This is a genomic window from Streptomyces sp. NPDC029466 (assembly GCF_055574515.1).
This window is the reverse complement of the sequence record NZ_JBVHZH010000002.1, coordinates 60,274-110,551: the sequence shown is the minus strand read 5'-3', so window position 1 is coordinate 110,551 and position 50,278 is coordinate 60,274. Positions and strand designations below refer to the sequence as shown.

The following is a 50,278-nucleotide window of genomic DNA, read 5'->3' as shown; positions in this document are numbered from 1 at the left end:
TTCACCTCGCGGGGGTGTGTTGTTCTGGGTGTTCTTTTCCTCGCCCCCCCCCCCCCCCCCCCCCCCCCCCCCCCCCCGGCCCCGGAGGTCCGTCACCGCACCCGCAAACCACCCAGCCCGCCGCAGGCGCAACGGCGACAAACCCCCACGGCGGGAAAGCCGAAAAGAGGGGGGGAGGACAACCTAGCCCTCAGGGCGAAGCATCGCGTCGATGATCTTCGCCCATTGCTCGACGACCCGATCGCGGCGGGCCGAATCGTCCGTCAGCAGGTTCGCGAGGCCCAGGCCCCGGGCCATGTCGAGCAGGCCCTGGACGGTCTCGCGGACACCGGCCACCGCCTCATCCGCGTCGAGCAGGGCCACCGCCGTGCGGTGGGCCTCCCGGCCGACGCGGGCCTCCAGGGCGGTGACCCGGTCACGGAGCTGCTCTTCGTCGGAGGCGGCGACCCACAGATGCAGCGCGGCGCGGAACAGCGGGCCCGTGTAGAGGCCGACGAGGGCCTCGACGATGATCCAGGTGCGGGCGACGGAGCCGGCCGGGGGCAGGTTGTGGGCGACCGCCTTGACGGCGCCCTGGCGCTTCTCGGCGACGTGTTCGACGGCCGCCGTGAAGAGGTCCTCGCGGGTGCGGAAGTGGTGCTGGGCGGCGCCCCGGGAGACGCCGGCCCGCTCGGCGACCACTGCGACCGTGCTGCCGCTCCAGCCGCGCTCCGCCAGGCAGGAGACGGCGGCCTCCAGCAGTTTGAGGCGGGTGGCGCGGCTGCGTTCCTGCTGGGGCTGCTTGGGGCCGCGGGCGGGGGTCAGCGCGCCCATGCGGGGGCCCGTCGTTCCAGGAAGGCGGTCATGCCCTCGCGGGCCTCGGCGGAGCCGAAGAGCCGGGCGGACTGTTCGGCGAGCGCGTCGGTGTCGCGGTCGAAGGCGGCCAGCACCTCTGCCGTGACCAGCTTCTTCGACTCGGCCAGGCCCTGGGGGGACCCCTTGCGCAGCCCGTCCAGTACGGGCGCGAGGCCGGTGTCGACGTCGTCGGCGGCGAGGGTGACCAGGCCGATCCGGGCCGCCTCGGCCGCGTCGAACTTCTCGCCGGTCAGGTAGTAGCGGCCGGCGGCGCGGGGGTCCAGCCGCGGCAGCAGCGGCAGCGAGATGACGGCGGGGGCGAGGCCGAGGCGGGCCTCGGTGAAGGCGAAGGTGGCGTCCGGGCCGGCCGCGGAGATGTCGCAGGCGCCGAGCAGACCCAGGCCGCCGGCCCGGACGTGTCCGGTGACCCGGGCGACGACCGGTTTGGGCAGTGCCACGATCGCGCGCAGCAGCCGGGCCAGGCCCAGCGGGCCGTCCTTCGCGGTGCCCGAGGTGGCCTCGGAGAGGTCAGCGCCGGCGCAGAACGTGCCGCCGGTGTGGGTGAGGACGACGGCGCGGGTGTCGTCGTCGGCCGCGGCGTCCGTGAGCGCCTGGTGCAGTTCGGCGACCAGGCGGGTGGAGAGGGCGTTGCGGTTGTGCGGGGAGTCCAGGGTGAGGGTGGTGATGCCGCGCTCGTGGGAGCGCGGGACCAGGGTCTCCGCGGACGCGTCGGTCGTCGGGGCGTCGGTCATCGGGGCGTCGAGCTCCTTTCCCTGGCGCGCAGTTCGCGCCGCAGGATCTTTCCGGTGGTGGCGCGCGGCACGCTGGCCAGGAATTCCACGCGGCGCACTTTTTTGTACGGGGCGACCTGTCCGGCAACGTACGCGATCACCTCGTCCTCGGTCAGCCGGGCCCCCCGCTGCCGCACCACGAACGCCTTGGGCACCTCGTTGCCGTCCTCGTCCTGGACGCCGATGACCGCGGCGTCGGCGATCGCGTCGTGGGTGAGCAGCAGCGCTTCGAGGTCGGCGGGGGCGACCTGATAGCCCTTGTATTTGATCAACTCCTTGACGCGGTCGACGACATGGAGCCAGCCGTCGCCGTCGGTCCGTCCGATGTCGCCGGTGTGCAGCCAGCCGTCGGGGTCGATCATCGCGTCGGTCTCGGCGGGCCGCCCCAGATAGCCCTTCATGACCTGGGGGCCGCGGATGAGGATCTCGCCGCTCTCCCCCGGCCCCACGTCCTGGCCGGTCTCCAGGGACACCAGGCGCATCTCGGTGTTGGGGATCAGCTTGCCGACGGCGCCGGGCGGCGGGTTCGGGGCGTCGAGGGGGACGCAGTGGGTGCCGGGGCTCAGCTCGGTCATGCCGTAGGCCTGGAGCACCGGTGGCAGGCCGAGCCGCCGGGAGCAGGCCGCGGCCAGCCCGGCGTCCAGGGGCGCCGCGGCGGAGACCAGGTAGCGCAGGGAGGAGAGGTCGTAGTCGGCGACCAGGGGGTGTTTGGCGAGGGCGAGGACGATCGGGGGTGCCACGTAGACGGCCGTGATGCGGTGTTGCTCGATGGTGGTGAGGAATTGCTTCAGGTCGAAGCGGGGCAGGACGACGACGGTGGCGCCGTTGCGCAGTGGGGCGTTCATCAGGGCGGTCAGCCCGTAGATGTGGAAGAAGGGCAGTACGGCGAGGACCCGGTCGTCGGGGCCGTTGGAGACGAGCGGGGCGAGCTGGGCGAGGTTGGTGGCGATGCTGCGGTGGGTGAGCATCACGCCCTTGGGGGTGCCGGTGGTGCCGGAGGAGTAGGGGAGGACGGCCAGGTCCTGGGCCGGATTGAGGGTGACCGATGGTTCCGGGGCGGTTCCGGCGGCCAGGTCCCCTACGGAGCGGTGGCCCGGGGCCCGGTCGCAGACGAGGATCTCGGCGATACCGCCGGTCTGCTGGGCGGCGGCGCGGGCGGTGTCCAGCAGCGCCGATACGGTCACGATCCAGCGGGCCCCGGAGTCCTTCAGCTGTTTGGTGAACTCGCCCTCGGTGGCGAGCGGATGGACGGTGGTGACCGCCGCCCCGCAGCGCGAGGCGGCGTAGAACACGGCCGGGAAGAGCACGGTGTTCGGGCTGTGCAGGGCCAGCACCTCGCCCTTGCGGACGCCGGACGCCGCCAGGGCCGCCGCGATCCGGCGGCTGAGACGGTCCAGCTCGGTGTAGCTGAGGGTGGTGCCGTCGAGGCCGTCGATCAGTGCGGGCCGGTCGCCGTACTCCGCCGCCCGCCCGAGGACGGCCTCATGGATCGGCAGCTCTACGGGCGCGACGTCGGCGTACTCGCTGTGGAACACGTGGGACACCATGCCGGGGCCTTCCCTTCGACGGGGTAGGACGGGCCGGGCGGGTGCGGCGCCGCCCCGCCGGCCGGGGCGGGCCGCCCGGCCGGCACGGTCAGCATGGCGCCCTCAGTACGACTTGGGCAGCCCCAGGGACTGGTGCGAGACAAAGTTGAGGATCATCTCGCGGCTGACCGGCGCGATCCGCGCCACCCGGGCGGCGGTGATCATCGAGCCGAGGCCGTACTCCTGGGTGAGGCCGTTGCCGCCGAGGGTGTGGACGGCCTGGTCGACGGCGTGCACCGCGGCCTCGGCCGCCGCGTACTTGGCCATGTTGGCGGCCTCGCCCGCGCCCAGGTCGTCGCCCGCGTCGTAGAGATGGGCCGCCTTCTGCGTCATCAGCCGGGCGAGCTCCAGCTCGATATGGGCCTGCGCGAGCGGGTGGGCGACGGCCTGGTGGGCGCCGATGGGCTCCTTCCACACCTGGCGGGTACCGGCGTAGTCGACGGCCCGGCCCAGCGCGTAGCGGCCCATGCCGAGGGCGAAGGCGGCGGTCATGATCCGCTCCGGGTTGAGCCCGGCGAACAGCTGGAGCAGCCCGGCGTCCTCGTCGCCGACCAGCGCGTCGGCGGGCAGCCGTACCTCGTCCAGGGTCAGCTCGAACTGCTTCTCCGGGGCGGACAGTTCCATCGCGATCGGGCTGCGGCCGAAGCCGGGGGTGTCGCGCGGCACGATGAAGAGGCAGGGCTTCAGGCGGCCGGTGCGGGCGTCCTCGGTGCGGCCGACGATCAGGGTCGCGTCGGCGATGTCGACGCCGGAGATGAAGACCTTGCGGCCGTTGAGGACCCAGTCCTCGCCGTCCTTGCGGGCGGTGGTCGTGATGCGGTGCGAGTTGGAGCCGGCGTCCGGTTCGGTGATGCCGAAGGCCATCTTGCGGGAGCCGTCGGCGAGGCCCGGGAGCCAGGTCCGCTTCTGCTCCTCGGTGCCGAACCGGGCGATGACCGTGCCGCAGATGGCGGGCGAGACCACCATCATCAGGAGGGGGCAGCCGGCGGCGCCCAACTCCTCCAGCACGATGGAGAGTTCGACGATGCCGCCGCCTCCGCCGCCGTGCTCCTCGGGGAGGTTGACGCCGAGGTAGCCGAGTTCGGCGGCCTCCGCCCAGAGGTCGTCGGTGTGGGTGCCGTCCGCCACGACGCGGGCGAAGTAGTCGCGGCCGTAGCGATTGCCCAGGGCGGCTACGGCTTTGCGCAGGGCGCGGTGTTCCTCGGACTCGATCGTCGGGGTGCCCATGAGGGTCTCCTCGGGGTCGTCGGTTGCGGTGCGTTTCGCTGCCGGCGGCGGTGCGTTTTCGGCTTCGGTTGCGTTGTCGGGTGCGGCGCCGTTTCCCGCCTTCGGCGGTGGGAGGGGGTGTTGGGGGGGGTGGGCCCCGGGTGTGCGGGTGGTGCGGTGTCGGGGCCTCCGGGGCCTGGTGTGTGGACTGCTTCGCTTTACGTCCACACCAGGCCCCTCCAGCCCCGCCACCTCGCGTCTCTTGGCGGGCCCCACCCCGGTGGGGGGAGCTGTCAAAAACCCGGGGGGTGGTGCGTCAGTCCGTGACGACGGCCAGGAGGGTCCCTACTTCGACCTGTTGGCCTGGGGTGACGGGGAGGGAGGTGAGGGTGCCGGCTGCCGGGGCGGTGATTTTGTGTTCCATCTTCATGGCCTCCAGCCAGAGCAGGGGCTGGCCGGCCTTGACCTGGTTGCCCTCGGTGAGGTCCTCGGCGAGGCGTACGACCGTGCCGGGCATGGGGGCCAGGAGGGAGCCGGGCTCCGTGCGGGCGGTGGGGTCGGGGAAGCGGGGCAGGGCGGTGAAGGTGTGGGAGGTGGGGGTGGTGACCCCGCCCGGGGACGGTGGTGCGTCGACATGGACGCGGTCGCCGTAGCGGGCGACCGCGAACTGCCGCCGTAGTCCGTCGATTTCGAGCACGACCTCGTCCGGGCTGTGGGCGAGCAGCCGGACGCCGGGGAAGTCCTCGGCCCGCAGGCCGTCGCGGCCGAGGCGGTAGCGGATGGTGTGTTCGGTGCCCGCGCCGGCGTAGGTCTTGGTCTGGGGGCCGGAGGGGACGTTGCGGAAGCCGCCGAAGCGGGAGCGGCCGTGGGCGTCGGCGAGGGCGGCGGCGAGGGCGAAGACCGGGGCCCCGTCGGCGTTGTTGGTGGTGAGTTCGGCGAGGTGGCGGTCGTAGAAGCCGGTGTCCAGGGCGTCGGGGTCGGTGAAGTCCGGGTGGCGCAGGGAGCGGACGAGCAGGTCGCGGTTGGTGACGGGGCCGTGGAGGACGGCTCGTTCCAGAGCGCCGGCCAGTTTCCGTACGGCCTCGTCGCGGCTCGGGGCCCAGGCGATGACCTTGGCCAGCATCGGGTCGTAGTGGACGCCGATGGTGTCGCCGTCGGTCACGCCGGAGTCCAGCCGGACGCCGTCGGGCAGCGCGAGCCGGTGCAGGGTGCCGGTCTGCGGCTGCCAGCCGGATGCCGGGTCCTCCGCGTAGAGCCGGGCTTCCACGGCGTGCCCGTGGGGCTGCGGCGGGGCGGCGTCCAGGGGGCGGCCCTCGGCGATGCTCAGCTGGAGGGCGACCAGGTCGAGGCGGTATACGGCCTCGGTGACGGGGTGTTCGACCTGGAGGCGGGTGTTCATCTCCAGGAAGTACGCCCGGCCGCTGCGGTCCACCAGGAATTCGACGGTGCCCGCGCCCCGGTAGCCGATGGCACGGGCGGCCCGCTCGGCGGCCCCGTGCAGGGTGGTGCGCAGTTCCCCGGACAGGCCGGGGGCCGGGGCCTCCTCGATGACCTTCTGGTGGCGGCGCTGGAGGGAGCAGTCACGGGTGCCGAGGGTCCAGACCGTGCCGTGGCCGTCGGCGAGGATCTGCACCTCGACATGGCGTCCGCCGACGACGTAGGGCTCGACGAATACCTCGCCGTCGCCGAAGGCGGACGCCGCCTCGACCGCGGCGGCCTTCAATTCGCCTTCGAGGGCGGCCAGTTCGGCGACCACGCGCATACCGCGGCCGCCGCCGCCGGCCGCCGCCTTCACCAGCAGCGGCAGATCGGCCTCGGTGGCCTGCCCGGGGTCGACGGGGGCCAGCAGCGGCACCCCGGCCCCGGCCATCAGCTCCTTGGCCCGTGTCTTGGAGGCCATGGCCTCGATGGCGGCGGGGGGCGGGCCGATCCAGGCCAGGCCCGCGTCGGCCACCGCGGTGGCGAAGCCGGCGTTCTCGGAGAGGAAGCCGTAGCCGGGGTGGACCGCGTCGGCGCCGGCGGCGCGTGCGGCCCGGACCAGCAGGTCGCCGCGGAGGTAGGTGTCGGCCGGGGCGTCGCCCGGGAGCCGTACGGCGGTGTCCGCCTCGCGGACGTGCGGGGCGCCGGCGTCCGCGTCGGAGTGCACGGCGACGGTGGCAATGCCCAGCTCACGGCAGGTGCGGAAGACCCGCCGGGCTATTTCGCCGCGGTTGGCGACGAGTACGGAACGGATCACTTCTGCCTCACATCCGGAAGACGCCGAAGCCGCCCCGCGCGCCCTCGACGGGGGCGTTGTGGAGGGCGGACAGGCACAGGCCGAGGACGGTTCGGGTGTCGCGCGGGTCGATGACGCCGTCGTCGTAGAGCCGCCCGGACAGGAACATCGGCAGCGACTCCGACTCGATCTGCTGCTCGACCATCGCGCGCAGCCCGGCGTCCGCCTCGTCGTCGTACGGCTGCCCCTTGGCGGCGGCCGACGCGCGGGCGACGATCGAGAGCACCCCGGCCAGCTGCTGCGGCCCCATGACGGCGGACTTGGCGCTCGGCCAGGCGAACAGGAAGCGGGGGTCGTAGGCGCGGCCGCACATGCCGTAGTGGCCGGCGCCGTAGGAGGCGCCCATGAGGACGGAGAGGTGCGGGACCTTCGAGTTCGACACCGCGTTGATCATCATCGCACCGTGTTTGATGATGCCGCCCTGCTCGTACTCCTTGCCGACCATGTAGCCGGTGGTGTTGTGGAGGAAGAGGAGCGGGATGTCGCGCTGGTTGGCCAGCTGGATGAACTGGGCGGCCTTCTGGGACTCCGCGCTGAAGAGCACGCCCTGGGCGTTGGCGAGGATGCCGACGGGGTAGCCGTGCAGCTCGGCCCAGCCGGTGGTCAGGCTCGGCCCGTAGAGCGGCTTGAACTCGTCGAAGTCCGAGCCGTCCACGATCCGCGCGATGACCTCGCGGGGGTCGAAGGGGGCCTTGAGGTCGCCGGGGACGATGCCCAGCAGCTCTTCCTCGTCGTACTTGGGGGGTGCCGCCGGGCCCGGATCGGGGTGCGCCTTGCGGTGGTTGAGGCGGGCGACCACCCGCCGGGCCTGGCGCAGCGCGTCCGGCTCGTCCACCGCGAAGTGGTCGGCGAGCCCGGAGGTGCGGGCGTGCATCTCGGCGCCGCCCAGCGACTCGTCGTCGCTCTCCTCGCCGGTCGCCATCTTCACCAGCGGCGGGCCGCCCAGGAACACCTTGGCGCGCTCCTTGACCATGATCACGTGGTCGGACATCCCGGGGACGTACGCACCGCCCGCGGTCGAGTTGCCGAACACCACGGCGACGGTCGGGATACCGGCCGCGGACAGCCGGGTGAGGTCCTTGAACAGCGCCCCGCCCGGGATGAAGATCTCCTTCTGGCTGGGCAGGTCGGCGCCGCCGGACTCCACGAGTGAGATCACCGGGAGGCGGTTGGCGAAGGCGATCTCGTGCGCCCGCAGCGACTTCTTCAGCGTCCAGGGGTTGCTGGCGCCGCCGCGCACCGTCGGATCGTTGGCGGTGATCAGGCACTCCACGCCCTCGACGGTCCCGATGCCGGTGACCAGTGAGGCGCCGACCTGGTAGTCGCTGCCCCAGGCGGCGAGCGGCGACAGCTCCAGGAACGGGGTGTCGGGGTCGAGGAGCAGCTCGATCCGCTCCCGGGCGAGCAGTTTGCCGCGCTTGCGGTGCCGGGCGACGTACTTCTCCCCGCCGCCCTCGGTCGCCTTGGCGTGCGCCTCCTCGACCTCCGCCAGCTTCGCGAGCATCGCCGTACGACGCTCCGCGTACTCGGCGCCCGACGGGTCGAGCCCGGTTCCGAGCACGGTCAAAACAACACCTCCGGTAGGTCCATGTGCCGCGAACGCAGCCACTCCCCCACGGCCTTGGCCTGGGGATCGAACCGGGCCTGCGCGGCGACGCCCTCGCCGAGCAGCCCGTCGACGACGAAGTTGAGCGCGCGCAGATTCGGCAGTACGTGCCGGTCGACCGGCAGGTCCGCGGTCTCGGGGAGCAGCTGCCGGAAGCGCTCGACGGTCAGCTCGTGTGCCAGCCACCGCCAGGCCGGCTCGGTGCGGGCCCAGACCCCGACGTTCGCCGAGCCGCCCTTGTCGCCGCTGCGGGCTCCGGCGACCAGGCCGAGCGGCCCGCGCCGGGTGGCCCCGGCGGGCAGCGGCTCGGGGAGCGGCGGGTCGGGCAGCCGCACCAACTCACGGGTTTCGGGTGCTGGTTGGACGTCGATACGGGTGCCGTCCGGCAGGACGGCGTGATGCGGTACCTCGGCCGCGTCCACCGCCGCCGCCTCGAAGACCCCGTACGGGGTGCCCTTACCGGGCGGCGCGGTGACATGGAAGCCGGGGTAGCTGGCCAGCGCCAGCTCGACCGCGGCGCCACTGACCACCCGCCCGACCGCGTCCTGGTCGGGGTCCCGCACCACCAGGCGCAGCAGTGCGCTCGCCTCCTCCTGGACCGCCGCGTCGTCCCGGTCGGTGCGGGCCAGTGTCCAGCGCACCTCGGCCGGGCGGTGCTCCGCCGCGTCGAGGGCCGCCTCCATCTGCCGGCGGACCAGCGCGGCCTTGGCCGGTACGTCCAGCCCGGTCAGGACGAAGGTGACCTCGTTGCGCCAGCCGCCCAGGCGGGTCAGCCCGGTCTTGAGGGTCGGTGGCGGCGCCTCGCCCCGCACGCCGTCGATCCGGACCCGGTCCGGCGCCTCCTCCGTGAGCCGTACGGTGTCCAGCCGTGCCGTCACATCCGGCCCGGCGTAGCGGGCGCCGGCCGTCTCGTACAGCAGCTGGGCGGTGACAGTGCCGGTGGTGACCGCGCCGCCGGTGCCCGGGTGTTTGGTGATCACCGCGCTGCCGTCGGCGGCGACCTCGGCGAGCGGGAAGCCGGGCCGCAGCAGGTCATGGGCATCGGAGAAGGAGTCGAAGAAGGAGTAGTTGCCGCCGGTGGCCTGGGTGCCGCATTCCAGGACGTGCCCGGCGGCCACCGCCCCGGCCAGCTGGTCCAGGTCTTGTGGCCGCCAGCCGAAGTGCGCCTGGGCCGCGCCGCTGACCAGCGCGGCGTCGGTGACCCGCCCGGTCACCACCACGTCGGCACCGGCCCGCAGACAGGCGGCGATCCCCCCGCCGCCCAGGTAGGCGTTGGCGGTCAGCACCCCCTCGCCCCACCCCCCGCGCGCCAGCAGATCGTCACCTTCCACATGCGCCACCCGTACGGGCACCCCGACCTTGGCCGCCAACTCCCTTACGGCATCGGCGAGTCCGGCCGGATTGAGCCCGCCCGCGTTGGCGACGATCCGCACGCCGCGCTCGGCGGCCAGTCCGAGCCCGTCCTCCAACTGCCGCAGAAAGGTCCTGGCGTAGCCGCGGGCGGGGTCCTTCAGCCGGTCCCGGCCGAGGATCAGCATGGTCAGCTCGGCGAGATAGTCGCCGGTCAGCACGTCCAGCGGGCCGCCGGTGAGCATCTCGCGCAGGGCGTCGAAGCGGTCGCCGTAGAAGCCGGAGGCATTGCCGACGCGGAGGACGGCGGGGTCGGCGCCTATGGGGCGTATCGCGCCGCCGTCGCTCATGAGGTGGCGGCTTTCCCGGACGGCGGCCGACCCTTGCCCGGCGGGCCCGCGAAGGCCTGCGCGATCTCCAGCCAGTGCTCCGCGTCCGCCCCTTCGGCCCGTACGGACGGCAGATCGGCGCGGTGCGCCCGCTGGGTGACCAGCAGACAGAACTCCAGCGCCGTACCGGTCACCCGCTGGGCGGCTTCCGGCGGCCCGTACTCCCACACCGTGCCGTCGGGCGCCCGCAGCTCGATGCGGAACTCCTCCTCGGGCGGGGTGAGTTGATGCGTCGCGTAGGCGAAGTCACGGGTCCGGACCCCGATCCGGGCGATATGCCGCAGCCGGGCGGTGGGCGGCCGGACGGCACCCAGGGCGTCGGCGATGTCCTGGCCGTGCGCCCAGGTCTCCATCAGCCGCGCGGTGGCCATCGAGGCCACGCTCATCGGCGGGCCGTACCAGGGCAGTTTCTCCCCGGCGGGCCGCTCCCGGAGCGCCCGGAGCAACTCCTCGCGGCCGGCCCGCCAGTCCGCGAGCAGCTCCGCCGGAGGTGTCAGCGCACCGGCCTCGGCGGCCTCGTCGACAAAGGTCAGCGGCGTGGCGAGAGCTTCGCGCGCGGCGCGCACAAAGCCCTCCGGGTCGGTGGCCGAGAGCAGCGCCTGCCGGTCGGTCCAGGCCAGATGAGCGATCTGGTGGGCGACCGTCCAGCTCTCGGCGGGCGTCGGGGCCGCCCAGCGCCCGGCCGGCAGCCCCGCGACCAGCGCGTCCAACTCCTCGCTCTCCGCCCTGAGATCCGCCAGTACGGCGCCGGGATCGGACACGCGGCACTCCCCTCATCGGCCCCATGTGGCCTACGGCCAGGGCAGGTTGACAGGCGTTGGTGCGGTACGGGTCCGAGCGTGGCAGCGCCGGCAGAAACAATCAAGCACGCCTGCATGATTTTTTCCGGCGACGGTTCTCCTGGGCCGGGACGGTTACCTCAGGGCTGCCCCGTAATCCCTGGCAGCGATTACGGGACAGCCCTGAGGAGTTCCCTGAGGGGTTCCCTGAGGAGTTCCCTGAGGAGTTCCCTGAGAGACAGCCGCGGGCGGCCCATGGGTCAGCTGTGGGCCCCCGCGCTCCGTACGGCGCCCACACTGGCCAGCACGACCAGCCCGATCGCCAGCACCTCGGCCCAGCCCAGCGCCTGGTGCAGGACGAGGAATCCGGCGGTGGCCGCGGCGGCCGGCTCCAGGCTCATCATCACCGCGAAACCGGCGGCCGGGAGCTTGCGCAGGGCGAGCAGTTCCAGGGTGTAGGGCAGGACGGACGACATCAGGGCGACCGCGGCGCCCAGGCCCAGGGTGACCGGGTCGATCAGGGCGGAGCCCGCGCTGAGGATGCCGAACGGCAGGCTGAGCAGCGCCGCGACCGTCATCGCCAGCGCCAGTCCGTCCGCCTGCGGGAAGCGCTGTCCCGTACGGGCGGAGAGCAGGATGTACGCGGCCCACAGCCCGCCGGCCGCCAGCGCGAACGCCGCCCCGGTGAGGTTGAGCCCGTCGAACCCCTCGCGCCCCAGCAGCACCACGCCGCCCAGGGCCAGCGCCGCCCACACCAGGCTCAGCAGCCGGCGGGAGGTCGCCACCGACAGGATCAGCGGCCCGAGGAACTCCAGGGTGACCGCGGCGCCCAGCGGAATGCGGTCGATCGCCTCGTAGAAGAGCGAGTTCATCCCGGCCAGTGCGACGCCGAAGGCCAGCACCGTGGCCCAGTCACCCCGCGTATGGCCACGGACCTTGGGGCGGCAGACGAGCAGCAGCACCAGCGAGGCAACGACCAGCCGCAGCGTGACCACGCCCAGCGCGCCGGCCCGCGGGAAGAGCAGCACCGCCACCGACGCGCCGAACTGAAGCGAGACGATGCCGCCGATGACCAGCGCCACCGACCCGATCCGCCCGCGCGCCCCGGCCCCGCCGGCTCGCCCGGCCTGCGCCTCCGCCGTCAGTACCTCGGGCGAGGGCGGTATCGGGTGCGCAAGGCCCCCGTCACGGGCGGGGGCGGCGTCGACAAAAGGGGCGGGGGTAGCGGGCGTACCGCCATCGGGAGTCTCGGGCGAAGCGTTCACGCCACCACGCTACGGCCCGCCGTTCCGGTCCGTGAAATGCCTTTTCCCCTGTTGTTATGCTCCGCGCGCATGAGCATCGAGCTGCGTCATTTCCGTTGCTTTCTCGCCATCGCCGACACCCTGAGCATCACCCGCGCCGCCGAGCGGCTGCATCTGACCCAGCCCGCCGTCTCCCGCACCCTGCGCCAGCTGGAACAGGCCCTCGGCGTCCATCTCGTCGACCGCTCCACCCATCACCTCGCGCTCACCCCCGACGGGCTGTCCTTCCGCGACCGGGCCGCGGTCGCGGTGGCCGCCTTCGACCGGGCGCTCGGCTACGCCCACCGCACCGCCTGGCCGCTACGGCTGGGCCATGCCTGGGCGGGCGCCGGTACGGACACCACCGCGCTGCTGCGCCGCTGGCACGAGGAGCACCCGGCGACCCCGCTCGAACTCCTCCGTATCGACGACCGCACGGCCGGTCTCGCCCGCGGGGAGGTGGACGCGGCCCTGCTGCGCGGCGAGGTCAGCGCGCCGGGGCTGATCACCGAGCGGCTGACCACCGAGCCCCGAGTGGCCGGCCTGCCCGCCGACGACCCGCTGGCCCACCGCACCGCTCTCTCCCTCGCGGATCTGGCCGACCGCACCATCGCCGTCAACACCGTCTCCGGCGTCACCTCGCTCGACCTGTGGCCGCCGTCGGCCCGCCCCGCCTCCACGATCACCATCGGCAACACCGACGACTGGCTGGCCGCCATCACCGGCGGCCGCGCCGTCGGCGTCACCACCTCCGCCACCGCCGAGATGCACCCCCACCCCGCCATGGCCTACGTCCCCCTCACAGACGCCCCACCCGTCCCCGTCGTCATCGCCTGGCGCGACGGCCCCGGGCATCCGCGTATCCCGGACCTGATCCGGCTGGCCCATGAGGTGATGGGGCGGCACGGCGGGGAGCAGTGAGGGTCCGGCACGGCGGGGAGCAGTGAGGGTCCGGCACGGCGGGGAGCAGTGAGGGTCCGGGGCGGCGGGGAGCAGTGAGGGTCCGGAGCGGTGCGGCGCCTCAGAACCGCCGGGCCGACTCCTCCGCGTGGGCCATGCGCCGCAGGCTCAGCAGCACCGGTTCGTACAGCACCGTCAGCGCGACGGCGGCCTCGATCTGCCCGGTCGGGGTCGGCTGCTCCTCGACCATGTCCAGGTCGGTGACCGCCAGTTGCGCCGCCAGCCGCGCGTACGGCAGCAATTGCTCGGTGTCGCAGGGGTAGCCGAGCCGGACCAGGGCGGCGACCGAGTCGATGAGCCGCCGGTGGGCGGGGTTGCGCAGGTCCGGGCCGCGACCGGAGGACCAGCCCAGCCGCTCCAGCAGCGCCGCCACCGAGCGGCGGGCGGTCTCCACCGCCGGGTCGTCCTCGGCGGGCCGCTCGGCGCAGGGCAGCGCCCGGGTCGCCGCCCCCAGCCGCAGGTGGTGGTCCAGCGACTCGTCCTCCGCGGCAGCGATCACCTCACGCGCCGCGGCCACCGGAACCCCGCCGATCTGGATCAGCGCCCGCACCAGGCGCAGCCGCCGCAGATGGTCCTCCCCGTACTCGGCCTGGGTGGCGGAGACCCGGCGCCCCGGCTGGAGCAGCCCTTCGCGCAGGTAGTACTTGATCGTGGCGGTGGACACACCGCTGCGCTCACTCAACTCCGCCAGCCGCATGCTCTTCCGCCTTCCCTTGGACAGCACTTGGACAACGCTTGGACAGTGCAACTATCCAAACATGGATGGCGTCGCCGTCCAAGGGGGGAGAGCCAATCTCATGGGCATGGCACCGATATCCGCGCACGAATGGCTGTGACCACCCGCTTCGCGGTGCCCCAGCCGGCCTTACCCGGCCCTGCCGACATCGAAAGCCTGGGCGACGGCAAGGCTGTCTTCGTAGACGTGGTGCCGAGAGACCAGGCCGTCCTTGACCGTGAGGTGCAGGGCGAACCGAGCGCGGTAAGCACGCCCGGTGGAGCGGGCAGTTTGACGGATCTCGCCCAACACGACCGCGTCGTCGCCGTCGATGAGGATGCGCTCGATCTCGGTAGCTGCCTGCCCGGCCACATGATGCTCGGCGAGCTCGCGGTAGTGGGCGCAGGCATCGGCGCGGGTGGCGCGGTGGCGGATCCACGGAGTCTCCGGACGACCGTGCTCGGCCTCCGGCCAGTCCAGCTTCCAGTCGCCCCGTTCGGCATACAGCTCCGCGATGCGCTCGGGGTCGCCCTCGCCGATCCGGCGCAGCAACTCCTCCACCACGGCGCGGGTGGTCGCAGACGTGGCTGACAGCAATCTGATCACTCCAATCCGGACCCTGCGCCCTGCTGACGCGGAGAGATCACCATTCTCACCAGCGCCGGACGGTCCGGCGATTACCACCCAGGTAATGGCAGGGCCGCATCAAACCCCCTGCCTGGGTGCGCCGCACCCGGCCTCGGCCCGCCCTGGAGAAGTGGCTGTCGCCGACACAGAGTTGCCGCATCCGGCAGTCCGGCACATCCGGCCCCTCAGAGGAGCAACCATGTCCCCCACTCCCACCCCCGCCCACGACGACGCCCTCGCCCCACGCCTCCAGCGCCTGGAGGACAAGGAGTCCCTGCGGGCGCTGATGATCCACGGCTGGCGGGCGCTGGACCGCAAGGACTGGCGCACCTGGATCGAGTGCTGGGCCGAGGACGCAGTGCTGGAGTTCGGCCCGTGGGAACGCGTCCACGGCCGCGAGGCGGTCCTGGCCAAGGTCGTCGAGGCCGAGGCGCCGTACACCACCCTGCAGCACCACATCCTCAACCTGGACTTCGAGGTGCGGGGCGACCGGGCGACCGGCGTCGGCTACATGTGGTTCGTAGCCGTCGCCGATCCCGGCCGGGCCGCCTCGCCGTATGCCATGGGCGGCCCCTACGACTGGGACTTCGCCCGGGACGCCGACGGCTGGCGCCTGACCCGCCAGCGGCTCGGCGTCTGGTGGACCAGCGGCGAGGACACGCTCGGCTCCTTCACCACCCCCAGGGGCTGCCCGGACTGAGCCGCTCGGAGGCGACCAGCAGTTGATCCGCGCCGCGCAGGATGGCGTTCTCCCGGCACGGCGGCGGGTCGGCGACCAGGCGGCCCCTCGGCCCCCACCCGGGACGGCGGTGACGGTGGTGGCGGCTCGGCCCCGGGCGGGCTAGCGCAGCGGACACGCTCGCTCCGGCCGCACCCGGTGCGGACCACAGGCGATCAGGTTCAGCGAGAGGAACCGCCCTCCGCTCACCCACCAGCCCCCGACCCGGTCGTCACCGGCGGACAGGGCCCGTACGGTCTCCTCGTACGACGGTTCCGGCGGATACGAGCCCACGAAGAGCCCCGCGTAGTGGGCAAGTTGCGCGGCGTACCACGCAGCTGCCTCTTTCGGCTCCTCGAACGTCGCCTCGATCCGGGCAGCCGGCTTCAGCAGCCAGTCCGCACACTCCAGCGGCATCACCTGGGCGGAGCGAAACTCCGGGTGATCCGGCCGACGGTGCGCATCCCCAGGCTTCACGAGGACGTCGCCGCTGCCGAGCCAGACGTAGGCGTGGTGGTGGGGTCCGGTCATCTCACTCCCTGACGTCGCACGTTCCACTCCGTGAACTGCTCCGAATGGGCGGCCCCACCCGAGGTCCGGGCCGGGGCCGCCCACGGTTCACGGACTACTGACGGCCACAGCCCTGACCGTCACCGCACCCTCCGTTGGGGTTGCCGCCCTGGTTGTCGTCCTCCTCGCCGCCGTACTTGACCGGGTCGAAGCGGTATCGCATGGTGCTCTCCTCAGGTGCTGAGTCGCCGCGCGGTCCATCCGCGCGCCGTCGTGCACGTGCGAGGGCCCCTCGTGGGCCCACCCGCTCCGGCCGTGTCCTGGCAGGGAATGGCGGCCGGGGCGGGAGTCTCAGGACTGCCTGCTCCGGCTCACGGCTCCGTTGGGTGCGTCAACCGGTGCCGGACGATCAGGACGTTGAAGTCGGTCACCCTGCTGAGGTCCCGCTCCACTTCGGCCTGCTTACGGCCGCGCTCAAGGTCTTTGCAGGCCTTGCACTCCTGCGTGACGGCAGCTGCCGCGGACGTGGGGCGGGGTCCCGAGATGGCCATGCGCACCCCTCCATCGGGCGTCGTCGGACCGAGCATGGCGGCCGTGCCCCTCCGGCGGGACGGGGCTACGCCGGATGACGACGCTAGAGGCGTCAGGCATACCGTTGCCATCAATGTGCAACGGTGTGCAGAGATCCCCACATACAGGTGAGTTGACTGCTTTTCACCTTGATCCAGGCCGCTTCTCCCCGCGATGGTGGTGCACATCAGCGCACATTGCGGAGCCTGAAGCCAGAGGACCGTCAGGACCTAAACGTCATTGACACCGGCCGCGAGGAGCCCTCTGAGACGCTCTGCTCAACCCTTCACTGGAGGCTGACGTGCACCTACAGTTCATCGGAGTCGACCCGGACTCAGACATCGACGAGTCCCCGACCGCTTGGGTGGACCTTGAGAACGCGGACATCGTGATCCAGAGCTACACGGCCAACGACGCCACGCGGGCCCAGTGTGCGCAGAACAATGCGCCCGGGCACGCCCAGCTCATCCCTGACCACGAGTCGGTCATCCGTGTCCCCGCCCGACTGGTGCCGATCCTGAGGGAGGCGTGCGATGCCGCAGAACGTGCCAAGCTTTAGCAGCATGTTGGAGGCCGCTGAGCACTCAGCGGTGCACCTCGAAATGCGTGACACCTATGGAGTCAGCGGCGAGGCCAATGACTTCACCACGTGGCAGCGCACCGGCCAGCGGGACATAGACCGCCACTCGGCCCACTGGGCACCGTGGGTTGACCTGGTCTCACGGGCCGTCTCCCGTGGCGTCATCGTCCAGCGGGCACGCATCGTTTCCGAGCCGGTCTCCGACTACATTCGGTTCGAGCACGCCGGGACCACCGTCAATCTCTCCGCAGGGGAACAGGTTCGGTGGCTACCCCGTCGACGAGCCTCCGACATCGCTCTACCGGGGAACGACTTCTGGCTTTTCGACGGCCGCCTGATCCGGTGGAACCACTTCGCTGGTAATGGCTCCTCAGGAGGCCCGGAGATCGCCGAAGACCCGGCCACGGCGAAGCTCTGCTCGGAAGCTTTCGAGGCTGTGTGGGCACGCGCTGTCCCGCATGAGCAGTACGAAATCCGCTAGCAAAGGGCGCCTCGCTTCCTCATGCCCGTCTCTCCTTCCTCGTCCGCGCAAGCCGCACGCGAAGTCGTCGCTGTGCGGCTGCGCGACCTCCGCAAAGAGGCAGGACTGACGATCACCGACCTGGCCGGTCGTTGTGGCTGGCACCATGCCAAAACATCCCGCATCGAGAACGCCCGCACCGCGCCTTCCCCCAACGACATCAGACTGTGGTGCGACGCCTGCGGTGCAGAGGACGAGGCGGCCGGCATGATCACTCTGTCGCTGCATGCCGAGTCGATGTACACCGAGTGGCGCCACCAGGTGCGCGACGGCCTCAAACAATTGCAGAACCGCTCCGTACAGTTCTTCCGTCAGACCACGCTGTTCCGGGTCTACTCCTCAACCCTCGTTCCTGGCCTACTACAAACCGAGGGCTATGCGACCGAGGTCCTGCGGAGGGCCGCCGAATTCCGAGAGCTGGCCTTCGACGACAGCGCGGAAGCCGCGCAGGCGCGAGTCGAGCGCTCCCGCGTCATCCACGAGCCGGGGCACCGATTCGTACTGCTCATGGAAGAGGCGGTACTCCACTACCGCGTCGGAGACACGGACACGATGGCAGGCCAACTCGGCTCCATCCTCACGGCCGGTTCCCTGCCGTCCGTGTCACTCGGCATCATTCCCCTGGCAACCCACGATCGCGTGCTGGGACCACGCGAGACGTTCCACATCTACGACGACACTCTGGTATCGGTCGAGTTGGTGTCAGCGCGGGTACGGGTCAAGCAGCCCTCCGAGGTCTCTCTTTACCTCAAGGCCTTCGAGCAGTTGCGCAGCATGGCCGTGTACGGCGCCGAGGCACGGGTGCTCGTTCAAAAATCGCTCGAAGCGTTGAACTGAATCGGCAATGCGTTCACGCTCAACCTCCACCAGTTCGCAGCGCAGATGAACCCAACCACACAATAGGGGCTCATTCAGTGTCCACTGAACAACGGAAATTCAAGGAATTCGAATCCCAGATCCGCCCCTGGGAAATCCAACTGTCCTCGGGACACCGCCCGGTACAAGAGAACTGGTGCGCCACGATCGAGCAGACCACGGTAGTTCATGCGTGGGAAGAGTCCATCGTCGACGGCATGCTTCAGACGGCCGACTATGCGCGGCATATCTTCCTCCGTTACGCGGAAATGCGGAACTCTCCTCGGGATACGGACGAAGCTGTCCACGCCAGGCTCAAGCGCCAAGAGATGCTCCATCAACCGGGCCGGAAATTTCGCATCCTGATGTGGGAGGCAGTACTTCACGCGCAGATCTGTCCGCCCGCGGTGCTCGCCGCCCAGCTCGACCATCTCGCGAGCGTCATGGACGTGGATTCACTGGAGCTGGGAGTAGTGCCGTTCCATGCACCTCTGAAGATCCCAGCGGCCAATTCGTTCCTCATCCTGGACGACCGGGTGGCAGTCACCGAGGACTGGCACGCGGAACTATGGCTGGACGATACGGACACCATCGCCACATATATGAAGGTGTGGAACACGCTGCAAGAGTCCGCCGTGTACGGCGCGGAGGCACGGGCGCTCATCCTGAAGGCGCATGAGGGCTTGCGCTGAGGCCGCGTGTGACGGCAAGTGCCCCCTGGGGCAAATGCTTGACCCAGGGGGCACTTTCTTGCCTACCGCCAGCCTTGCGCCCGCCGCCTCAAAAAGCGCTGGGGTGGTTCGCCTTCAGCTTCTCCAGGAACGAAGTCCATGCCCCTGCGCCGAGGACGATGCTTGGGCCGGCGTGGTCCTTGCTGTCACGTACGACACGACCGCCGTCAGCAGTGTGGGCCACCTCCACGCAGTCTCCCTCTTGACCCGAGTAGGACGACTTGCGAAACGAGCTGACGATCTCAGGCTTCACGATCCCTCTCCCCTGTGCTGCGGACCGCCGTCAAGGATCTGCCGGATGCGCTCGGCGGACTCGTCAGGCGACAGTGCCGCCGAGCGTAGCTGATCGAACACACTGACATACAGGGCCAGATCCTCGGGCGCCTCCACGACGTTGGTATTGGCCGGATTCTCCAGCGTCACGGCCTCAACGTTCGCTTCCACTCCGAACGAGAAGGCCACGAAGGCACCCGACATTCCAGCGATCAAGCTTTCAGTTATCGGCAGGAGTTGAAGCGTGACGTTCTGCCGCTGACTGACCTCAAGGAGATGCGCCAACTGGCCGGAGCGCACATGGCGGACACAGGTCAGCGCGGTCACGGCCGGTTCCCAGATGATCGCCGTGAAGTGCGTGTCGCCTTCCTCGATCCTGCACTGTCGCTCCTGCCGTAGCTTCACCAGTTCCACGACCCGGTCAGGCGGAATGAGCTTGGGCCCTATGGTGATGACGGCTTCTGTGTAGTCCGGGGTTTGCAACAGACCTGGTATCCGCGTCGGGGACCAGGAGCGGATATACGTCGCATCGTTCTCAAGCGTGATGTGGTCCGCGTAGCCAGGCCGGACCATCTCCTGATAGTCGATCCACCAGCCGCGCTCATTGCTCTTGCGAGCCCACTCCAACAACCGGGCCCGCTCCCCGGCGTCTTCCACCCCGTAGCGATCCAGCAGTGTGCGGACCTCCAACGCCGAGGCGGACGTCTGCCCACCTTCCAGACGGCTGATCTTGGACACCGACTTCAGGATCGCCTCAGCGCCATCAGCCTGATCAAGGCCGGCCGCTTCCCGATGACGTTTCAGAGCGGTTCCGAGCCTGCGGCTTCGCACCGTCGCCTTCCCACCTGCGGGCATGACGCTCCTTTCAACGGGCGCCTCAGTTTGCCTGCTTGGGGCGACACCGTGCCAATCCGGCTACGCACACAGAGTCACCGCAAATTTGCGATCGTCCCGCTTGCGCAGCTACCGAGGGCAGCCCTACGTTGAGACTCGTCACACATAGCAGCGGGAAGATTGCGGTGCGTGGCTATGGCGCTCCGTCACGCGCACCAAGGGGATAGCTATGTCCACACGCGCCCGACCAGTAGCAACACGACTCACGACCGACTCGCTGCCCGCCGCCGCCCACTGTTTCCCCGGCGGCAGACGATGCCCCGGCCAGGCCCGTCGGGCACTCCAGCAGCAGCTTCAGGTCTGGCACGTCAGTGGCGAACTGGCCGACTCCGCCGCGCTGTTGCTGTCCGAGCTGGTCACCAATGCCGTGCGGGCACAAGCGTCCGCCGACGCGGAGGTCGGGGTCCGGTTCGTGTGGTCGGGCGGTCGCCTCCGGCTGGAGGTGCGGGACGCGAGCGACGAACTACCCGTAATGAACGAGGCCAAGGAGGACGAGGAATGTGGGCGCGGTTTGGTGCTGGTGGACGCCTTGGCAAGTGGCTGGGGCGTCGACCGGGACGGCACCGGAAAGACCGTGTGGGTCGAGTTGGGCGAGTTGGGCGAGTTGGCGGCAGGCGATACCTCGCGGCCGGCCCCGGGACTGGGGCCGCTCAGCCGCTGACGGCCCCACGGCTGCCCATGGCCTACCGGGCGGAGGCTACGGCCCGCTATCCGGGCGGGCCCTCGATCGACCTCGGCGGCTGGAGGTCGCACTCGCCGGGCCGGGCGCTGGGGTGGCTCCGGGCGCGAGCGGAGCACGTGGCGCAGCAGTTAGGCGCCCCGTATGACGGTGTGGTGCATGCGTGGCTGGAGGATGCGGACGGATACCGGTGGGCGAGGGAGGGCCTGGCTGCCGGAATCCCCGTCACGCTCAGGGCAGTTGATGCGGACGGGTGCACCTACGCACTCACGGCACGCCCCGACGCCCGGACGCCTGGCCCGTGCCGAGTGGGTCAGGCGGCGGGGCTCGGGGCGCCCCTGACGTCGGCGGACGGCTTCTCGTAGGCGAGGCGGGGCGCCATGCCCTGGCTGGGTCAGGGCCGCGCGTCGGGGCCGGACCTATCCCTCAGCATCGCCGGGCGCCCCCGCCTCCGCCCCGGACAGGGGCGGCCCGTCAACAGGAGCGGCCCCCTGGGCCTCGTCCGATGCCGCCGTCGCCTTCTCGTGGCGTTTGCGGGCGGCCAGTTCCTCCGCGCGGCGGTCGGAGTCCAGTCGCATTTCAGCTTCCGCCTTGAGGTCAAAGCTGCGCACCATCGCCCCCAGTGCCTCGGAATGTCACGGTGTCCCGGGCTCCGCCGCGGTGGACGCGGTGGACGCGGTGGACGCGGTGTCCTTCCGCGCCGGGCGCACGGGACCGTCGGCTGACTTCTCACCTGTTCTGTCAGTGTTCCCTCGGGGATGTGCCCCACCCGGATGGCACTGCTGCGGAAGTCGCCGGTCGATGCACGGAGCACCGGCGCGGCGGTTCGGTACGCACCGGGGTGCACCTCCCCGCGCGCGCCGGACGCCTCCGCTACTCCCCGTCCTCCCCCAACGCCTCCGCCAGCACCTCCGCGAGGTGCCGTCCCGGACGGTCGCCGAGCTGGGCGAGCTGGGTGCGGCAGGAGAAGCCGTCCGCCAGGATTTCCGCATCCTGGGGCGATTGCCTGACCGAGGGAAGGAGTTGGTCCTCCGCGCAGGCCACCGAGACGTCGTAGTGGCCGCGTTCGAAGCCGAAGTTGCCGGCCAGGCCGCAGCAGCCGCCGCTCAGGCCGCCCGTGAGGCCCGCGCGTTCGCGGAGGCGGCGGTCGGGGGCGTCGCCGAGGACCGCGTGCTGGTGGCAGTGGGTCTGGCCCGCTACGGGGCGGTCGATGCGTGGGGGCTGCCAGTCGGGGGCCAGTTCTTCCAGGGCTTGGGCGAAGGTCCGCACGGAGTGGGCAAGTTGGGCTGCGCGAGGGTCGTCGGCGAGCAGTTCGGGCAGGTCCGTGCGGAGGGCGGCGGCGCAGCTCGGTTCGAGGACGACCAGGGGGTGGCCGTCCTGGAGGAGCGGGCTGAGGACCTCGACGGTGCGGCGCATGACGCGTCGGGCCTGGTCGAGCTGCCCGGTGGAGACGTAGGTGAGGCCGCAGCAGAGGGGTGGGCGGTGGAGGCGGGGCAGGCTGGGCTGCGGGAGGGCGCCGCCGGGCTGGCGCAGCGGGGCGGTCGGCGGGAGGAGGGGGCGCAGGCCGGCGGCTTCCAGGACGCGTACGGCGGCGCGGCCGACCTCCGGGGAGAGGTGGTTGGTGAAGGTGTCGGGCCAGAGGATGACGGTGCGGCCGGACGTTTCCCCGGCGGCGGCCGACTTCCGGCGCCACCACCAGCGAGCGAACGTCTCGGTGGCGAGTCGCGGGATCGGCCGCTCGGGGGCGATTCCGCCGAGGCGTTTGGCGACGGTGGCCAGTGGTGTGCGGGCGAGGGCGTTGAGGGCGGGGGCCAGGGGGGCGGCGGTGTGCAGCCATTGGGGGAGGCGGCCCATGGAGTAGTGGGCGGCGGGGCGCACCCGGCCCTCGTAGTGGTGGTGCAGGAATTCGGCCTTGTAGGTGGCCATGTCGACGCCGACCGGGCAGTCGCTGCGGCAGCCCTTGCAGGAGAGGCAGAGGTCGAGGGCGTCGCGCACCTCGGGCGACTGCCAGCCGTCCGTGATCACCTCGCCGGCCAGCATCTCGTGCAGCAGGCGGGCCCGGCCGCGGGTGGAGTGCTGCTCCTCGCCGGTGGCGCGGAAGGACGGGCACATGACGTCGGTGGAGCCCGGTGCCGTAGTGGCGTTGCGGCATTTGGCGACGCCGACGCAGCGCCGGACGGCCGCGGAGAAGTCGCCGTTGTCGTGGGGATAGCCGAACTCCACCGGGACCGGGCGGGCGGGCAGCACCTCGAAGCGGAGGTTCTCGTCGAGGCGTGCGGGGCGGACGAGCATGCCGGGATTGAGGCCGTCGGCCGGGTCCCAGAGTGACTTGAACCGCTCGAAGACGCCGACGAGTTCTGGGCCGTACATCTTCGGGAGAAGTTCGGCGCGGGCCTGGCCGTCGCCGTGTTCGCCGGAGAGCGAGCCGCCGTGCGAGACGACCAGGTCGCCCAGGTCGTAGGAGAAGTCCCGGAAGCGGCGGATGCCGGGCGGGGTCAGCAGATCGAAGTCGATGCGGATGTGGATGCAGCCGTCGCCGAAGTGGCCGTAGGGGGTGCCGCGCAGACCGTGCTGGGTGAGCAGGGCACGGAAGTCACGGAGGTAAGGGCCCAGTTGGGACGGGGGGACGGCGCAGTCCTCCCAGCCGGGCCAGGCCTCGGAACCATCCGGCAGCCGGGTGGCGGTCCCGGAGGCGTCCTCGCGGATGCGCCACAGGGCCCGCTGGCCGGCCGGGTCGGTGACGACGGTGTGGTCGGTGCTGCCGTCGGCGGCGGCCGCCCGGCAGAGCGCCTCGGCACGGGCCGCCGCCTCGCCGGGGCTACCGCCGCCCATCTCGACGAACAGCCAGGCGCCGCCCTTGGGCAGCCCGGTCGCGGCGCCCACCAGGTCGGCGGCCATCCCCTCCACCGTCATCGGCCGGTGCGGGAGGAGGGTGTGCGCGGCCTCGGCGGCGGCGCTCTCGTCGGGGTAGGCGAGGACGGCGAGGACCCGGGCGGCGGGGGTCTCCACGAGGCGTACGGTCGCCTCGGTCAGTACCCCGAGGGTGCCCTCGCTGCCGGTGAGGGCGCGGGCCAGGTCGGTGCCGTTCTCCGGGAGCAGCGCGTCCAGGGCGTAGCCGGAGATCCGGCGGGGGAGGTCGGGGTAGCCGGTGCGCAGCAGCGCCAATTCGGCGTCCACCAGGGCTTTTACGCCGTCCCGGAGCCGCGGGGGCAGTCCGGTCGGGGCGCCGGTGGGGTCCGTGCCGTGGCCGGCCCGTACCCGCTCGCCGCCGTAGGTCAGCAGCTCCAGCTCGCGGACGCTGTCGGCGGTGGTGCCCCAGGCCACCGAGTGCGAACCGCAGGAGTTGTTGCCGATCATGCCGCCGAGGGTGCAGCGGCTGTGGGTGGAGGGGTCGGGGCCGAAGGTGAGTCCGTGGGCGGCGGCCGCCGTCCGCAGGTCGTCCAGGATGACGCCCGGCTGGACGACGGCGGTGCGGGCGGCCGGGTCGAGCGACACGATCCGCCGCATGTGGCGGGTGAAGTCCAGCACCACGCCGACGCCGGTCGCCTGCCCGGCGATGCTGGTCCCGGCGCCGCGCGGCACCACCGGCACCCCGTGCTCCCGGCACACCCGCAGCGCCGCGGCGACATCCTCGGCGTCCAGGGGCGCGACCACCGCTCTGGGCACCCGCCGGTAATTGGACGCGTCCATCGTCACCAGTGCCCGGTCGGCCGCGGCGAACGAGACCTCCCCCCGTACCGCGGCCGCCAACTCCTTCGCCAGATCCCGCTTCTCCGTCTCCGTACGATCAGCCATGTCTCCAGCCTGCCCACTGGGGCGGGTTCATGAGGGTCGGCAGGCCCGATCGCCGGACAGTTTCCGTGCCGTCAGGCGTGAACGCCGGCCGCGGCCGGTGCGGCGGCCGGGTGGAAGCGGAAGAGGTTCGCCGGGTCGTGGCGGGCCTTGAGCCCGGCCAGCCGCCGGTGCGCGCCCGTGTCGTGGACGCTGCGTGCCACCTCTTCGGCGTCCGGCCGGTCCCCGTGCCGGCCGAAGAGGAAGTTCACGCTCCGGCCGAGCCGCCAGGGCGCGACGGCCGCCAGCGCCTCGGCGTGCAGGGCCCGTACGGCCGCCAGGGCGGCGTCGGCCCGGTCGCTGCCGGAGCCGTCCTCCGCGGCGCCGGCCAGCGGCGACAGCACACGCAGCGCGTACCGGGCGTCCCGGTGGCCGACGGTGCCGGCCGCGCCGCCGCGGGTGGCCATCGCGCCGCCGAGATGGTTCAGCTGGACCACGCACATGTCCGGGGCGGCCGGTCCGGTCAGCGCCGCCACCCGGCGCAGCGCGTTCGCGTCCAGCCCGCTGAGCAGCGCGTTGTCACCGTCGTAGGCATGCGGATCGGCCGGGTCCCGGTGAATGGTGTGCGACTCGGCGTACGGCATCTCGCGCAGGTCGTCGCTCACCCGTGGCCCCACCGCCCGCAGCGGCGCCACCAGCCGCTCGCCCTCCGCGGCGCTCCCCGTATAGGCGATCCGGATATGTGCCAGGTAGCGGCCGCGCAGCGACCCGGGCAGCTGGGGGAGGTCCGGGTAGGCGATCAGGGCGAGCGAGGAGGTCAGCTCGTCCGGGACGGTTTCGGTCCAGCGCAGATACTCCGTCAGCGCCGCGTCGAGCTGTTCGCCGCCGAAGACCAGCTGTCCGCCGTAGAGCCGGGCCACCGGCACCAGTCCGAACTCCATCGCGGTCACCACCCCCAGGCCGTGACCGCCGCCGAGCAGCGCCCCGAACAGCTCGGGGTCGGTGTCCGCGGTGACGTGCCGCAGCCGGGCGTCGGCGGTGACCAGGTCGATGGACCGCACCTGGTCGGCGGCGAAGCCATACGTCCGGGCCAGCACCCCGACGCCGCCGCCGAGGGTGTACGAGATGACGCCGACGCCCGGGGAGGAGCCGTTGAGCGGGGCGAGTCCGTGCGGGGCCGCCGCCTCGACGACCTGGCCCCAGACGACGCCCGCCTCGACCCGCGCGGTGCCGGCCGCCGCGTCCACCCGCACCCCGGCCATCCGCCGCGTGCTGATCAGCAGGCCGCCGTCGGTGACCGCGGACAGCCCGTGCCCGGTGGCCTGGACCGCGACCGGCAGGCCCTGTGCGCGGGCGAAGCGCACCGCGGCGACGACGTCCTCGGCGCACCGGGCGCCGACGATGACAGCGGGCCGGTGCCGGCGGGCCAGCTGGAAGCCGGACCGTTCGGCGTCGTAGCCGTCGTCGCCGGGGAGCAGGACCGGGCCCCGGACATGGGCGGTGAGCGCGGCGAGGGCGGCGGGGTCGAGTGCGGGGGCTGCGGGTGCGGACGGCTGGACGAGGTCGTTGATCTCCATGTCCGGCACTCTGCCGCGATAAGTTGACACCGGCCGTCATATATAAATCCGGATGTGAAGTCGTCCCGTCTGCTCTCGATCGTGCTGCTCCTCCAGACCCGCGGCCGGGTGCCGGCCGCGGAGCTCGCCGAGCGGCTGGAGGTCTCGGCCCGGACCGTCTACCGCGATGTCGAGGCGTTGTCGGCGGCCGGGGTGCCGGTCTACGCCGAGCGCGGGCGGCACGGCGGTATCGCGCTGCTGCCCGGCTTCCGTACGGATGTCACGGGGATGACCACCGACGAGGCGCGGGCCCTGTTCATCCTGGCGGCGCAGGGCGCCCACTCCGCGCTCGGTCTGGACGACGCGCTGCGGTCGGCGCTGCGCAAGGTGATGGCGGCGCTGCCCGCCCCGCACCGGCCGGCCGCGGAGCTGACCGGCCGCCGCATCCTGGTCGACCCGGACAAGTGGACACCCCGCCCGTCGTCCGCCGCCGCCCCGGATGGCGGGCCTGCCGGCCGGGGCCCCGCGGTGGACCTCGATGTGCTGCACTCCGCCGTCTTCACCGACCTGCGGCTGCGGATCCGCTACCGCCACAGCGGCGAGACCCGGCTGCGGACCTACACCGTCGACCCGTACGGGCTGGTGGCCAAGGCCGGTACCTGGTACCTCGTCGCGGACCGGCGCGGCAGGCCGCAGCTCTTCCGGGCCGACCGGGTGGCGTCCGCGACCCTCACCGAGGTCCCCGTACGGCGCCGTGCGGGCGTGGAACTGGCCGCGGTGTGGCAGCAGCTGCGGCGCCAGGTGGAGGACCGGCCCGCGGAGGTGCGGGTGACCGCCCGGATCCGCCGCGAGCGGCTGGATCTGGCGGTGCGGATCCTCGGCGGGGCGCTGACCGGGCCGCCCCGTACGGGTGGGGGCGACGGCGACGGGGCGGGGGACGGAGACGAGGCCGGGTCCGGGGCCGGGGCCGGAGACGGCGGCTGGGCCACTCTCGACCTGGCCTTCCCGGTCCTGCCCGCGGTCCGTCAGCTGCTCCAGTTCGGCGATTCCCTCGAAGTGCTCGCGCCGCCGGAGGCCCGCCGGGTGATGGCCGAGGCCGCGGCCGCGCTCACCGCCGTCTACGCCGCGGACACCCCGTCCGCGTAGGCCGCGACCGGCCGTCCACCGTATGGGCGGCCGGCATCTCACCCGCTGGACGCGCCGCCGGAGCCCGCAGCGCGACGGATTAGGCTTCCCCCGTGGCTGATATCCAGATCCCCGCTGACATCAAGCCCGCCGACGGACGCTTCGGCGCGGGCCCCTCCAAGGTGCGTACGGAGGCGCTCGGCGCCCTCGCCGCCACCGGTAGCTCCCTTCTCGGCACGTCCCACCGCCAGGCCCCGGTCAAGAACCTGGTCGGCAAGGTGCGCGACGGTGTACGTGACCTCTTCCAGCTCCCCGAGGGCTACGAGGTCGTCCTCGGCAACGGCGGCTCCACCGCCTTCTGGGACATCGCGACGCACGGTCTGATCGAGCGCAAGTCCCAGCACCTCAGCTTCGGTGAGTTCTCCTCGAAGTTCGCCAAGGCCGCCAAGCTCGCGCCGTGGCTGGAGGAGCCCACCGTCATCTCCGCCGACCCGGGCGACCACCCGGACCCGGTCGCCGAGCAGGGCGTGGACGTCTACGGCTTCACCCACAACGAGACCTCGACCGGTGTCGCCGCGCCCCTCAAGCGCGTCGCGGGCGCCGACGAGGGCGCGCTGGTCCTGGTCGACGCCACCTCCGGCGCCGGCGGGCTGCCCGTGGACATCAGCGAGACCGATGTCTACTACTTCGCCCCGCAGAAGTCGTTCGCCTCGGACGGCGGTCTGTGGCTGGCGGCCTTCTCCCCCGCCGCCCTGGAGCGCGCCCGCGCCGTCCACGCCTCCGGCCGGCACATCCCGGAGTTCTTCTCGCTGCCCACGGCGATCGACAACTCCCTGAAGAACCAGACGTACAACACCCCGGCGCTGTCCACCCTCTTCCTGCTCAATGAGCAGCTGGAGTGGATCAACGGCCAGGGCGGCCTGGACTGGGCGGTCCGCCGCACCGCCACCTCCTCGCGCACCCTCTACGGCTGGGCCGAGGACGCCAAGTACGCCACCCCGTTCGTCACCGACCCGGCCAAGCGCTCGCAGGTCATCGGCACGATCGACTTCGACGAGGGCATCGACGCCGCCGCCGTCGCCAAGGTCCTGCGCGCCAACGGCATCGTCGACACCGAGCCCTACCGCAAGCTCGGCCGCAACCAGCTGCGGATCGCGATGTTCCCGGCGATCGACCCGGCGGACGTGGAGGCCCTGACGGCCTGCATCGACCACGTCATCGGCAAGCTGTAACGCCCGGCGTACGCGCACCACGAGCCCCGGCGGATGACCGCCGGGGCTCGTGCGCTGTGCGGGTACGGTCCCGGCTCAGCGGCTCAGCGGCTCAGTCGCTGGAAGCGCCGTACCGCCAGCGGCAGGAAGACCGCGGTGAGGGCGACCGGCCAGAGCACCGCCATCAGCACCGCGTGCTGTTCGACCCAACTGCCGCCCGTGGTAGCCGGGTTGCCGAAGAGCTCCCGGATGGCGCTCGCCGTCGAGGAGACCGGGTTCCACAGGGCGATGGCACCCAGCCAGTCCGGCATCATCGACGGCGGGGTGAAGACGCTGGAGATCATGCCGAACGGCATGGCGACGGCGTAGAGGCCGCCGGCCGTTTCCTGACTGGGCACCAGCAGGCCGAGATAGACACCGATCCAGATGAGGGCGAAGCGCAGAAGCAGCAGCAGCCCGAAGGCGGCGAGGGTGGCGGCCGGGCTGCCGTGGGAGCGCCAGCCGACGATCACGGCGATCACGGCCAGCGCCGCGAGATCGACGCTCGCGCCGATCACATCGGAGACCCCGCGCCCGCTGACCACGGCCGACGGTGCCATCGGCAGGGAACGGAAGCGGTCGGTGACACCACGCTCCCGGTCGACGACGACGGCCACCGCGGTGTTCATGAAACCGAAGGAGATCGTCATCGCGAAGATGCCGGGCATCGCGAACGTCGGGTAGTCCACCCCGCCGCCGACATTCATCGCGCTGCCGAAGACATAGACGAACAGCACCACGGAGACGACCGGGAAGCCCAGCTGCCAGGCGATGATGACGGGCTGCCGGACGAGATGGGTCAGATCCCGGCGGACGATGGTCAGGCAGTCGGCGACGGCCCAGTAGAGACGGCGCGCGGGGCCGTCCTCCGGGCCGTCCGGGACATCCGGGCCGGGGCGGCCGTCGTGCGGGATGTGCAGCACGGTTCCAGCGCTCATGCGGCCGCCTCCTCGCCGGCCCCGGCCGCCGGGCGGCCGGTGAGCCGCAGAAAGACCTCGTCGAGCGTCGGACGGCGCAGCCCGATGTCCGCGACGCCGACGCCCGCGTCCTGGAGGGTGCGCGCGACCTCGGTCAGCGCCGCCACGCCCGCCGTCACCGGGGCCCCGACCCGCCGCTCCGCCTCGTCCGCCGTGGGCCGTACGCCGTCCGCGGCGACCCGCGCCACGGCCCGTACCGCGTCCGGGAGACCGGCCGGGTCGTGCAGCACCACATGCAGGCTCTCCCCGCCGACCTGCTGTTTCAGCGCGGCGGGCGTACCGTCGGCGATCGTCCGGCCGTGCTCGATGACGGAGATCCGGTCGGCCAGCCGGTCCGCCTCGTCGAGGTATTGGGTGGTCAGCAGCACGGTGGTGCCGGCCGCGGCGAGCCTGCGGACCGCCTCCCAGACCTCGTTGCGGCTGCGGGGGTCGAGGCCGGTGGTCGGCTCGTCCAGGAACAGCACCTCGGGGGCGAGGATCAGGCTCGCGGCGAGGTCGAGACGGCGGCGCATCCCGCCGCTGTAGCCCTTGACCGGTTTCCCGGCCGCGTCGCCCAGGCCGAACTGCTCCAGCAGTTCGGTGGCCCGGGCCCGTGACCGGCGGGCGCCGAGGTGGAAGAGCCTGCCGAACATCTCCAGGTTCTGCCGTCCGGTCAATATCCCGTCCACGGCGGCGTACTGACCGGCCAGCCCGATCCGGGCGCGTACCCGGTCCGGTGCTCGCGTCACCTCGTGCCCGGCGACCGTCGCCCGGCCGCCGTCCGGTCGCAGCAGGGTGGCCAGGATGCGGACGACCGTGGTCTTGCCGGCACCGTTCGGCCCGAGCAGGCCGTGCACCGTGCCGCGGCGGACGGTGAGATCGAGGCCGTCCAGTGCCCGCTTGTCGCCGTACCGCTTTTCCAGTCCCTCCGCGCGCACCGCCACCTCGGCCGGTCCCGCCGCTTTCCGCGTATCGCGCCCTGTCCCGCTCATGCTGACGGCCATCGCCGCTCCCCTCCGGATCGGAAACTGAGTACACCGTACTCGATTACGCGTACGCCGTACTCAGTTTTTTCCCGGCGGCATAGGATGACCGCACGATGACGACGACAGAACACAGCGGCAGCGGCGATGTCTCGCGCAGCCTGGAGCTGCTCTGGGGCCTCGGCGACCGGCCCAGCCGCGGACCCAAGCCGGGCCTCACCCTCGACCGCATCGTCACCGCGGCGGTGGCGGTCGCCGATACCGACGGGCTCGGCGCGCTGTCCATGCGGCGGGTCGCCACCGACCTCGGCGTCGGCACCATGTCCCTCTACCGCTATGTCCCGGGCAAGGCCGAACTCCTCGACCTGATGCTCGACAAGGTCGCGGAGTTCGACACCGACGCCCATCCCGACCCGGCGGCCGGCTGGCGCCCCGCGATGGAGGCCCTCGCCCACGCCAGCCGGCGGCAGTACCACCGGCACCCCTGGCTGCTCCAGGTCGACCAGGCCCGCCCGCTGCTCGGCCCCAACGCCCTGGACTCCCTGGAGTACTCGGTGCGCGCGCTGGCCGGCACCGGTCTGACCGACCGCGAGAAGATGCACGTCCTGGTGACCTTCGGCGGCTTCCTCACCGGCCTCGCCCGCACCGAGCTGCACGCCGCGCTCGCCGAGAAGCGCACCGGCATCAGCAACGCGGACTTCTGGCAGTCACAGGAACCGGTGCTGTCCCGGGCGATGCTGAGCGGCCGCTACCCCGCCCTCGCCGCCCTGGACGAGGACACCTTCGCCGAGGACGACGCCCTGGTCTTCGAACTGGGCCTGGCCGCGCTCCTGGACGGATTCGAGGCGCTCATCGCCGCCCGTACCGCCCGAACGGACGCACCATGAGGTGACGAAACAGCACGGATGTGCCTGTATGGGAGCCATGACGAATCCCCCGAGCCCCGGCCTCGCCCCCTTCGAGCGGCAGGGAGCGATTCTGCTGACCTCGTACAAGCGGGACGGCACCGGCGTCGGCACCCCGATGAACCTCGCCGTCGACGGCGACCACGCCTACTTCCGCACCTACGGCGATGCCTGGAAGGCCAAGCGGATGCGCAACTTCCCGGAGGTGGAGATCTGCCCCTCCACCTGGCGGGGGCGGCCCACCGGACCCGCCGTCAAGGCGCGGGTGCGGCTACTGGATCCGCAGACCCGGGAGTACCGGCGGGCCGAGCGCTCGCTGACCCGGAAGTATCCGCTGCTCCACGGGCTGGTGGTGCCACTGGTGCACCGGCTGAAGAAGCAGCGGACGCTCCATTACGAGCTGCGGCTGACCGAGGGGGACGGGCCGGCGGGAGCCTGACGGGGCCCACGGTCTCTCCGTGGAGCGCCCACCCACCGGCCCTACCGCCGCCGCAGCAGCCTGCGGAGCGCGACGACCAGCCCCGTGGCCAGGGCGAGGACCATGGCCCCCTTGATGAAGCTCGGGTCCAGGTCCGTCTTCGAACTCCCCTTTCCGCCCTGCCCGTTGGCGCCGTCACCGTTCGCCGGGTCGTCCTTGGCCGCGTCCGGCAGCTGCTCATCGCTCAGCCCGACCGGCTCCACCGCGCTGTCGGCGCCCTCGGAGCCGTACATCAGGGTGCGGCCGTCCGCGGTGAAGGTGACCGCCTCGCCCTGCTGCTGCACCGGTACGCCCACGCTGCCGAGGTCCTTCGGGCGGCCGTCCTGCCAGCGGTAGATCCGGGCACCGAAATAGCTGCGCAGCACCAGACGGCTGCCATCCGGGGAGAACGCCCCGTCGGTCACCCACAGATCGACCGGGGCCACCTTGCGGAAGGTGTTGACGCCGGAGGTGGTCAGCCGCCGCGGGCCCTCGTAGAGCGCGCCACCGCCGCCCTGCTTCTTGCTGGCGATATAGACCCGGCCGGTCTTGGGATGCACCATCAGCGCCTCGGCGTCCCTCGGCCCGTCGGCGTACTTCACGTCGAACTGGGTGGCGGTGACGGTGGCATCGCGCAGCCGCTTCGGTTCGGGGAAGCGGTAGATCCAGACGTGGTCCCAGCTGCCGCCGAGGTTGTCGCCGATGTCGCCGACGTAGAGGGCACCGTCCGGGCCGGCCGAGATCGCCTCGACATCGCGCGGCGCGCCGATGCCGCGCAGCGTGATCCGGGCGACCACGCGGCCGGACTTGCCGTCGACGGCGTAGATGTACGGGCCGTCGTCGCTGTCGTTGTGGGTCCAGTAGATCCCGGGGTGCGTACGGCTGGCGGCCAGGCCGCTGGCCTCGGTGATCCGGGGGTCGCCGATGGTGAAGCCGTCGGGCTCGTCGGCGGCCGCGGGCACGGCGGCCGCCGCCCACAGGATTCCCGCGGCACCGGCCGCGCACAGAAGCGAACGCATGGGCACAGACTGCCATCCCGGGCCACGGCGCGGGGGCGCGGCGGCCGACGGGCCCCCGGCGCTCCGTGGTGGACGAGCGCGGCGTGTCCAGCGTCACGTACCGGCGGGTAAGGATTCTCGGCCATCATGTCCGGATGAGGATCATGTTCGTCGGTGACTCCATGACGATCGGCGCCACCGGCGATTTCACCTGGCGCTACCGCATGTGGCAGCACCTGAACGCGACCTGCGCCGGGCCGTACCGCATCGTCGGACCGCGCCACACCCTCCATGACCCCGCCGACGGCACCGCCGCCTGCACCGCCTACGCCGACCCCGGCTTCCCCGACGAGGCCCGCCGCCATCTCGCGGGCTGGGGCGAGGGCTGGCTGCACATGGCCCCGCTGATCGGTGACGCGGTACGCGAACACCGGGCCGACACCCTGCTGGTCTCGCTCGGCCTGATAGACCTCGGTTTCTACACGAACGCCGAGCAGACCGCGGAGAACGTACGGCGGTTCGTGGCGGCGGCACGGGAGGCGGCGCCGCACGTGCGGGCGGTGCTGATGCCGGTGATCCCCAACGTCCGGGCCTCGGCGGACCCCGCCTTCGGCACCGAGTGCGTCCGCTTCAACGAGCTGCTGGCCAAGGCCGTCGCCGGTCTCTCCACCCCCGCCTCCCCGTTGCTGCTGGCCTCCGAACCGGAGGGGTGGGAGACCGGCCGCGCCACCTACGACGGGACCCATCCGTCGGAGCACGGCGAGCACTTGCTGGCGGGCGCGTTCGCCCAGGCGATGCATCAGGCGTGGGGCGTCGGCGGGCCGTACCGCGCCGGGGCTGTAGCCGGGGCGGCCGTACCGGCCGGGTGAGACGCGCGGCGCGCGGGCCGGGCGCACGCCGACGCCCGAACGGCCCTTGCTTCGAGCGCACTTCAAGGCGTTGGCTGGACCACCATGAAGTACACGCAGCTCGGACGCACCGGACTCAAGGTCAGCCGACTCGTCCTCGGGACGATGAACTTCGGGCCTCAGACGGACGAGGCCGAGAGCCACACCATCATGGACGCGGCGCAGCAGGCCGGCATCAACTTCTTCGACACCGCCAATGTCTATGGCTGGGGCGCCAACAAGGGCCGTACGGAGGAGATCGTCGGCTCGTGGTTCGCCAAGGGCGGCGGCCGGCGGGACAAGACCGTGCTCGCCACCAAGCTCTACGCCAACATGGCGACGGACGACGGCAAGGTCTGGCCCAACCACGACAAGCTCTCCGCGCTCAACATCCGGCGGTCGGTGGAGGCCAGCCTCAAGCGGCTGGGTACCGACTACATCGACCTCTACCAGTTCCACCACGTCGACCGGGACACGCCCTGGGACGAGATCTGGCAGGCCATGGACGTGCTCGTCCAGCAGGGCAAGATCCTCTACGTGGGGTCGTCCAACCACGCCGGCTGGCATATCGCCCGCGCCAACGAGACCGCCGCCCGCCGCGGCTCGTACGGCCTGGTCAGCGAGCAGTGCCTCTACAACCTCGCCGAGCGCCGCGCCGAGATGGAGGTCATCCCGGCCGCCGAGGGCTACGGCCTGGGCGTCATCCCGTGGTCCCCGCTGCACGGCGGACTGCTGGGCGGTGCCCTCCGCAAGGAGCGCGAGGGCGGTGCGGGCCGCTCGGGCGCCGGCCGCTCGGCCGACTCGCTCGCCAACTCCACGATCCGCGCCCAGATCCAGTCGTACGAGGATCTGCTCGACAAACACGGTCTGGAGCCCGGTGAGGTGGCGCTGGCCTGGCTGCTCACCCGGCCCGGGGTCACCGGCCCGATCGTCGGCCCGCGCACCGCGGACCAGCTCGCCTCCGCGCTGCGGGCCGTCGAACTGACCCTCCCGGACGAGCTGCTCGCCTCGCTCGACGAGATCTTCCCCGGCCCCGGGCCGAGCCCGGAGGCCTTCGCCTGGTGAACGGGACGGGCGCCCGGCGGCCGGTTCCGGCCGGGCCGCCGGGCGCCCCCGCGGGGCCGGGGGCAGCCGTCAGCGCAGCGCCGCCGCCACGATCACGACGATGAGCAGCACGGCGAGCAGACCGGACATGATCCGGTTACGGGTTTTGGGATCCACCCTCTGAGCGTAACCGGGGCGGACCCGAACGCTTCAGCGGGCCGGTAGCGGGCGGCCGCGGACCGTCAGTGGCCCAGCGGCCAGGAGTCCACCGTTTCGTACCGGGGGTGCTTGCCCGCCACGCCCGCGACGGGCGGATGGCTGCACACCAGGGCGAGGGCCTCGACCGTCCAGGCGGTGCCGGCGAAGTCCTTGAGGGCGGTCGCGTACGGGCGCAGGTCCAGGCCGGGGACGCGGTTCCGGGCGAGGGTGAGGTGCGGGGTGTACGGGCGGTGCTCGTCGTCCATGGCGAGGCCGGCCCGGCGGCCCGCCGCGGAGGCCGCGTCGGCCAGCCGGCGCATGGCGGGACGGTCGCCGTCGGCCCCGGCCCACACCACCCGGTCCGAGAAGCGGCCGCCGCCGGCGATCCGCAGCTCGTAGGGGTCGCGGCGGCGGGCGGCCCGCGCCAGCCGCTCGGCCAGGTCGGGGACGGTCTCCTCGGGCACCTCCCCGTAGAAGGCGAGGGTGAAGTGCCAGCTCTCCCGGCCGGTCCAGCGCAGCCGGCCGGCGGCCGGAAACTTCTTCAACTGCGCCACCTCGGCGGCCAGTTCCTCGATCGCGCGAGCGGGGGGCAGGACGGCGGCGAAGAGTCTCATGCGGCCAGTGTGGCGCAGCACACCGGCCGTCCGGCGGGACACGACGTGCCATGGCCCGGCCCCGTGGTGGGGCCGGGCCATGGTGCGTGCCCGCACTACGCCGCGGGCGCCATGGCCCGCTCCGCGGACTGGGCCTCGCCCGGGGCCCGGGGCACGAAGGCGAGGTGCTGATGACCGCGGCGCAGGTCGACCTTGAGGCGCAGACCGCCCACCCGGGCGAGGATCAGGCCGATGAGGAGGGCGGCCGCCAGCGAGACGACACCGCCCGCCAGGAAGCCGATCCGCGGGCCGAAGGTGTCGGTGACCCAGCCGACCAGTGGTGCGCCGAGCGGCGTGCCGCCCACGAAGACCATCATGAACAGGCTCATCACCCGGCCGCGCATCGCCGGATCGGTGGCCATCTGGATGCTCGAATTGGCCGTGACATTGATCGTCAGGCCGACCGTGCCGATCAGCACCAGCAGCGCCGCGAACACCCAGAACGACGGGGCCAGCGCCGCCGCGATCTCCAGGACGCCGAAGAGCATCGCCGCCCCCACCACGAGCCGCAGCCGGGAGCTCGCGCGGCGGGCCGCGAGCAGTGCGCCGATCAGCGAACCGGCCGCCATCAGCCCGTTGAACAGGGAGTACGTCCCCGCACCCTGGTGGTAGACGTGGTGCACGAACGCGGTCAGCCAGATCGGGAAGTTGAAGCCGAAGGTCCCGATGAAGCCGACCAGGACGATGGGCCAGATCAGATCGGGGCGGCCGGACACATACCGCAGGCCCTCCCGCAGCTGGCCCTTGCTGCGCGGGACGCGGTCGACCTTGTGGAGTTCGGCGGTGCGCATCATCAGCAGGCCCATGAGCGGGGCGATGAACGAGAGACCGTTGAGCAGGAAGGCCCAGCCGCTGCCGAAGGCGGTGATCAGGACACCGGCGACGGCGGGTCCGATCAGCCGCGCGGACTGGAAGTTGGCGGAGTTGAGGCTGACGGCGTTGCGCAGCTCGTCCTGGCCGACCATTTCGGAGACGAAGGCCTGCCGGGCGGGGTTGTCGAGGACGGTGACCAGGCCGAGCGCGAAGGCGGTCAGGTAGACGTGCCAGACCTGCACCTGCCCGCTCAGCGTGAGCGCGGCGAGGGCCAGGCCGGTGACGCCCATGGCGGACTGGGTGACGAGCAGCAGCTTGCGCTTGGCGAAGCGGTCGGCGATGACACCGCCGTAGAGCCCGAAGAGCAGCATCGGCAGGAATTGCAGCGCGGTGGTGATGCCGACCGCGGTGGACGAGCCGGTGAGGCTGAGCACCAGCCAGTCCTGGGCGATCCGCTGCATCCAGGTGCCCGTGTTGGACACCATCTGGCCGGTGGCGAAGAGGCGGTAGTTGCGTATGCGCAGGGAGCTGAACGTGCCCTTGCGCGGTGTGGCGGCGGGGCCGGCGGCGACAGCCGGGGCGGTGCCCGGAGCGGTCGCGGTCGCGTCGTCGGAAACCGTGTCGTCGTGGGAGTTCGGTGCGGGGGCGGAGTGTGCTCCGGATCCCGTACTCAAAGTGGGTTCGCCTCCTCGGCCTCGGGTTCTACAGCTGTGCGAGCTTCTCCAGCACGGGCGCGGCGGCCCGCACCTTCGCCCACTCGTCCGCGTCCAGCCCTGAGGCCAGCTCGGCGAGCCAGGCGTTGCGCTTACGGCGGCTCTCTTCGAGCATCGCCTCGGCCTGCTCGGTCTGCGTGACGACCTTCTGACGGCGGTCGTCGGGGTGCGGTTCGAGCCGGACCAGTCCCTTGGCCTCCAGCATGGCCACGATGCGGGTCATCGACGGCGGCTGCACATGCTCCTTGCGGGCCAGCTCGCCGGGGGTGGCACTGCCGCAGCGGAACAGGGTGCCGAGCACCGACATCTCGGTGGGGCTCAGCGATTCGTCGACCCGCTGGTGCTTGAGTCGGCGCGACAGGCGCATCACGGCGGACCGCAGCGCGTTCACCGCGGCCGCGTCGTCAGGGGGCACCTCCGGCCCGTCGGGCTGAAGGGAGGACAGTTCCGGCATGGTCTTTAGCGTAACTCATTACCCTTTCTAAGGAAAGCCAGGGGGTCCTGTCCGTCATGACTCACCCATATGAGTGAGGGCGCCGCCGAAAATGACCCGCCTGACCGCGTACGGACGGGACCGTGTCCGGATGGGATCGAAGGTGCTCAGTCTGCGGGTGGACGGGGAACTGCTGGACCGCATCCGGCAGCACGCCGCAAAACGCGGAATGAGCGTCCAGGACTATGTGGTCCGGACGCTCATCCGCGAGGATTTCGACGAGCGGTTCCAATCCTCCGTCGACGAGACGGAGAAGCTGGGGGTCCGCTGGCCGGTTACTTGACCCCGAGCGCCTGCTCGATCGGGTCAAGCAGGAAGTAGACCAGGAAGCAGAGGCCGACCGCGTTCAGCAGCCAGGGGACCTCCTTGATCCGGCCGGTCGCCGCACGCAGCAGGATGAAGGCCAGCACGCCGATGCCGATGCCGTTGGTGATGCTGTAGGTGAACGGCATCGAGACGAGCGTCAGGAACGCCGGGATGCCGATGGTGAAGTCGCCCCAGTCGATGTCCCGGACGTTCGAGGCCATGATCAGGAAGCCGACGACCACCAGCGCGGGCGTCGCGGCCTGGGCGGGGACGACGGTCGCCAGCGGCGTGAAGATCAGCGCGAGCAGGAAGAGGCCGCCGGTCATCAGGTTCGCCAGACCGGTGCGGGCGCCCTCGCCGACCCCGGCGGTGGACTCCACGAAGCAGGTGTTGGCGGAGGCGGAGCCGAAGCCGCCGCCCGCGACCGCGATGCCGTCGACCATCAGGATCCGGCCCATGTTCGGCAGGTTGCCGGTCTCGTTGTCCAGCAGCCCGGCCTCCTCGCCGACGCCGATGATGGTGCCCATCGCGTCGAAGAAGCCGGAGAGCAGCACGGTGAAGACGAACAGGCAGCCGGTCAGCACGCCGACTTCCTTGAAGCCGCCGAAGAGGCTGATCTGACCGATCAGACCGAAGTCCGGGGTGTCGATGATCTTTTCCGGGACATTGGGGACCGCCAGGCCCCAGGCCGCGTCCGGGATGGTGACGAGGGCGTTGATGCCGATCGCGACGACGGCCATCGAGACCATGCCGATCAGGATCGCGCCCCGGACCTTGCGCACGATCAGCACGAACATCAGCGCCAGCCCGATGATGAAGACCAGCACCGGCCAGCCCTTGAGCTGTCCGCCCTGGCCCAGGCCCATCGGGACGGTGGTGTTCGCGGCGTCCGGGTTACGGGTCACGAAGCCCGCGTCGACCAGGCCGATCAGCGAGATGAACAGGCCGATGCCGATGGCGATGGCCCGCCGTAGCCCGTTGGGGATCGCGTCCATCACCCGCTGCCGCAGACCCGAGGCGACCAGGAGCATCAGCACCAGACCCGCGAGCACGACCATGCCCATGGCGTCCGGCCAGCTCATCTTGGGGGCGAGCTGAAGCGCCACCACGGCATTGATGCCGAGGCCGGCGGCGATGGCGATCGGGACATTGCCGATGACGCCCATCAGGACCGTGCTCAGTCCGGCCATCAGCGCGGTGGCGGTGACCAGCTGCGCGTTGTCGAGATGGTGGCCGAACTTATCGACTCCGGAACTGAGAATGATCGGGTTCAGCACGATGATGTAGGCCATCGCGAAGAACGTCGCCAGCCCGCCGCGGAGTTCGCGGCCGACCGTCGACCCCCGCTCGGAGATCTTGAAGAAGGCGTCGAGGCCGTTCTTGGGAGGCTTCGGAGCCGGGTTCTCAAGGGTGTCGACCGGCGTGGTGGCCGAGGGGGGCATGCGGGGACCTCAGTCGTACGGGCCTGGGCAGGCGCGGGGGCCCGAGGGCCCGGAACACGAACAAAAACGGAATCAACTGGATCAGCTTGGAGGAAGAGACAAGCAAAACCAGCCGAATCCAGAAAGGTTCAGTATGAATAAACAATGCGTTGATCGCTATCTCCGCGCGTAGACCCCTGCGGCACATGGCCTGGTCCCGCCCCCCACGCCGCCGGCGCCACCGCGCACGGCCACCGGCCCCCTGCCCACCGCCGCCCGCGGAGCCGTCACCCGCTCCCCGTAAGCTGAGCACCATGTGGAAGAAGTCCGAACTGCGCGAGGCCCCGGCGCCTCTTGAGGGACCCGTCGTCGGCACGATCACCGGCGGCACCATCATCTGGTTCGTCCTCTTCCTCGGCCAGCTCCCCTTCTACGGCTGGTTCGCCGACAACGGCCACGCCTGGTGGGTGTGGACCTGTCTGGCCGGCGGCGGCCTGGGCCTGATCGGCATCTGGTACGTCCGCGGACGGGATGCCGCGCTCAAGCGCGCCGCGGCGGCCGACCGCTCCTGACCACCTCCGCACCGCCCCGGCGGACAGGCCCTGGCTCCCTTCGCCCGGCCAGCGGGTGAAGTGCGCATTCCGCCCGTAACGTCGAGGGCATGACGGAGCGGGCGAGGACCGACGTCGCGCAGTCCGGGCCGGGTGGCGAGCCCGCCCGACGGGCGGCGGGGGAACCGGTCAACCCCGGACTGACCGCCGCCGAGGTCGCGGAGCGGGTCGCCCGGGGCGAGGTCAACGACGTCCCCGTACGCTCCTCCCGCTCGGTCGCCGAGATCGTCCGGGCCAATGTCTTCACCCGCTTCAACGCCATCATCGGCGTCCTCTTCGTCATCATCCTGATCGTCGGCCCCCTCCAGGACGGCCTGTTCGGCTTCGTGATCGTCGCCAACACCGGTATCGGCATCGTCCAGGAGCTGCGCGCCAAGAAGACCCTGGACAAGCTGGCGGTCATCGGCGAGGCCCGGCCGGCCGTCCGGCGCGGCGGGGTCACCGAGGAGATCCCCACCTCCGCTGTGGTGCTCGACGACATCCTCGAACTCGGGCCCGGCGACAAGGTCATCGTCGACGGTGAGGTGCTGGAGAGCGACAGCCTGGAGATCGACGAGTCGCTGCTGACCGGCGAGGCCGACCCGGTCGTGAAGAAGCCCGGCGAGCAGGTGATGTCCGGCAGCTTCGTGGTCGCGGGCGGCGGCGCCTTCACCGCGACCAAGGTCGGCCGGCAGGCGTACGCGGCCCAGCTCGCCGAGGAGGCCAGCCGCTTCACCCTGGTCCACTCCGAACTGCGGACCGGCATCAGCCAGATCCTCAAGTACGTGACCTGGATGATGATTCCGACCGCGCTCGGCCTGATCCTCAGCCATCTGCTCACCCTCGGGCTGCCGGGCGACGCGGCGATCCGCCGGATGGTCGCCGGGATCGTGCCGATGATCCCCGAGGGCCTGGTGCTGCTCACCTCCGTCGCCTTCGCGATCGGCGTCATCCGGCTCGGCCGCAAGAAGTGCCTGGTCCAGGAGCTGCCCGCGATCGAGGGCCTGGCCCGGGTCGATGTGGTCTGCCTGGACAAGACCGGCACGCTCACCGAGGGCGGCATGGATGTCCAGGGGCTGCGGACGCTCGACGGCGACGAGGGCTACCTCCGGCAGGTGCTGGGCGCACTCGGCGAGTCCGACCCCCGACCCAACGCCTCCCTCCAGGCGGTCATCGCGGCGTATCCGGCGGACGGCGGCTGGCGCTGCGTCCAGTCACTGCCGTTCTCCTCCGCCCGGAAATACAGCGGCGGGTCCTTCAACGGCCCGGACGGCGAGAGCAGCACCTGGCTGCTCGGCGCCCCGGACGTGCTGCTGCCGGCCGGTGACCAGCGGCTCGCCGAGACCGACGCGCTCAACGCGCAGGGCTTCCGCGTCCTGCTGCTGGCCCGCGCCGCACGGGAGCTGGACGACCCCGACGTCACCCGGGACGTACGGCCCGCCGCGCTGGTCGTCCTGGAGCAGCGGCTGCGCCCGGACGCCCCCGACACCCTGCGCTACTTCGAGGAGCAGGGCGTCCGGGCCAAGGTGCTCTCCGGCGACAACGCGGTGTCGGTGGGCGCGGTGGCCGGCAAACTGGGGCTGCCCGGCGCGGACGCCCCGGTGGACGCGCGCGCCCTGCCCGGCGAACGGGACGCGATGGCGGCCGAGATCGAGGCGGGCGCGGTGTTCGGCCGGGTCACCCCGCAGCAGAAGCGGGACATGGTCGCCGCGCTCCAGGCACGCAGTCACACCGTCGCGATGACCGGCGACGGCGTCAATGACGTGCTGGCCCTCAAGGACGCCGACATCGGCGTCGCGATGGGCTCCGGCTCCGAGGCGACCCGCGCCGTCGCCCAGATCGTGCTGCTCAACAACAGCTTCGCCACGCTGCCGTCCGTCGTCGCCGAGGGCCGCCGGGTCATCGGCAACATCACCCGCGTCGCCACCCTCTTCCTCACCAAGACCGTCTACTCCGTCCTCCTGGCGATCCTGGTCGCCTGCTGGCAGATCCCCTACCCGTATCTCCCCCGGCATCTGACCCTGCTCTCCACCCTCACCATCGGCGTCCCCGCGTTCTTCCTCGCCCTGGCCCCCAACAAGGAACGCGCCCGCCCGCACTTCGTCCGCCGGGTGATGCGCTACGCGATCCCGTCCGGCCTCATCGCCGGCGCCGCCGCCTTCGCCACCTATCTGCTCGCCCGCGGCTACTACACCGGCCCCGACGCCCTGTCCGCCGAGACCAGCGCCGCGACCCTGACCCTCTTCCTCACCGCGATCTGGGTCCTGGCGATCATCGCCCGCCCCTACACCTGGTGGCGGATCGCCCTGGTCCTGGCCATGGGCCTGGCCTTCCTCATCGTCCTGGCCACCCCCTGGCTCCAGACTTTCTTCGCCCTGCGCCTGGTCGGCACGACCATGCCCTGGGTGGCCGTCGCCATCGCCGTACTGGCGGCCGTCCTACTGGAGCTCACCTGGCGCTGGGTGGGCCGCCGCTTCCCGGCCTGAGCGTGAACGCCACGCCCGCCGCCGTATCGTCCCGGTCACAGAACCCGCCCCGGGATGGCCACACCCCTCGCCCCCGCCTAGTCTCCGCCCCATGACCTTCCACCCGGCCGACCTCACCTACGAGGTCCTGGCCCGCACCCATCACTCTCACCACTACCACTCCGGCGGCGACGGCGTCCTCAACTGGTGGGAGTGGCTGATCCTGGTCGTCGGCGCGGTCGCGGTGATCTGGTCGCTGGTGAAGAAGTTCAGCTCGGACTGAGCGGATGGCGACGGCCGGGGTGCAGCCGCCCGCGTAGGGCCGGACGCCGTTCCCGGTGGCTTGGCGTGGCTTGGCTTGGCGTGGCATGGCGTGGCTTGGCTTGGCGTGGCTGTCACGATCCCGGCAAAAGATCGAGATACGCCTGAGACACGGTCTCGGGACGATCGAAACACCTGCCGCTTAACGTGCGGGATACGTACGTCTGTAGGCGGGCCCGGGGCGGGCCGACGGTCCAAGGGTGTCGACGGACCAGCAACGGCCACGGGGCGGGAAGCGAGCGGCAGCGTGACGAAGGCAAAAAGGCAGCGTGGCTTCTGGCAAGAGCTGCCGATTCTCATCGGTGTCGCTCTTCTGCTCGCCCTGCTGATCAAGTCCTTCCTGGTGCAGGCGTTCTTGATCCCGTCCGACTCGATGCAGAACACCCTCCAGCGCGGGGACCGGGTCCTGGTGGACAAGCTGACGCCCTGGTTCGGCTCCGAGCCGCAGCGCGGCGAGGTCGTGGTCTTCCACGACCCGGGCGGCTGGCTCAACGAGATGCCGCCCGCTGAGCCCAACGTCGTCCAGCAGGTCCTCAGCTTCATCGGCCTGATGCCGTCAGCGGAGGAGAAGGACCTGATCAAGCGGGTGATCGCGGTCGGCGGCGACACCGTCGAGTGCCACGGCACCGGCCCGGTCAAGGTCAACGGCAAGGCGCTGAAGGAGGATGCGTACCTCTTCCCCGGCAACACCCCTTGCGGCGACAAGGCATTCGGGCCGGTCAAGGTTCCCAAGGGAAGCATCTGGGTCATGGGTGACCACCGACAGAAGTCCCAGGACTCCCGCTACCACATGAACCTCAAGGGCAACGGCACCGTGGAGACCACGCAGGTCGTGGGACGTGCCTTCACGGTCGCCTGGCCGATCAGCCGCTGGTCGTGGCTGCCCGTGCCGGACACCTTCGACCAGCCCGCGCTCAACAAGGCCGTCGCGGCGACTCCGGCCGTGCTGGGCCTCGCGGGCGCGGTGCCGCTCACCCTCTGGCGCCGCCGAAGGCGAGCCGCACGAGCGGCATAGCCCGCCCTACCTCTCCTCCCCACCCTCATCCCCGCCCTCATTTCCGTCCTCGTCATCCGGCGACCGGCCAACGGCACGCAGCCGCGCCCCCCTGCTCTCCGCGACGCGCCGCACATCCCGCAGCGAGTCGGTCAGCCCCCGGGCCAGAAAGCGCAGTTCCCGGTTGCTCGCCCCCTGACAGCCGAGCAGCTCGTCCGCATGCCCCATGAGGTCATCGGCCATACCGAGTTGAAGGCGCTCGATGTCATCGGCAATGCGGGAGACGGGTCCCGTCCCGTCTCCCAACAGGTAGCAAGGGTTGCCGTTGGGGCTCGACCACGGCAGCAGACGTGGGGCAGTTTCGTTCATGTCCTCAACTCCCAGGGCCCTCAGTGCGGAATGTGAGCAGCCGACGAGGGCAGATGCAGGTTGTCCGGATTTGACCACCCCGAGACTGGCATCCCATCAGTAGGCAGGGAATGAACGGCTGTTGCCCTTCCGTGGCACTTCCGTCCCCCGAGCCACATGCTTCGTGCTTCCATGGCGACGGAAGGGAGCAACGCGTGGCGACCGTGCACCACTGGACCGGCCGGGAGGCCCGAGCGCTTCGTCACGCCCTGCGGATGAGCGTCCGGGCATTCGCCGAACACCTGGGTGTCGGCATCCGAACCGTCTCGAAATGGGAGAAGCTACTCGGCAGCACCGAGCCGCGTCCTGACACCCAGGCAATTCTGGACACCGCTCTGGCCCGCGCGGACGCCGCGGCACATCTGCGCTTCGAGGCGAACCTCTCCATGGCCGGACATCGCGCATCCAGCATGAACCGCCGGGCGGCAGCCACCGGCCCACGGGCGTGGGAGTACGAGTCGTGGACCGACGACCTGGAGCGGGCCTTCGTCGCCCTGTCCCAGCAGAACTTCGCGTTCGCCGACGATCTTCTGCATCGGTGGCTGGCTCGCTGCAAGGTAACGGAACTGGACGACAGGGGCCTGTACTTGTTCGCGCGGTCCACCGCCCTGCTCGGCGACCTGCGACGCGACCAGGGCGCTGTGCTGGGGCCGCTGTCGGCAGAGCACTGCTATGCCGATGCCCGCTCGGTCTTCACCCAGCTCGACATCCCCCGGCGTGTCGCCCAGGTCGAACTGTCCCTGACAGTGGTCGCCGAGATGGCCGGCAGGCTGAAGACTGCCGCCCGTCGCTACGAGACTCTCGCCGTGGACGACCGACTTTCCCGCCGCGACCGAGCCCGGGCAAGGTTGTGGGTGGGAACCTCGCTGAGCAAGGACGGCCATCACGACTATGCCGCCCGCGTCATACTGGCCGCGACGCGCGATTTCGAGGACTTGTCCGAACCCGAGGACTGGTCGGTCGCCCACCAAAAGGTCGCCCTAGCCCATCGCGGTGCCAACGACCTCGACTCCGCCCTGCACTTCATGGAGATCGCCCGCAGTACCGGTGTGAGCAACTCGCCGCTGCAACGTGTGCGGTCGGACACCGCGCACGGTCACATCCTGCTGTCCGATCCGCCCACCCGGGATGATGGGCTGCGTGTGCTCGACGACGCCGCGAAGCTGGCCGCCACGTTCGGCCTCAGTCACCAGCTCCACAGCATCGAGAGCGTCCGCAAGGCGACCGAGGGGCATTCCTTCCCCCGGCGACGGTGACCAGGGAGAATCAGCGTGACGGACAACCAGCGGGCCCTCACCGACGATCAGCGGCAGTGGGCCGGGCTGATCTGGGACTACCACCGGATGCACCACGAGGTGCGGCCGGCCGACGTGGCGATCGGGCTGGGCAGTCACGATCTCGGGGTGCCCGCCTTCTGCGCCCGGCTGTATCGCGCGGGGCTCTTTCCTGCCCTGGTCTTCACCGGCGGCCCCAACCCCACTGCCCCGGAACGGTTTCCGCGGGGCGAGGCGGTCCACTTCCGGGAGCATGCGCGGGAACTCGGGGTACCGGACGAGGCCGTATTGCTGGAGCCCGCGGCGCGCAACACCGGCCAGAACATCACCTTCTCCCGGGAGGTGCTGGCCGCCGCCGGCATCGTCCCCGAGACCGTGCTGTTGGTGTCCATGCCCTATATGGAGCGACGGGCCTTCGCCACCGCCCGCAAGATGTGGCCCGAGGTCGAGGTGATCTGTGCTTCGGAACCGCTGGAGTTCGACGACTACCTCAAGAGCATCGGCGACGAGAAGCTCGTGACGGACCAGCTCGTCGGTGATCTCCAGCGGGTGATCGAGTATCCCGGGCTCGGCTTCGCCATCGAGCAGGAGGTACCCGAAGACGTACAGGCCGCGTACGCCTCACTCGTCCGGGACGGCTTCACCAGCCGACTGCTCACCCGCTGACCGGACGCCGCCCGGCCGCCCCCTGCCCCTCACACATCGCCCTGCACACGGGCATGAAGATGCATGTCATGCCAGCCGTCCTGTTGGAGATGGGCGCTGCGGCGGGTGCCCTCCAGGGTGAAGCCGGACTTGGTGGCGACCCGGCAGGAGGGCTCGTTGGCGGTCGAGTGGGCGAGTTCGAGGCGGTGGAAGCCGGCCTCGTCCAGGGCCCAGGCGGCCAGTGTGGCGAGGGCGCGGGGGGCGATGCCGGTGCCGCGGGCGGGCGGCAGGACCCAGTACGCGCACTCGGCTTCACCGTGGTCCAGGTCCATCCGGCGCAGGCCCGCCCGGCCGAGGATCTCGCCGTCGGAGGCCCGGGTGATGGCCCACTGGGCGTCCCGTTCCCGCTGCCAGGAGCGGTGGGAGGCCGCGATCCACTCCTGTGCCTCCGCCGGGGACGTGACGTGGTGCATGTGCCAGCGGCGGATCGCCTGGTCCTGGTAGGCGACTTGCAGGACGGGGGCGTCGGCCGTCTCCCAGGGCCGCAGCAGCAACTCGCCGCCGGGTGAGGGGAGAGCAGGCTGCGGGGTGGCCGAGAGGGTACCGGCGGGGAGGGCGGGAGTGATGGCGAGGGGCATGGGCGGCATCATCTCCCTGCCACCGCCCCTCCGTCAGTCGAACCACCGCGCCCGCGCCAGCTCCTCCCCCCGGTCCGGGTCTTCCAGGAGGGCGGCGACCTCGAAGCGGCGGGGCCACTGGCCGGTGGACCAGGCGAGGCCGGCGGCTACGCCCTCCAGGGTGGCGGCGTGGAGGGTGCCGTCGGAGGTGTAGCGCCAGTCGAGTTCGGCGTTGTCGTCGGGGCCGTCGCCGACGAGGAGTTCCTCGTGTTCCAGGTACGTCTCGGGGGTGGCGGGGCCGAGCAGGACGCGGACGGCCCCGGGGACCTCATGGCGTACGCCCTCGGATCGGACCTCGGCGCTGACCACCTCGCTCAGGCGCCGTACCTGGAGCAGTTCGGCCAGCGCGGCGGCACGGGCCGGGCGCACGGGGAGCAGGGCGCGGCCGGCCGCCAGCGGCACCAGGTCCGGGGCGTCGGCGACCACGGCGTCGGCCGCGTCGACCACCTGGATTTCCTGGTCGCGCACGGTCCGCAGCTCGTCCGGAAGGGTCACCTGGTCGGGGTCCAGATCCGCCAGCAGGCCGTAGAGCGCGTGCAGTTGTGCGGCGCCGACGGTCAGGTCGGGGTCGGCGAGCCGGGCCAGCAGTTCCGCCGCGCCGCCCGGCTCGTCGAGGAGCGCGGCGACGGAGGTCCGGACGCCGAGGGCACGGAGGACCTGGGCGTCGACGTCGCCCGCGTCGGCGGACTCGTACAGCCCGGACAGCAGCGGGTCACCGCCCGCCGACCGCAGACCGGCCGGCCGGCGGCCGTCCAGCACCGGGTGCCCGCGCAGCCACCAGGCGGTGTACGGGCGGACGGATTCGGTGGTGCCGTCGGGGAGCAGGACCCGCACGGGTGCGGTCAGGGCATCGCGCAGCGGCGGCTGGGACAGCATCGCCAGCACCTGGGGCCAGGCGTCGTCGTCGACCAGGTCGAGGTCGCGGACCGCGACGAGTTCGGTCACCACCGGCGGGACGGGGGTCTCCGGCAGCGCGTCGAGGATGTCCTCGCACCAGACGTCCACCGCGTCCAGCAGTCCGACATCGTCCGGCTCGGCGAAGTCGCCCTCCCGGGGCTCCATCTCGTCCGGGTCGAGCACCACATCGGTGGCCCGGACCAGCGCGAAGGCGGCCATGACGCCCACGGCCGTCAGCGGCTGCTCGCCCCACCGTCCGGCCCACTCCGCGTCACAGGCCGCGATCTCGCCTTCCCGGATGACGCGCTCGAAGGCGCTGCCCGGGTAGACCAGCTCGCCGGCCGGTGCCAGCTCACCGTCCTCGTCGGGCAGCGCGAGCGCCCCGAGCCAGGGCTCGTCGCCCGGCGTGAGATTGGCGTCCCGGACCAGACCGAGCACCGTCTCCGCCAGCTCCTCGGCGCCCAGCGGGGCCCCCGGCCCCTCGCCCAGCTCGTCGGCGAAGACGTCGTACGCGTCCTCGTCGGCCTCCAGGGAGTTCGCCACCGCCGCCCGCACCTGGGGCGTGGTCAGGACGGCGCGCGGCGCGGCCGGGGTGGCGCCCAGCTTCTCCAGCAGCGGGTGCACCGCCTCGGGGTGGGCGACCTTCAGGCCGAGCCGGGCGAGCGTACGGTGCCGGGCCGCGGCGTCCTCCTCGGGGCCGCCGCCGGGCAGCGGGAGCAGCACCTGACGCGGCCCGATCGTGGTCCGTACGCCGCCCTGCGCGCCGCCGGGCCCCTGGCCGGCCGTGCCCGCGAGCGGGACCGGCAGCCCGCTGAGCCGGTCCGGGTCCGTACCGGCCAGCGCGTCATAGAGCCGCCACCACCAGCCGGGCGACCGTTCGACGCCCGCCAGCCGGTCGATCATCTCGCCGAGCGGCACCCGGGCCACGCCCAACGCCCGCAGCTCCGGCCGGCGTTCGAGCCCGGCCGGCAGCAGGCTGGGGAACAGCTCGGCCAGCACGCCCACGGCCGCCGCGCCCGCGCCCTCCACCAACTCGGCGTCCACCGGGCGCAGGACGTACCGGTCCACGCCAGCGTCGCCCTCGTCCCACTCGTCCGCCGGCGCGGCCTCGGGCTCGGCCGTACGCCCGCCGGCCGGGGCGCCCGCGCTCGGCAGGAACCGCACCCGCGGCAGCAGTTCCAGTACCTGGCGGCGCAGCTCACCGTCCAGACCGCCCTTGCCCAGCGGGCCCGGCACCAGATCGAGGGTGCCGACCGACACCGGCTGCCAGTCGCCCAGCAGCGCCGCATACGTCGCGGCCACCCGCCCCACCAGGAAGTCCATCAGCGCGCCCGGCGCGACATGCCGCCGGGTCGGCTCCAGCGGGAACGACGCGATCAGCAGCGCGGGCAGCCCCAGCGGCTCGTCCGTCGGCGTCGGGGCGTGCACCACCGCCGCGGTGCCCGGCCGGACCGGCGCGCCCTCGTCGTCCACCGGCACCGCCCAGGTCACCGACCAGGCCGGCCGCAGCCGCTCCTCGACCGGCCGGTCCGCCAGCAGCGCCGGATCCAGCGGCCCGCCGTCGCTCGCCACCCGCCACCGGGTGGCGCCCCGCTCGCTGTCCTCGATCAGGACGTACGGGCCGTCCTGGCTGCGCCGCAACTCCCGTACGCCCTCCGGGGTCTCGACCACGACCTCGGCCAGCCCCGGCAGCGTCAGCAGCAGCGCCGCATCGATCCCGGTCAGCAGCCGCTCGGCGAGATCCTGCGCCGCGACGTCCCGCAGCGGCAGCACGACGGCGGTGTCATACCCCTCGGGCGCCCCGCCCTCCGCGGGCAGCGGCAGCCGCAGCAGCGGGACATGCCCGTCCCGTCGGCGCAACTCACCACCCAGCCCCGGGCTGTGCGCCGCCACCTCCTCCGTCAGCGCCCGCGCCTCGGCCAGCGACCAGCGGACGCCGCCGGTACGGCCCACCAGCGCCGGCTCGTCACTCACCGACAGCACCGCGGCGAAGCCCACACCGAACCGGCCGACCGCACCGGCCGCCACACTGGGCTCCCGCTTCGCGGACGCCCGCAGCGTCGACAGCGACTCGACGCCGGTGGCGTCCAGCGGGGCACCGGTGTTGGACGCGACGAGTACGGCGGGGGCGTCGCCGTTGGCCGCGTGCAGGGTCAGCCGGAGCCGGCCGGGGACACCGGCCCGGGCCGCCGCGTCCGCCGCGTTCTGCGCCAGCTCCACGGCCAGCCGGTCGCGGTAGCCGCCGAGCGCGAGGTCCTCCTCGGCGTTCGCGTCCTCCCGGAACCGGGCCGGCGAGGCGGCCCAGGCATCCAGCACGCCACGCCGCAGCCGAGCCGTCCCGAACGGGTCTCCGGCTGCGCCTCGCACCCACGACGTAGCTGTCACTGTCGGTCTCCCTTAAATGTCGGTGGGCCGACGGTATCGCCCCACGTGGGCGGGTGCCCCGCCGCGCTCTCGTTTCCCGCCTGTCGGCGGGGCCCCGCCTGTCGGCGGGAGGGGGTGTATGGGGTGGGGGTGATGAAAGACAAAAGACCAGCACCCGCCGCCGCACCACGACACGGCCGAACTACTGGTCTTTGACAACTCCCCCACCGGACGGAGGCCGCCATCCGAACGGGAGGGGGCGGGCCGGAGGGGGGGGGGGTGTGGGGGGGGGGGGGGGGGGGGGACAAAAAAAACACCAAAAAAAAAAAACCCACAACCCCCCCCCACAACAAAAACACCCCAACCCCACACCCCCCCCCCCC

General features: G+C 71.8%; 48 protein-coding genes. 20 read left to right on the top strand and 28 right to left on the bottom strand.

Annotation, left to right across the window (positions count from 1 at the left end):
- Positions 1-183: 183 nt before the first annotated feature.
- The 9 genes from ACZ4XD_RS02295 to ACZ4XD_RS02255 form a co-directional block, all read right to left on the bottom strand.
- Positions 184-813, bottom strand: a complete 630-nt coding sequence (locus tag ACZ4XD_RS02295) for a TetR/AcrR family transcriptional regulator (RefSeq protein ID WP_468037354.1) — start codon at positions 811-813, stop codon at positions 184-186.
- Entirely contained in the window at positions 801-1,586 is a 786-nt protein-coding gene (locus ACZ4XD_RS02290; RefSeq protein ID WP_468037352.1) for an enoyl-CoA hydratase family protein, read from the bottom strand. The genes ACZ4XD_RS02295 and ACZ4XD_RS02290 overlap by 13 nt, the downstream gene beginning before the upstream one ends.
- Complete coding sequence (locus tag ACZ4XD_RS02285) at positions 1,583-3,172, bottom strand: 4-coumarate--CoA ligase family protein (protein ID WP_468037350.1); 1,590 nt, start codon at positions 3,170-3,172, stop codon at positions 1,583-1,585. The genes ACZ4XD_RS02290 and ACZ4XD_RS02285 overlap by 4 nt, the downstream gene beginning before the upstream one ends.
- A gap of 102 nt (positions 3,173-3,274) precedes the next feature.
- Positions 3,275-4,438, bottom strand: a complete 1,164-nt coding sequence (locus ACZ4XD_RS02280) for an acyl-CoA dehydrogenase family protein (protein WP_468037348.1) — start codon at positions 4,436-4,438, stop codon at positions 3,275-3,277.
- A 295-nt stretch (positions 4,439-4,733) separates the two neighbouring features.
- On the bottom strand, positions 4,734-6,653 hold the full coding sequence (locus ACZ4XD_RS02275; protein ID WP_468037346.1) for an acetyl/propionyl/methylcrotonyl-CoA carboxylase subunit alpha: 1,920 nt from the start codon (positions 6,651-6,653) through the stop codon (positions 4,734-4,736).
- Between the two features lie 7 nt (positions 6,654-6,660).
- On the bottom strand, positions 6,661-8,259 hold the full coding sequence (locus tag ACZ4XD_RS02270; protein WP_468037344.1) for an acyl-CoA carboxylase subunit beta: 1,599 nt from the start codon (positions 8,257-8,259) through the stop codon (positions 6,661-6,663).
- Positions 8,256-9,998: an acyclic terpene utilization AtuA family protein gene (locus ACZ4XD_RS02265; RefSeq protein WP_468037342.1), complete on the bottom strand. Its 1,743-nt coding sequence runs from the start codon at positions 9,996-9,998 to the stop codon at positions 8,256-8,258. Before ACZ4XD_RS02265 ends, ACZ4XD_RS02270 begins: the two co-directional genes overlap by 4 nt.
- The gene (locus tag ACZ4XD_RS02260; protein WP_468037340.1) at positions 9,995-10,798 is read right to left on the bottom strand and encodes a TIGR03084 family metal-binding protein; all 804 of its coding nucleotides are present in this window, start codon (positions 10,796-10,798) and stop codon (positions 9,995-9,997) included. The genes ACZ4XD_RS02265 and ACZ4XD_RS02260 overlap by 4 nt, the downstream gene beginning before the upstream one ends.
- 278 nt (positions 10,799-11,076) lie before the next feature.
- The gene (locus ACZ4XD_RS02255) at positions 11,077-11,961 is read right to left on the bottom strand and encodes an EamA family transporter (RefSeq protein ID WP_468037764.1); all 885 of its coding nucleotides are present in this window, start codon (positions 11,959-11,961) and stop codon (positions 11,077-11,079) included.
- 189 nt (positions 11,962-12,150) lie between these two features.
- On the opposite strand from ACZ4XD_RS02255, the gene ACZ4XD_RS02250 reads away from it, so the two are divergent.
- Positions 12,151-13,020, top strand: a complete 870-nt coding sequence (locus ACZ4XD_RS02250) for a LysR family transcriptional regulator (RefSeq protein WP_468037338.1) — start codon at positions 12,151-12,153, stop codon at positions 13,018-13,020.
- 100 nt (positions 13,021-13,120) lie between these two features.
- On the opposite strand, the gene ACZ4XD_RS02245 is transcribed toward ACZ4XD_RS02250, so the two are convergent.
- On the bottom strand, positions 13,121-13,756 hold the full coding sequence (locus ACZ4XD_RS02245; protein ID WP_468037336.1) for a MerR family transcriptional regulator: 636 nt from the start codon (positions 13,754-13,756) through the stop codon (positions 13,121-13,123).
- A gap of 168 nt (positions 13,757-13,924) precedes the next feature.
- Positions 13,925-14,371 (bottom strand): nuclear transport factor 2 family protein, encoded by a 447-nt coding sequence (locus ACZ4XD_RS02240; protein ID WP_468037334.1) that lies wholly within the window; start codon positions 14,369-14,371, stop codon positions 13,925-13,927.
- 229 nt (positions 14,372-14,600) lie between these two features.
- On the opposite strand from ACZ4XD_RS02240, the gene ACZ4XD_RS02235 reads away from it, so the two are divergent.
- Positions 14,601-15,101, top strand: a complete 501-nt coding sequence (locus ACZ4XD_RS02235; RefSeq protein ID WP_468037332.1) for a nuclear transport factor 2 family protein — start codon at positions 14,601-14,603, stop codon at positions 15,099-15,101.
- A gap of 141 nt (positions 15,102-15,242) precedes the next feature.
- Here the strand turns inward: ACZ4XD_RS02235 and ACZ4XD_RS02230 are convergent, their stop codons facing one another.
- Together ACZ4XD_RS02230 and ACZ4XD_RS02225 are read right to left on the bottom strand one after the other, a co-directional pair.
- Complete coding sequence (locus tag ACZ4XD_RS02230; protein WP_468037330.1) at positions 15,243-15,650, bottom strand: hypothetical protein; 408 nt, start codon at positions 15,648-15,650, stop codon at positions 15,243-15,245.
- 350 nt (positions 15,651-16,000) lie between these two features.
- Positions 16,001-16,180 (bottom strand): hypothetical protein, encoded by a 180-nt coding sequence (locus ACZ4XD_RS02225; RefSeq protein WP_468037328.1) that lies wholly within the window; start codon positions 16,178-16,180, stop codon positions 16,001-16,003.
- A 320-nt stretch (positions 16,181-16,500) separates the two neighbouring features.
- On the opposite strand from ACZ4XD_RS02225, the gene ACZ4XD_RS02220 reads away from it, so the two are divergent.
- From ACZ4XD_RS02220 to ACZ4XD_RS02205, 4 genes are all read left to right on the top strand, one after another.
- Positions 16,501-16,758, top strand: coding sequence for a hypothetical protein (locus ACZ4XD_RS02220; RefSeq protein WP_386446393.1), 258 nt, complete (start codon positions 16,501-16,503; stop codon positions 16,756-16,758).
- Positions 16,733-17,260: a DUF6879 family protein gene (locus ACZ4XD_RS02215; RefSeq protein ID WP_468037326.1), complete on the top strand. Its 528-nt coding sequence runs from the start codon at positions 16,733-16,735 to the stop codon at positions 17,258-17,260. Before ACZ4XD_RS02220 ends, ACZ4XD_RS02215 begins: the two co-directional genes overlap by 26 nt.
- A 21-nt stretch (positions 17,261-17,281) precedes the next feature.
- Positions 17,282-18,136: a helix-turn-helix domain-containing protein gene (locus tag ACZ4XD_RS02210; protein ID WP_468037324.1), complete on the top strand. Its 855-nt coding sequence runs from the start codon at positions 17,282-17,284 to the stop codon at positions 18,134-18,136.
- A 77-nt stretch (positions 18,137-18,213) separates the two neighbouring features.
- Positions 18,214-18,846: a DUF5753 domain-containing protein gene (locus tag ACZ4XD_RS02205; RefSeq protein ID WP_468037322.1), complete on the top strand. Its 633-nt coding sequence runs from the start codon at positions 18,214-18,216 to the stop codon at positions 18,844-18,846.
- Between the two features lie 88 nt (positions 18,847-18,934).
- Here ACZ4XD_RS02205 and ACZ4XD_RS02200 read toward each other — a convergent pair whose 3' ends face one another.
- Positions 18,935-19,138 (bottom strand): DUF397 domain-containing protein, encoded by a 204-nt coding sequence (locus ACZ4XD_RS02200; RefSeq protein WP_468037320.1) that lies wholly within the window; start codon positions 19,136-19,138, stop codon positions 18,935-18,937.
- Positions 19,135-20,013, bottom strand: a complete 879-nt coding sequence (locus tag ACZ4XD_RS02195) for a helix-turn-helix domain-containing protein (RefSeq protein ID WP_468037318.1) — start codon at positions 20,011-20,013, stop codon at positions 19,135-19,137. Before ACZ4XD_RS02195 ends, ACZ4XD_RS02200 begins: the two co-directional genes overlap by 4 nt.
- Positions 20,014-20,221: 208 nt before the next feature.
- Between ACZ4XD_RS02195 and ACZ4XD_RS02190 the strand changes: the two genes are divergently transcribed.
- Positions 20,222-20,713, top strand: a complete 492-nt coding sequence (locus tag ACZ4XD_RS02190) for an ATP-binding protein (protein ID WP_468037316.1) — start codon at positions 20,222-20,224, stop codon at positions 20,711-20,713.
- A 437-nt stretch (positions 20,714-21,150) separates the two neighbouring features.
- Here ACZ4XD_RS02190 and ACZ4XD_RS02185 read toward each other — a convergent pair whose 3' ends face one another.
- The 3 genes from ACZ4XD_RS02185 to ACZ4XD_RS02175 all read right to left on the bottom strand — a co-directional run bounded on the left by ACZ4XD_RS02185 (position 21,151) and on the right by ACZ4XD_RS02175 (position 26,079).
- Positions 21,151-21,309, bottom strand: a complete 159-nt coding sequence (locus ACZ4XD_RS02185) for a hypothetical protein (RefSeq protein ID WP_468037314.1) — start codon at positions 21,307-21,309, stop codon at positions 21,151-21,153.
- Between the two features lie 295 nt (positions 21,310-21,604).
- Entirely contained in the window at positions 21,605-24,526 is a 2,922-nt protein-coding gene (locus ACZ4XD_RS02180; RefSeq protein WP_468037312.1) for an FAD-binding and (Fe-S)-binding domain-containing protein, read from the bottom strand.
- Between the two features lie 71 nt (positions 24,527-24,597).
- A complete protein-coding gene (locus ACZ4XD_RS02175; protein ID WP_468037310.1) occupies positions 24,598-26,079 on the bottom strand; it encodes an FAD-binding oxidoreductase in 1,482 nt (493 codons plus the stop codon).
- Between the two features lie 54 nt (positions 26,080-26,133).
- Between ACZ4XD_RS02175 and ACZ4XD_RS02170 the strand changes: the two genes are divergently transcribed.
- Both ACZ4XD_RS02170 and serC read left to right on the top strand, forming a co-directional pair.
- Entirely contained in the window at positions 26,134-27,204 is a 1,071-nt protein-coding gene (locus tag ACZ4XD_RS02170) for a helix-turn-helix transcriptional regulator (RefSeq protein WP_468037308.1), read from the top strand.
- A gap of 92 nt (positions 27,205-27,296) precedes the next feature.
- Positions 27,297-28,415, top strand: a complete 1,119-nt coding sequence (gene serC, locus ACZ4XD_RS02165) for a phosphoserine transaminase (RefSeq protein ID WP_468037307.1) — start codon at positions 27,297-27,299, stop codon at positions 28,413-28,415.
- 83 nt (positions 28,416-28,498) lie between these two features.
- Here the strand turns inward: serC and ACZ4XD_RS02160 are convergent, their stop codons facing one another.
- A complete protein-coding gene (locus ACZ4XD_RS02160; RefSeq protein ID WP_468037305.1) occupies positions 28,499-29,371 on the bottom strand; it encodes an ABC transporter permease in 873 nt (290 codons plus the stop codon).
- Positions 29,368-30,381, bottom strand: a complete 1,014-nt coding sequence (locus ACZ4XD_RS02155; RefSeq protein WP_468037762.1) for an ATP-binding cassette domain-containing protein — start codon at positions 30,379-30,381, stop codon at positions 29,368-29,370. Before ACZ4XD_RS02155 ends, ACZ4XD_RS02160 begins: the two co-directional genes overlap by 4 nt.
- 107 nt (positions 30,382-30,488) lie before the next feature.
- Here ACZ4XD_RS02155 and ACZ4XD_RS02150 point away from each other — a divergent pair, with 107 nt between their 5' ends.
- Complete coding sequence (locus ACZ4XD_RS02150) at positions 30,489-31,259, top strand: TetR/AcrR family transcriptional regulator (protein WP_468037303.1); 771 nt, start codon at positions 30,489-30,491, stop codon at positions 31,257-31,259.
- Between the two features lie 37 nt (positions 31,260-31,296).
- Complete coding sequence (locus ACZ4XD_RS02145) at positions 31,297-31,716, top strand: PPOX class F420-dependent oxidoreductase (protein ID WP_042149694.1); 420 nt, start codon at positions 31,297-31,299, stop codon at positions 31,714-31,716.
- Between the two features lie 41 nt (positions 31,717-31,757).
- Here ACZ4XD_RS02145 and ACZ4XD_RS02140 read toward each other — a convergent pair whose 3' ends face one another.
- The gene (locus ACZ4XD_RS02140) at positions 31,758-32,753 is read right to left on the bottom strand and encodes a hypothetical protein (protein WP_468037301.1); all 996 of its coding nucleotides are present in this window, start codon (positions 32,751-32,753) and stop codon (positions 31,758-31,760) included.
- Between the two features lie 143 nt (positions 32,754-32,896).
- On the opposite strand from ACZ4XD_RS02140, the gene ACZ4XD_RS02135 reads away from it, so the two are divergent.
- Positions 32,897-33,601, top strand: coding sequence for a GDSL-type esterase/lipase family protein (locus ACZ4XD_RS02135; RefSeq protein WP_468037760.1), 705 nt, complete (start codon positions 32,897-32,899; stop codon positions 33,599-33,601).
- 84 nt (positions 33,602-33,685) lie between these two features.
- Complete coding sequence (locus ACZ4XD_RS02130) at positions 33,686-34,684, top strand: aldo/keto reductase (protein ID WP_468037299.1); 999 nt, start codon at positions 33,686-33,688, stop codon at positions 34,682-34,684.
- A 221-nt stretch (positions 34,685-34,905) separates the two neighbouring features.
- On the opposite strand, the gene thpR is transcribed toward ACZ4XD_RS02130, so the two are convergent.
- The 3 genes from thpR to ACZ4XD_RS02115 all read right to left on the bottom strand — a co-directional run bounded on the left by thpR (position 34,906) and on the right by ACZ4XD_RS02115 (position 37,494).
- On the bottom strand, positions 34,906-35,475 hold the full coding sequence (thpR, locus tag ACZ4XD_RS02125) for an RNA 2',3'-cyclic phosphodiesterase (protein ID WP_468037297.1): 570 nt from the start codon (positions 35,473-35,475) through the stop codon (positions 34,906-34,908).
- Positions 35,476-35,570: 95 nt separating this feature from the next.
- The gene (locus ACZ4XD_RS02120; RefSeq protein WP_468037295.1) at positions 35,571-37,001 is read right to left on the bottom strand and encodes an MFS transporter; all 1,431 of its coding nucleotides are present in this window, start codon (positions 36,999-37,001) and stop codon (positions 35,571-35,573) included.
- Between the two features lie 28 nt (positions 37,002-37,029).
- Positions 37,030-37,494, bottom strand: coding sequence for a MarR family winged helix-turn-helix transcriptional regulator (locus ACZ4XD_RS02115; RefSeq protein ID WP_468037293.1), 465 nt, complete (start codon positions 37,492-37,494; stop codon positions 37,030-37,032).
- A 130-nt stretch (positions 37,495-37,624) separates the two neighbouring features.
- On the opposite strand from ACZ4XD_RS02115, the gene ACZ4XD_RS02110 reads away from it, so the two are divergent.
- Positions 37,625-37,816, top strand: coding sequence for a hypothetical protein (locus tag ACZ4XD_RS02110; protein ID WP_468037291.1), 192 nt, complete (start codon positions 37,625-37,627; stop codon positions 37,814-37,816).
- On the opposite strand, the gene ACZ4XD_RS02105 is transcribed toward ACZ4XD_RS02110, so the two are convergent.
- Entirely contained in the window at positions 37,809-39,281 is a 1,473-nt protein-coding gene (locus tag ACZ4XD_RS02105; RefSeq protein ID WP_468037289.1) for an NCS2 family permease, read from the bottom strand. The two genes, ACZ4XD_RS02110 and ACZ4XD_RS02105, sit on opposite strands and share 8 nt — an antisense overlap.
- A gap of 293 nt (positions 39,282-39,574) precedes the next feature.
- Between ACZ4XD_RS02105 and ACZ4XD_RS02100 the strand changes: the two genes are divergently transcribed.
- The 4 genes from ACZ4XD_RS02100 to lepB all read left to right on the top strand — a co-directional run bounded on the left by ACZ4XD_RS02100 (position 39,575) and on the right by lepB (position 43,651).
- Positions 39,575-39,832: a DUF2530 domain-containing protein gene (locus ACZ4XD_RS02100; protein ID WP_042147245.1), complete on the top strand. Its 258-nt coding sequence runs from the start codon at positions 39,575-39,577 to the stop codon at positions 39,830-39,832.
- Positions 39,833-39,921: 89 nt separating this feature from the next.
- Positions 39,922-42,336, top strand: coding sequence for an HAD-IC family P-type ATPase (locus ACZ4XD_RS02095; protein WP_468037287.1), 2,415 nt, complete (start codon positions 39,922-39,924; stop codon positions 42,334-42,336).
- Between the two features lie 91 nt (positions 42,337-42,427).
- The gene (locus ACZ4XD_RS02090; protein ID WP_468037285.1) at positions 42,428-42,598 is read left to right on the top strand and encodes a hypothetical protein; all 171 of its coding nucleotides are present in this window, start codon (positions 42,428-42,430) and stop codon (positions 42,596-42,598) included.
- Between the two features lie 285 nt (positions 42,599-42,883).
- The gene (gene lepB, locus ACZ4XD_RS02085; protein ID WP_468037283.1) at positions 42,884-43,651 is read left to right on the top strand and encodes a signal peptidase I; all 768 of its coding nucleotides are present in this window, start codon (positions 42,884-42,886) and stop codon (positions 43,649-43,651) included.
- Positions 43,652-43,657: 6 nt separating this feature from the next.
- Here the strand turns inward: lepB and ACZ4XD_RS02080 are convergent, their stop codons facing one another.
- Positions 43,658-43,999: a hypothetical protein gene (locus ACZ4XD_RS02080; protein WP_468037281.1), complete on the bottom strand. Its 342-nt coding sequence runs from the start codon at positions 43,997-43,999 to the stop codon at positions 43,658-43,660.
- 194 nt (positions 44,000-44,193) lie between these two features.
- On the opposite strand from ACZ4XD_RS02080, the gene ACZ4XD_RS02075 reads away from it, so the two are divergent.
- Together ACZ4XD_RS02075 and ACZ4XD_RS02070 are read left to right on the top strand one after the other, a co-directional pair.
- Positions 44,194-45,294: a helix-turn-helix domain-containing protein gene (locus ACZ4XD_RS02075; protein ID WP_468037279.1), complete on the top strand. Its 1,101-nt coding sequence runs from the start codon at positions 44,194-44,196 to the stop codon at positions 45,292-45,294.
- A 15-nt stretch (positions 45,295-45,309) separates the two neighbouring features.
- A complete protein-coding gene (locus ACZ4XD_RS02070) occupies positions 45,310-45,978 on the top strand; it encodes a YdcF family protein (RefSeq protein ID WP_468037277.1) in 669 nt (222 codons plus the stop codon).
- 29 nt (positions 45,979-46,007) lie between these two features.
- Here ACZ4XD_RS02070 and ACZ4XD_RS02065 read toward each other — a convergent pair whose 3' ends face one another.
- The gene (locus ACZ4XD_RS02065) at positions 46,008-46,595 is read right to left on the bottom strand and encodes a GNAT family N-acetyltransferase (RefSeq protein ID WP_468037275.1); all 588 of its coding nucleotides are present in this window, start codon (positions 46,593-46,595) and stop codon (positions 46,008-46,010) included.
- A gap of 33 nt (positions 46,596-46,628) precedes the next feature.
- Positions 46,629-49,847: a sacsin N-terminal ATP-binding-like domain-containing protein gene (locus tag ACZ4XD_RS02060; RefSeq protein ID WP_468037758.1), complete on the bottom strand. Its 3,219-nt coding sequence runs from the start codon at positions 49,845-49,847 to the stop codon at positions 46,629-46,631.
- Positions 49,848-50,278 lie beyond the last annotated feature (431 nt).

What these genes read in the sequence shown, in the direction of transcription:
- ACZ4XD_RS02295 (WP_468037354.1), bottom strand. Translation starts at nt 813, where the DNA reads ATGGGCGCGCTGACCCCCGCCCGCGGCCCCAAGCAGCCCCAGCAGGAA.
- ACZ4XD_RS02290 (WP_468037352.1), bottom strand. Translation starts at nt 1,586, where the DNA reads ATGACCGACGCCCCGACGACCGACGCGTCCGCGGAGACCCTGGTCCCG.
- ACZ4XD_RS02285 (WP_468037350.1), bottom strand. Translation starts at nt 3,172, where the DNA reads ATGGTGTCCCACGTGTTCCACAGCGAGTACGCCGACGTCGCGCCCGTA.
- ACZ4XD_RS02280 (WP_468037348.1), bottom strand. Translation starts at nt 4,438, where the DNA reads ATGGGCACCCCGACGATCGAGTCCGAGGAACACCGCGCCCTGCGCAAA.
- ACZ4XD_RS02265 (WP_468037342.1), bottom strand. Translation starts at nt 9,998, where the DNA reads ATGAGCGACGGCGGCGCGATACGCCCCATAGGCGCCGACCCCGCCGTC.
- ACZ4XD_RS02250 (WP_468037338.1), top strand. Translation starts at nt 12,151, where the DNA reads ATGAGCATCGAGCTGCGTCATTTCCGTTGCTTTCTCGCCATCGCCGAC.
- ACZ4XD_RS02245 (WP_468037336.1), bottom strand. Translation starts at nt 13,756, where the DNA reads ATGCGGCTGGCGGAGTTGAGTGAGCGCAGCGGTGTGTCCACCGCCACG.
- ACZ4XD_RS02235 (WP_468037332.1), top strand. Translation starts at nt 14,601, where the DNA reads ATGTCCCCCACTCCCACCCCCGCCCACGACGACGCCCTCGCCCCACGC.
- ACZ4XD_RS02230 (WP_468037330.1), bottom strand. Translation starts at nt 15,650, where the DNA reads ATGACCGGACCCCACCACCACGCCTACGTCTGGCTCGGCAGCGGCGAC.
- ACZ4XD_RS02225 (WP_468037328.1), bottom strand. Translation starts at nt 16,180, where the DNA reads ATGGCCATCTCGGGACCCCGCCCCACGTCCGCGGCAGCTGCCGTCACG.
- ACZ4XD_RS02215 (WP_468037326.1), top strand. Translation starts at nt 16,733, where the DNA reads ATGCCGCAGAACGTGCCAAGCTTTAGCAGCATGTTGGAGGCCGCTGAG.
- ACZ4XD_RS02210 (WP_468037324.1), top strand. Translation starts at nt 17,282, where the DNA reads ATGCCCGTCTCTCCTTCCTCGTCCGCGCAAGCCGCACGCGAAGTCGTC.
- ACZ4XD_RS02195 (WP_468037318.1), bottom strand. Translation starts at nt 20,013, where the DNA reads ATGCCCGCAGGTGGGAAGGCGACGGTGCGAAGCCGCAGGCTCGGAACC.
- ACZ4XD_RS02190 (WP_468037316.1), top strand. Translation starts at nt 20,222, where the DNA reads ATGTCCACACGCGCCCGACCAGTAGCAACACGACTCACGACCGACTCG.
- ACZ4XD_RS02185 (WP_468037314.1), bottom strand. Translation starts at nt 21,309, where the DNA reads ATGCGACTGGACTCCGACCGCCGCGCGGAGGAACTGGCCGCCCGCAAA.
- ACZ4XD_RS02180 (WP_468037312.1), bottom strand. Translation starts at nt 24,526, where the DNA reads ATGGCTGATCGTACGGAGACGGAGAAGCGGGATCTGGCGAAGGAGTTG.
- ACZ4XD_RS02175 (WP_468037310.1), bottom strand. Translation starts at nt 26,079, where the DNA reads ATGGAGATCAACGACCTCGTCCAGCCGTCCGCACCCGCAGCCCCCGCA.
- ACZ4XD_RS02160 (WP_468037305.1), bottom strand. Translation starts at nt 29,371, where the DNA reads ATGAGCGCTGGAACCGTGCTGCACATCCCGCACGACGGCCGCCCCGGC.
- ACZ4XD_RS02155 (WP_468037762.1), bottom strand. Translation starts at nt 30,381, where the DNA reads ATGAGCGGGACAGGGCGCGATACGCGGAAAGCGGCGGGACCGGCCGAG.
- ACZ4XD_RS02150 (WP_468037303.1), top strand. Translation starts at nt 30,489, where the DNA reads ATGACGACGACAGAACACAGCGGCAGCGGCGATGTCTCGCGCAGCCTG.
- ACZ4XD_RS02145 (WP_042149694.1), top strand. Translation starts at nt 31,297, where the DNA reads ATGACGAATCCCCCGAGCCCCGGCCTCGCCCCCTTCGAGCGGCAGGGA.
- ACZ4XD_RS02140 (WP_468037301.1), bottom strand. Translation starts at nt 32,753, where the DNA reads ATGCGTTCGCTTCTGTGCGCGGCCGGTGCCGCGGGAATCCTGTGGGCG.
- ACZ4XD_RS02135 (WP_468037760.1), top strand. Translation starts at nt 32,897, where the DNA reads ATGTTCGTCGGTGACTCCATGACGATCGGCGCCACCGGCGATTTCACC.
- ACZ4XD_RS02130 (WP_468037299.1), top strand. Translation starts at nt 33,686, where the DNA reads ATGAAGTACACGCAGCTCGGACGCACCGGACTCAAGGTCAGCCGACTC.
- thpR (WP_468037297.1), bottom strand. Translation starts at nt 35,475, where the DNA reads ATGAGACTCTTCGCCGCCGTCCTGCCCCCCGCTCGCGCGATCGAGGAA.
- ACZ4XD_RS02115 (WP_468037293.1), bottom strand. Translation starts at nt 37,494, where the DNA reads ATGCCGGAACTGTCCTCCCTTCAGCCCGACGGGCCGGAGGTGCCCCCT.
- ACZ4XD_RS02110 (WP_468037291.1), top strand. Translation starts at nt 37,625, where the DNA reads ATGGGATCGAAGGTGCTCAGTCTGCGGGTGGACGGGGAACTGCTGGAC.
- ACZ4XD_RS02105 (WP_468037289.1), bottom strand. Translation starts at nt 39,281, where the DNA reads ATGCCCCCCTCGGCCACCACGCCGGTCGACACCCTTGAGAACCCGGCT.
- ACZ4XD_RS02100 (WP_042147245.1), top strand. Translation starts at nt 39,575, where the DNA reads ATGTGGAAGAAGTCCGAACTGCGCGAGGCCCCGGCGCCTCTTGAGGGA.
- ACZ4XD_RS02095 (WP_468037287.1), top strand. Translation starts at nt 39,922, where the DNA reads ATGACGGAGCGGGCGAGGACCGACGTCGCGCAGTCCGGGCCGGGTGGC.
- ACZ4XD_RS02090 (WP_468037285.1), top strand. Translation starts at nt 42,428, where the DNA reads ATGACCTTCCACCCGGCCGACCTCACCTACGAGGTCCTGGCCCGCACC.
- ACZ4XD_RS02080 (WP_468037281.1), bottom strand. Translation starts at nt 43,999, where the DNA reads ATGAACGAAACTGCCCCACGTCTGCTGCCGTGGTCGAGCCCCAACGGC.
- ACZ4XD_RS02065 (WP_468037275.1), bottom strand. Translation starts at nt 46,595, where the DNA reads ATGCCCCTCGCCATCACTCCCGCCCTCCCCGCCGGTACCCTCTCGGCC.